Raw genomic sequence first — 57,671 nt, 5'->3', positions numbered from 1 at the left:
CATAGGGGCATTGGCCTTGAATGATAATGGTGGAATTCTTGAAATAAATCTTCACAATAAGGAGTATTCTCTTACCGAAATATCGAAAATAGTTGAATATGAATATGCAAAAATCATAAGCCTGTTTCTTTCTAGTGACAGTCAAAACCAAATGCACCTTACACTCAAACTTGATATCGCCCAGATAAGTGGAGTTGTAAACTCTCTTGAAAGATATGGTTATGATGTAGTATCTTACTTTGCCTCAGAGCCAGTTACAAACATAGAAAAGGACCGCTACGACCTTTTAATGAAATATTTGAGCATCTAAAATTCCAATTTTATGAAATTTGCCATTCATGGAAGAGTTTTTAAATCAGACTCTTCGGCTGCTATACAAGAAATCTTTAATGAACTAAAAGACAACGGCATATCTTACCAAGTTTCCGACTCTTTCACTGAAATTCTTCAAGAAGCTCAAATACAATTTGACGAAAGTCATGTATTCAAAAATGCTCAAGATTTAGAAGGTATTGACATAGCATTTAGTCTCGGTGGTGATGGTTCTTTTTTAGAAACTTTAGGTCTTGTGGCGAGCAATGAAATTCCCGTATTGGGCATTAACTTCGGAAGATTAGGTTTTTTGACCGACATACAACCACAAAATATTAAGAAAACCATAAAGAAAATCATTGCAGGACAATACAAAATAGATGAGCGGATGATGCTTCATGCCGAGGCATTTAACGACTTTTTTGAATCAGGCATGAATTTTGCTCTTAACGAAATAGCGATTTCTAAAACCGACACTTCGTCTATGATTGTCATTCATGCCTACATAGACGGTGAATTTTTGAATAGCTATTGGGCAGATGGTTTAATGGTGGCAACCCCAACCGGATCAACTGGTTACAATTTGAGTTGTGGAGGTCCACTCGTAATGCCAAAGTCTGAAAACTTTATCATTACACCTATTTGCCCTCATAACTTGTTTGTAAGACCAATAATTGTCTCAAGTCAAAGTAAAATAACTTTAAAAGTAGAAAGTCGTAGCAAGAATTTCTTGGTTTCGATGGACTCAAGAGCCAGAATAATTGGTGACGATGTGGGTGAAATTAACATCAGCATGGAAACCTTCAAAGCCAAATTGGTAAAAATAGATGGAATGAGCTTTTTGAGTACTTTAAGAAAAAAGTTGAATTGGGGAGATGATATTAGAAATAGAAATTAAAAAAAATATTCAATAAAATCGATTTTAAAATCGTTTTAGAAAAAATCGAAAAACTAGGAAACGCTATGTTGAAGCCAATAATTAAATATTACAATATCATTTTAGTATTAATGATGATTGTATCAACCCATACTTTTGCTCAGAAAAATGGCCTTTTTAGCAAAAAAAATGTTTTAAACCAGTATGCTACAGTAGGTATTGGAGGTGGCAGTTCGCACTATTTTGGAGATTTGGCTCCCTATTCTAGATTCTATTACGGAATTTATACAAATGTAAGATGGAACGGAAGCATAAATTATACAAGATTTCTCACAGCTAATGCAGCAGCAAGAGTTTCATACACATATGCTAGATTGTATGGCGATGACTATACGTTTGCCTCAAGAAATTTAGAGAAAATGTCAGCAAACTATATTCGAAATCTTAGTTTCAGAAATGATTTACAGGAATTTACACTTTCGGGAATCTTCAATATTTTGCCACAATATGGAAAAGGAGCTAAAGGCAGGAGTAATATTATGCCTTACGGAGCAGTTGGAATAGGTATTTATGGACACAATCCAAAAGCCAGAGGTGTAGTTGGATTCGACCAAAATACAGGTTTACCAGTAAAAGCAGGATGGGAAAGCCTTAAACCCTTAAATACATCAGGTCAAGGAATTCCAGGAAGCACTGTAAAAACCTATTCATTGGTTCAGCCAGTTATGCCCATTGCCTTAGGTCTAAGAGTAAAAATCAGTTCAAACTTTGATTTTACAGCGGAGGCTGGGTTTAGACTAACTCCTTTCGATTATCTAGATGACGTAGGCAATACGGGTTATCCGCCAAAAACATTAATGATAGCCAATTATGGGCCAGAGGCAGCAGCCTTTAGCTACAGAGCTGGGGAAGATTATGCAGCAAATTCAGGAGATTTGAGACTTGTTAACTTTATTCAAGCAGCTTCCCAACAAGGATTCAACACGGCTGGAATTGCTCCGTCGACGAATGCTGAAGATATTTATCCATATTCAACTTTAAGAGGTTCAAAAAGAATAGATAGCTATATTCTTACGCAATTTACGTTGAGTTATGTTTTGAGCAACAATATCAAATGCCCTGTTATTAAATGATTTAACCTTTACCTTTTTTTATTTGTAAGAAAAAAATTGGAACTTTGCTGTTGCAAACAAAAGGTATGTTAAAAAAAACACTGCTATTTTTATTCATTTCGTATTTTTCTTTCGCCCAAAAACTGGAAATTGGATCAGGCTTAGGCCCGACTTATTACAAAGGTGACCTGCAGCCTACTTTTAGAGTCTTTAGCCCATCAATTGGCACAAATGCTTTTGTAAGATATAATGCCTCTAAAGTTATTTCTATTAAAGCCAATGCCATGGTTGGTTTTGTTTCAGGCAACGATTACAACTCTGGAAATGCTTTAAATAAATATCGCGGATTAAAATTTTATAATACCCTGTGGGATTATAATGGCCAAATAGAATACAACTTTTTAAATTTCAGGACCCATAACGGAAGATATGAACACCAATGGACCCCCTATCTTTTTGGAGGATTTGGTAATTCTCAGTTTTTAAGAAGAAAATATTCAACAAGAAATGTAACAACTACAAATTCAGTAATTTCAGGTCCCGATCCTATTTTGCCTTTTGGAATTGGCTACAAGAAAATAGTAAATGGTAAATGGAACTTTGGAGTTGAATTCAGCACAAGAGTACTGTTACGAAAGAAAAATGCAGACCTATTTGATGGTTTTGGTTACAATCTTGTTACAAACGACCCACAAAATTTCTACCCAGCTCAGGATGGAGCAGACAAAAACCTTGAATTACTCGAACTTCCAAATACCTTACAAAAGGACAAATACTTTCATATATCGTTTTCAGTAAGCTATCTTTTTTATAAAGTACATTGCCCCCCTGGCAAATAAACTTAGCCTTTTTGTAATTAACTAAGCGGCTTTAAATCAATTGAAACTATATTTTAGCTTTATTAGATACACTGCTTTTTATTCCTTTATCTTTTTTGTATTTTTGCAATCCTTTTCAAACGGACAAATACTATTTTTTTATTGGAAGACATCGATTTAAACAATTTACCCAAGCATATAGCCGTTATCATGGATGGTAATGGAAGGTGGGCTAAAAGCAAAGGTGCCATGAGAATTTTCGGTCACCATCACGGAATCACTGCAGTTAGAGAAACCGTTGAAGGATGTGCGGAATTGGGAATTGGATACCTAACACTTTATACATTTTCTACTGAAAACTGGGGCAGACCCAAAGCTGAAGTGGATGGTATTATGAGCCTTTTGATTAAAACCATAGGCGACGAAATACCAAGCTTGCATAAAAACAATGTAAGATTAAAATGTATTGGCGACTTGAATATGCTTCCAAATAATGCCAGAAATGAAATGTTGGCAGGGATTGAAAAAACAAAGAACAATACAGGCTTAGTACTTAGTCTTGCTCTTAGTTATAGTGGCAAATGGGATATCGTACAAGCGATAAAACAAATTGCAGCCAAAGTAAAAACAGAAGAAATTGGAATCGATGACATCAACGAAAGCATGTTTAATAAGTTTTTGTCTACTTATCCAGACCCAGACGTTGACTTTTTAATAAGAACAGGAGGAGATCATCGCATCAGTAACTACCTTCTTTGGCAATCTGCTTATGCAGAGCTTTTGTTTTTGGACGATGTATTTTGGCCAGATTTTAGGAAGGAACATTTGATGGAGGCATTAAAAACATATCAACAAAGAGAGAGGAGATTCGGAAAAACAGGCGATCAGATAAAAACAAATAAATGAGGAATTCTTTAAAACCATTATTACTTACAATACTAATATTTGCTTCAAATTTCGTTGCAAATGCACAAACGGTTGGCCTTCCACGTTTAAAAAGAACTGTCTCTGAAGAAGCATTGGTAGACTACACCAGTCCTAAAGACTACATAATAGGAGGCATTACCGTTAGTGGAGCAAAATTCTTAGACCCCAATACACTCATTTCAGTTTCAGGCTTAAATGTAAATGATGAAATAAAAATTCCAGGAGAGAGAATTTCTTCTGCCATAAAAAGACTTATGGATCAGGGCATAATCGAAGATGTCTCAATAAATATCACCAAAGTTGAAGGCAAAACGGTTTTCTTAGAATTAGCATTAAAAGAAAGACCTAGGCTCAATAAAATCGTACTCAATGGAATCAGAAAAGGCGAAAAGGAAACCGTTGAAGACAAAATAAAAACCTACAAAGGCAAAGTAATTACGGATGCAATGGTTAAAAACATCCAAAATCTTGTCAAAAAACACTTCTTAGATAAAGGATTCAGAAATTGTACCGTACAAGTTCAGCAGATTGCGGATACAATAAGAGTGAATAATGCGGCTTTGGTTTTTAATATATCCAAAAAAGCTAAAGTTAAAATTAATGACATTCAACTGAATGGAATTAATGAGCTTCCTGAATGGAAAATCCTTTCCAAAATGAAAGGAACCAAAGAAAAAGCACCTTTGAGGATCTTTACCCCTTCTAAATTTATCACAAAAAAATATAAAGAGGACAAAGAAAAACTTGTAGCATATTTGAATAAAAACGGATACAGAAATGCTCAAATCGTAAGCGATTCTATCTATGTAGTGGATGATAAAAACATAAACATAGTATTAAATGTAACTGAAGGAAAAAGATTCTATTACAGAAATATAACCTGGTCAGGCAATTATTTAAGAAATGCGGATACATTGGCTTTGATTCTTGGTGTAAAAAAAGGAGACATCTACAACCCTGAAGAACTTGAGAAAAAAATAAATGGTAAACCTCAACAAGATGTTAGTTCGTATTATATGGATGACGGTTATTTATATTTTAGCTGTCAACCAATAGAAACAGCCATAGATGGCGACTCTATTGATATTGAAATGAGAATCACGGAGGGAAAACAGGCTACCATCAACAAGATTATTTTAAATGGAAATACCAAAACCAGTGACCACGTCGTACTCAGAGAAATTCTGACAAAACCTGGCCAGAAGTTTAGTAAAACTGACTTGGTAGAGACCGTTCAAATGCTCTCTAAACTCGGATATTTTGACCCTCAAAAAATCGAACCAAAGCCAGTCCCACAAAACGATGGAACAGTAAATATCGAATATAATGTAGAGGAGAAATCCAATGACAACATTGAACTATCAGGTGGATGGAGTGGAATACAAGGCATTATTGGAACATTTGGAATTGTGTTCAATAACTTTGCCATAAGAAAAGTTTTCAATCTGAAAGAATATAAACCACTACCTAAAGGCGATGGGCAAAGATTCGCAATTAGATTTCAAGCAAACGGTGGATTCCAAAACTATTCTGTTTCGTTTACTGAGCCTTGGCTAGGGGGCAAAAAGCCCAACTCTTTTTCTGTGAGTTTGTTCCATTCAGTGCAAGATTACAGTAAGATAGCCGACAGAATGCAAAAATTATATGCCAACTCTGTAAATAGCTCTTATTATGGAAATGTTTATAATTCAGCACTTTATCAAGGATTCTTCAGAAACACAGGTGGTTCTGTAACTTATGGAAAAAGACTTAATTGGCCAGATAGGAACTTCAACTTTAGTTCAGCTCTTTCTTACCAATATTATGATGTTGAAAACAGTTTCTTACTATCCAACTTCAGAAATGGACAAGCACACGATATCTCTTTAGGATTTAATGTTTCGAGATATAGCCTTGACAACCCACAGTTTACTAGAAGTGGCTCAAACATATCATTAAACACCACCTTCAATCCTCCATATTCGATGTTTGGTACGCCAAAATCAGGAAAACTTTGGATAGAAGGTCATAAATGGATGTTTGATGCAGACTGGTATGCACCTGTTTTTGGCAAATTGATATTCCATGCAAAAGGAAATATGGGTTTCTTGGGAAGGTATAATAGCAGTGTGGGCTATAGTCCATTTGGTAGATTTGTAATTGGTGGTGCAGGTATGGGTCTTCAAAATACCAACAGTATCGGTGTAGAACTTATAGGACTTCGAGGCTACGACGAAGGCGTTGTTTATGAGGCTACTTATAATGAAAAAGTGGCCTCTGCTCAGGCAACAGGCACTTATTCGAGAACTGGCGGTATTATTTATAGCAAATATGCCCTAGAACTTCGTTACCCAGTTTCCTTGAATCCACAAGCTACCATATTTGTACTTGGATTTGCAGAAGCAGGTAATAGTTGGGGAAGCTACAAAGACTACAATCCTTTCAAATTGAGACGTTCAGCAGGTGTAGGTGCAAGAATTTTTATGGCTGCTTTTGGACTTTTAGGTATTGACTATGGATATGGATTCGATCCGATTCCAGGCTTGAATAACCAAGGAAGAAAATCGTTTACTTTCAGTATCGGACAACAAATACGTTAATGTTAAATTTCTGTTAATCAGAATAGGAATTATAAACTATCAAAGGAAGTTTTCGTCTTAAGGACATTAAACCATTGAATAAAAAACAGAAAGGACTAAATCTAAAAAAATGAAATTGAAAATATTTTTTTTATTTTTGATGCTTATAGGTTCGCAGACATTTGCACAAAAATTCGGCTACATTGATACTGAATACATCATGAACAAAATGCCTGAATATAAAAAGGCAAACGAAACGATGAATCAATTTGCAGAAAAATGGACAAAAGACTTACAAGCAAAATATGCAGATGTAGAAAAAATGAAGCAAAAATTTCAGCAAGAAGAAATTCTTTTAACAGCGGACATGAAGAAAGAAAAACTTGCAGATATAGACAAAAAAGAAGAAGAACTCAAAACCCTTAATAATAATATATTTGGGCTTAATGGTCAACTTTTTCAGAAAAAAAAGGAAATATTGAAACCGATTCTTGACGAAATATACAAAACATCGGAAAAAATAGCTCGAAAATATAAACTAAGTTTTATCTTTGACAAAGCATCGGACATGAGTATGTTCTATGCTGACCCAAGACACGATTATACAGACTTTATAATTGAAGAACTTGGATTAAACATTAAAAAGTAAACCAATTTAATTTTATTAATACTACAGAAATGAAAATCAAACTATTTGTAATTGCTTTAACAATTTTAGCAAGTATTTCAACAAACGCTCAGAATCTTAAGATAGGCTATACGAATATAGAATTTATTCTTCAAAACTTGCCTGATTCTAAAGACATACAAGCGAAATTATCGACAGAAAAAGCTCAGTATGACAAACTTTATCAAGATAAGTTATCCGAAGCTCAGAAAATGTTTGAAGATTATCAAAAAAATGCTGCCTCTATGTCAGCTGTAATCAAAGCAGACAAGGAGAAAACCTTACAAAACAAGCAAAATGAATTGCAAGAGTTACAGCAAAATGCAGAATCAGCACTTTCTCGTAAGCAACAAGAAATGATAGCTCCAGTTATGGATAAAATCCAAACTGCGATAGATGCAGTAGCAAAAGAAAACGGATATACTTATGTACTCAATTCTGATGCTGGATATGGTACTACACCAGTTATTTTGGTAGCTCCAGAAACTGATAACATCACCAACTTGGTATTCAAGAAAATGGGTGTTGCAATTCCTGCTGAAACCAAAGAAGCTGCTCCAGCTGCTACAGTTCCGAAAAAATAATTTCTAGATTTTTAGAATAGATAAAGCCTTTGGTAAATGCCAAAGGCTTTTTTCATATCAAGACGATATCGTCGGCATGTACAAAAATGAGGTTTTGTACTTTTAGATTTTCTTGTAGCGTCTGCGAGGATATTTTAGCTTTCCCTACTGCTAAGATTTGATTGTTCAAATCCAAAATCTCTACCAATTCGCCAGCTTCAAATTCTCCCTCAAAGCCTGATATACCAACGGCAAGAAGGCTTTTACGATTTAAAAGTGCTTTACTAGCTCCCGCGTCAATGGTTACGCTACCAACCGAAATGGCCCCACTGGCTATCCATTTGTTCTTAGCAGACAGATTAGCATCTTGTGGCAAAAAGGTAGTTCCAGCATTTTCAGAAATGGCATTTAAAATTCCGTCGGCGAGCTTCATACCAAAAATGATGACTTTTATGCCCATTTTATTGGCCAAATGCGTAAAAGTCAGTTTTGAAGCCATGCCTCCAAGCCCAAGAGCTGTTTTAGATTTGCTCACCATACCAAGTATTTCCTCGTCTACTTTCTTCACTCTACTAACCAATTGGCCATCTTTGTTTAGCAAACCACCAGAGGCCGTACAAAGCATCAATACTTGAGCTCCAAAACCTCCAGCTATCAAAGTAGCCAACTCGTCGTTGTCAGAGAATTTAAGCTCTCTGTTGCTCACTACGTCATTTTCGTTAGCAATGGGAATAATATTGCTTTTCCAAAGCTCATCGTAAGTTTCTTTGAGTTGCAAAAACTGTTGTCTGTTAGCAAAATGCTGTCTTTCCAAAAGACTTTGAGCTACGTTTATGCCATATTTCTCAAAAGCTTGATCATACATTTTCAGTAAAAGTGGATTCCCGATAGCAGCGGCGGCTTTTCTTTGGCTAATGGTGCCTTCATAATTCTGAACAAAATGCTTACCAGCTCCAACAGCTCCTGATGAAACTATAATGATTCTGTATTTTTTATGTAAAATAGCCGTTTGGCGGGCTATTTCATTAATGATTTCAATATCAGGTTCGCCAGATGGCTTTGTAATGGAAGCTGTCCCGAATTTCAGAACCAATAATTGTCTTTTCATTTTCAATCAATATTTCGGGGCAAACCAAGGCTTTTAGCTAGGCCTGCATGAATCCCATTATAAAAGAAATCAAGAATGGTGTTGATATCTTCTACGAATTCTATTTGATAATCTTCATGGATACTTTTGAGATTTTTCATCATCAGAATAACTTTCTTAAGATTATACTCGTTGAGTTTTGCATTGTATTTCAAATCTGCCTTGTTGAATACAAAGGGATAATAACTTACAAATTTCAAAATCAATTTAACTGCCAACCTTACCTCCCCTACCTTGTCACCCGTAATTCTTTTGTGATGAGAAATCTTGGTAAAATAGCTTCTTTGTAAAGTCAATAATTCTTTTGATTTAATCGCATTAAATCTTTTTAGATGATCAATTTCATCCGCAACTGCATCTTGCCTTAGTTTTAAGTCTATTTCAGGATGCTCAATAAGTTTAAAATGTAGCTGCTCCACCAACACTTTATCTTTATCGATAAGCCTTATCAGTATCTTGTTTTTCTCTTTTGCTGGCAAAGCTATGATGGCTTCCTCCAAATCTTTTTCGATTAATTTTGCCACTTTACCATATCATTAGAATTCTCCAAAAAGCAGAAATCAAAACTAAAAGTAAGCACAATGGCGTAAGAACTTTCCAACATAAATACATTAACTGGTCAATTCTTAAGCGAGGCAATGTCCACCTCACCCACATTTGCACCAACATACCAAAATATGCCTTTGAAAACATCCAAAATGCTCCCCAAAGATGCATGGCAATAGAACCCTCAGCTCCAGAAGTCCAATTAGCCAATTTCACTGACCCAATGTTTGGAAGTGGAGTATTCCATCCACCTAAAAACAAAATAGTGGTCATAAATGCCAACAAAAGCATCATGCCATATTCGGCCAAAAATATAATTGCCCATCGAAAACCAGAATATTCGGTATGAAAACCAGCAATAAGTTCTGACTCAGCTTCTGGTAAATCAAACGGTGCTCTGTTGGCCTCTGCCAATCCTGCTATTATAAATATGATAAAAACAATGAAAAGAAAGGGATTCCTAAATATATTCCATGTCAGAAAACCTCCAACATTTGTGGTTTCGATACCCAATGCTTTGATGCCAAAAAGATAATTAGGCTCTATAGAAAAAATGCCTTGTAAACTAATTATTTCTTGCAAATTAAGGCTCGCACTGGTGATGGCAACACACAAAATACAAAGCCCAATCGGAACTTCATAGGAAAGGATTTGAGCTACTGACCTCATGGCTCCTAACAGTGCATATTTATTATTGGATGACCAACCGGCCATCAAAATACCAATAATGTCGAGTGAAATTACGCCAATTAACACAAACACACCAGACTGTAAATCAGCCCCTTGCAACAATCTATTAATAGGAACTAGAGCAAATCCGGCAAATATTGCCGCAAAAATCAGGTATGGAGCAGTTTTAAATAGCTTTTTGTCAGCAGATGTTGGGATAATATCCTCCTTCTGAAAAAGCTTCAACAAATCTGCAATCAATTGTAAAAGTCCCCACTTACCAACTTCCATTGGCCCCAGCCTGTCTTGTATAAATGCCGATAGCTTTCGTTCGAGATAAACACTCACGATCACATTAGCACCGATAACGGCTAGGAAAATAAGTAAGGCTACAACCATTGCTTAAAATTCAGCATTTTTTGGTGTACGTGGGAAAGGAATCACATCGCGAATGTTCCCCATACCTGTTACAAACAATACCAGACGCTCAAAACCTAGTCCAAAACCTGAATGAGGTGCCGAACCAAATTTGCGTGTGTCTAAATACCACCATAGGTTATCTGGATCTATCCCCACCTCGTTGATGCGGGTCATGAGTTTTTCATAATTGTCCTCTCTTTGTGATCCTCCAATTATTTCTCCGATACCTGGAAATAACACATCCATGGCTCTAACAGTCTTTCCATCAGCATCTTGCTTCATATAGAATGCTTTTATATCCTTCGGATAGTTAGTAAGTATTACAGGCTTTTTGAAGTGCTTTTCCACCAAATAACGCTCATGCTCTGACTGAAGATCTATGCCCCATCCAACTTCGTATTGAAACTGTTTCTTTTGTGCAGGCTTAGATTTGAGCAAAATATCAATGGCTTCGGTATATGTGAGTCTTTCAAAGCTATTTTCCACCACGAAATTTAGCTTTTCTAACAAAGTTTGTTCCGAACGTTCGTTTTGTGGCTTCGACTTTTCTTCTTCCAAAAGTCTGGTTTGAAGAAACTCCAAATCGTCTTTACAATTGTCTATGGCATATTGAATGACGTATTTTACAAAACTTTCTGCAAGATTCATGTTGTCTTCCAACTCATAAAATGCAACTTCTGGCTCAATCATCCAGAACTCAGCCAAATGGCGTGTGGTATTGGAGTTTTCAGCCCTAAAGGTTGGCCCAAAAGTATAGATTTTGGAAAGAGCCATGGCTCCTAATTCACCTTCCAACTGTCCTGAAACCGTTAGAGAAGTTTCTCTACCAAAGAAATCTTGTGAGAAATCAACAGATCCATCTTCGTTTTTGGGGGCTGCATTGGGCTCAAAGCTACTCACTCTAAACATTTCTCCTGCACCTTCAGCGTCAGAAGCAGTTATGATGGGCGTATGTAAATAAAAGAATCCGTTGTCGTTATAGAATTTGTGTACAGCAAATGCCAAAGCATGTCTGATGCGGAAGATAGCTCCGAAAGTATTGGTTCTGAAACGCAAATGGGCTTTTTCCCTTAAAAATTCAAGACTATGCTTTTTAGGTTGCATTGGAAAAGTTTCGTCAGCAGTGCCATATATTTCTATGGTTTGTGCCAAAACTTCTACCGCTTGACCAGAACCCGCAGAAGCCACCAAAGTTCCTGAAACTGCTATACAAGCACCAGTGGATATTTTCTTGAGGATTTCCTCTTCTATTTTACCGTCTTCAACTACCGCCTGAATATTTTTTATGGTAGAACCGTCATTGAGATTTATGAAAACGATATTGGCTTGGCCTCTTTTGGTTCTAACCCATCCTTTAACAACAACACTTTGACTTTCTGGCGAAAGTTGGAGAATATCTTTAATCTGCATTTTTACGAAAATTTATAATCGATTTAAATTTCCTGCAAAATTAAGGATTTCGAGGGTCATTTGCTATGCAAATAGCGGATAATTAAATCAGAATATCTCAGCTTTGAGAATTTTATTGTTCATGAACTTTAAATGTAGCTTCCTCTGCATATTTTATTAGAGCAGGAAAATCCAACTGCGTAATAATATTCTTTTCTTTGACATGCTGTCCAAAAACTTTATCCACAGGAATTTTGAAATTCGCTTTGATACTGAGTTTGTAAAAATCATTGAAAGATTCGTTACTTGAGCTTTCCAATGGCACACAAACCTTGTTTTCAACACTATTCTCTATTTTCTCCGAATTGATCAACATCGGATAAACGCAATCATAAACTTCAAACTGCCTTTTTATCAATACCTTACGACTTGGCAATTTGGCTTTGCCAGACCACCAAATATCTTTTACGGCATTCATGGCTTCTATGGTACTCTCCCTATCTTTAACAGCATTCAAACTTTCCAAAACTTCATTCACATTGGCCGTCATTTCTAATTCATATTCACCAGAACCAAGTATAGATTTCATTCCTAAATGCACCCCAAGCAAATTAGAATAGGCATCTTCCACAGAAAAACTTGAGTATCGCTCAGGAACTAAGGGAATAAAAGAAGCTCCATATGATGTGGAGATTTCGTGCCAAACAGAAAGATCATAAGCTATCCTTCCAGCTAAATGTACTACGTCTTCATCGGTGAATTTTTCAGGTACATTTACGGTCAGCGTTTTCATACCGCCCTCGTTGCCTAACTTCAAAGAAAAAGCACCAGTATGCCTCTGGTCTTGAATAAGTAAGTATAAATAAGCCGTAAAATCAGCGATATCTCGCAAGTGACCCATATCTATAAATCCGCCTTTTTCAGTATAAATGATTCCGTTATTTTCGGCTTTACTGCCTAAATATTTATGATTGCCGATGAGCTCAAGGGAGGTTACTTCAGTATATTTTACAAATGGCATACCCGCTACTTTTACATCCACTCCAAATGAGCAGCAGGTACGGATGATTCTAGGAGGAGGATTTTTAAGATTTACGTTTTTCGGAGCTTTTGCAAATAAGCTGAAAGAAATAAGTAATAGTGTTAATAATCGCATAATTTTGTATCTCCATGAAAAGCACACAAAATTAAGTCTTTTGGTGCTTGTTTAATCAAAACGTAATGTTAAATTAATAATTGATTTTATAAACAATAAGTTCATTATATGTTATCTGCCATTCCTTCAAGACTTGATATAGTAACTTCGCATGAGCGAATCAAATCTTATATCAATCGTACCCCAGTTTTGTTTTCTGAAATAATCAACGAATTGTGTGGATGCCAAGTATTTTTTAAATGCGAAAACTTGCAAAAAATTGGAGCATTTAAGGCAAGAGGTGGATTAAATGCAGCCTTGAGTCTTGACAAAGAACTGATAGCAAATGGATTATGCACACATTCTTCTGGAAATCATGCTCAAGCCGTGGCATTGGCCGCTAAAATGCTACACACAAAAGCATATATTGTGATGCCCAACAATGCTCCAAAACCAAAAGTCAATGGCGTAATAAATCTTGGAGCTGAGTTGATTTTTTGTGAACCGACACTAGAGGCGAGGGAAAACGGTGTTAGAGAAATTATAGAAAAAACGGGGGCTCATTTCATTCATCCTTTTGACAATTATGACGTAATTGCTGGTCAAGCTACTGCCGCCAAAGAACTACTTGAAGAAAACCCAGACTTGGACAGCATCTTGGCTCCAGTTGGTGGTGGTGGTCTTTTGAGTGGAACGGGGCTTTCAGTAAAATATTTCTCAAATAAAGCCAAAGTTTACGCAGGAGAACCAGAAGGTGCTGCTGATGCCGTTTTGTCTTTCAGATCAGGAAAAGTAGAAAAAGCACCTTATATCAATACCATTGCAGATGGATTGCTGACTAACCTTTCGGACAAAACATTGGAAATTATAAAAAATACTGTGGAAGACATCTTGCTGGTGAATGATGAAGAAATCCTCACAGCTTTGAAGTTGGTTTTTAATAATCTTAAGATAATCATTGAGCCTTCATGTGCTGTACCTTTAGCAGCTCTCATCAAAAATAAGCATTTGTTTAAAAATCAGCAAGTTGGTATAATTCTCAGTGGTGGAAATGTGGATCTAAGCAAATTGACTTTTTAAATTTTCTCATCAGCGAAATGCTAAATTAAGCTAAAGTGAAAACTTAGATCTAAATTTTTGAATGAAAAGTTAATTATGAACAAAATCATAATCTGGTATACACTTAAGCTCTATTTTTGTAAAAAAAACGATTTATGAACAGCTTAGATTTAAAAGCAATGGTATTACAAACGCTTCAGTTCCTTGTAATCATCATGATCATCAGCTTTATTCTGGATGTGGGCTTCGAACGACTTAGCAATGAACCCTTTCTAAAATTGATTTCTGAATGGTTCAAAACGATATTTACGCTTAATAAAATGGGACTGTGGATAGTCATAACGATTGCCTACAGTTACTTTAGGGTTACAAAACTGAAAAAGTAATGAGATTGAAACACTGAAATGTGTTTTAAAACATTACTAAAAAAAAATAGCTCGAAACAATGTTCCGAGCCATTCCAATCTATTAAACCCTAATTATTATTGTGCCAACGTTGCAAATGTCTCTTGTTTCACAGGCATTATAGCCCACAATATCAAGTACATAAGCACTACAGGAACTGGTGTAAAGAAAGCACCAACTGCCAAAACTCTAACCAGTGTAACATCAATGTTGAAATATTCAGCCATACCGGCCATCACACCACCTAACATTGACTCGTTTCCTTTTACTCTAAATAGCTTTTTCATATTTGTATTTGTTTATTTTGTTTTGTTTGATGGTTCAAAATTAACATACGGCAAGGTACTATGTATAACAAAGTACATGAATGGATAGAAATAATGATGAGGTGTATTTTTTGATTATGGTTTCAGAAATTTATATTACAATACCTCTAAATGGAACGCTGATGACGGTCCGATAGCTATCGGAACAAGCAATGCTGAATTTCACGGATTGAGATTGAAGACACCATCGGCCTTAGCAAAGACCACTAACCAATTCACCAGTAAACCAGTAACTAATTTAACAATACACCAAAGCACTACTTCATATCCACAATAGTTACGCCCTGCCCACCACGGTCTGCGTGTTCGTCTGACATCTTTTTTACTGATTTATAATGCTTTAAGTGGGCCCTGACCAAGTTTCTAAGTATTCCATCGCCCTTGCCATGTACTATTCTTAACTGTGGATATCCTAAAAATATGGCATCGTCCATCAATAAATCCACCTCATGCAATGCCTCCTCCCCTCTTTTTCCACGAATATCGAGATTAAAACTGAAATTGACCATCTTCTCGTTGATGTCTATTCCTTTGAGGTTTTCTTTGGGCGTTTCTTTTACCGCAGATTTAAATTCCTTCTTCGAAACCTTCTCTAAACGATTAAGTTTGATATTGGATTTTAATTCACCCAAAGAGACCTCCGCATCCTTCCCATTTAAACTAACTACTTGCCCAAAAGTATCTTGACCAATGATTTTTACAAAATCACCTTGGGCTATTTTGCCATCGGCTTTTTGGAATATATCAGCAGTTTGTTTTTGAACTTGAGGTTTTTCGGGTTTGAGTTTTTCTTCCTTGAATTCCTCCAACATTTGCCTTACCACTTTGGTGGTTTCTTTCTCGGCTTTGTTTTCTTTAATTTCTCTTATCGTACTCTCTATCTGCTTGTTGGCATCTTTGAGCAATACTTTAGCACTTTCTTTAGCCTCGTTTAGAATTCGTTTTTTATCTGTATCCAAGAAATTTTTCAGGGCGTTGTACTGCTCAATCTTTTGTTTAAGTTCGGTTGTTTCCTTTTTGAGTAATGCATTGTGCTCCGCAAAAACTTTCTTTTCAATCTCCAATTCTTTGAGCAATTTCTCAAAATTCACCTGACTTTTACCCAACTTCCGTTTCGAATTCTCGATAATGTGCCTGGGTAAACCAATTTTTTGAGCCACTTCCAAGGCAAATGAACTACCCGGCTGACCCATTTCTAACTCATATAATGGATCTAAATGTGCGGCATCAAACTTCATGGCACCGTTTATCAATCCTTCATTCTTATCTGCAAAAATTTTGAGATTGGTATAGTGGGTATTTACAACCCCAAAAGCTCTGTTTTTTAATAAATTTTCCAAAATCGACTCCGCAATAGCTCCACCCAAACTTGGCTCTGTACCCGTTCCAAATTCGTCAATCAAAAACAGGGTATGTTTATCAGAATGAACCAAAAACTCACGCATATTGGTCAAATGTGAGCTATACGTACTGAGGTCATTCTCAATACTTTGCTCATCACCAATGTCTATAAAAACACTTTTGAAAATCCCAACTTTAGAATCGGGCGAAACTGGTACTAAAAGGCCACATTGGGCCATATATTGAATAAGTCCAATGGTCTTCAACATCACTGACTTCCCACCTGCGTTGGGCCCTGAAACTACCAATATTCTCTTTTCTGATTCTAAAACAACTCTTAATGGCACAATTGACTTGTTGACCTTTTTATGAGCTAAAAACAACAAAGGGTGAACGGCCTTAGTCCAATCAACAATGGTTTCGTTGAGCAACAAAGGACTAGTAGCATCAATTTTTTGAGCCAATTTCGCTTTTGCTCTTATAAAATCCATGAGTCCTAAAAAATGATAGGACTTTTCGAGATCGGCAATATGTGGTCTTAAAGCAGAAGTTAAACTCTCCAAAATACGAATAACTTCCCTTCGCTCCTTTATCTCTAAATCTCGGATTTCATTGTTAGCCTCCAAGACTTCCCCAGGCTCTACAAAAGCAATCTGCCCAGAGGTGGATTCGTCATGAACAAAACCTTGAAGTTTCCTCTTATGCTCGGCCAAAAGAGGCAAGACCAACCTGCCATTTCGATAAGCCAAACTCATGTCTTCACTAATCCAACCTGAGTTTTTGGCTGTTCTATAAATTCGCTCTAAAGTACGTTTTACATTATTTTGCTCTACAGAAAGCTTTCTTCTTATATCATAAAGTTCCTTGGAAGCATTATCTTTAACTTTTCCTTTTTCGTCAATTACACCTCCTATTTGTGCAATCAAACTACTCCAACCATCTTGTTTATCAGCAGGAAGTGTATTTTGCATCAATCCACGCAACTGCGAGTAACGACCTTCTTCTTTGTTTTTGAAAAAATGTATGATCTGTTGAATGGTTGTCAACGAAAGTTTGATATCAAAAAACTCCTCTTCGTCCAGATAAGAACCCTCCAAAGCCGCTCTTTTCAGAAAAGGAATAACATCTAAATAATTTTGATTCGGAAAAGAAGATTCCAATTGTAAAATCAATCTGAACTCGGCAGTTTGATCAATCATTCTCTTAATGATATCGAATCTATCCGAAAATCTGATTTTATCTACAAACGAACGGCCGAGAGAACTCACACATTCCTCCGCTACCAACGACCTGATTTTGTCAAAACCTAACTTAACCTCTATATTTTGGGGGTATAACATCCCTGAATGTTTAATGATTTTTCACAAAAGTACTACTATTTAGAATGGAAATAAAATCTGAATGTTTCACACCCAGAATAAATATACATTACTAGTTTTTGAATTTTCATTCATCTTTACAGACTTACTACAATCGAGATTGTTTTAAATTTTGGATAAATAAAAAATCCAGTAGGTGTATACATTTTAAATTCAGCAATAAGCCAATAAAAATAAAGAAAAGACTTATTTTTGAAGAATATTAATTCTCCTATTTTCTATTAAATGAAATATCTTTTTACGCTTACTTTTTTCGTTTTATTGATTTCTTGTAAAAACAAAAACCAGCTCTTTGAGAAGTTAAGTTCGGGTGATACAAATATTGATTTTGCGAACAAAATCACCGAAAATGAAATTGATAATGTACTAAACTACGAATACTTCTATAATGGTGGTGGCGTTGCTTCCGCAGACTTTAACAACGATGGCTTGCAAGACCTCTACTACACTGCCAATCAAGGCACAGACAAGATTTATATCAACATAGGCGAACTAAAATTTGAGGACATCACCGAAAAAAGCGGCATAAAATACAACGGTGAGTGGAAAACTGGGGTAAGCGTGGTAGATATAAACAACGACGGCTATCAAGACATTTATGTTTCTGTTTCTGCCAATATTGACAATCCAGAATTACGAGGGAACAAACTCTACATCAACAACAAAAACCTCACTTTTACTGACAAAGCCGCTGAATACGGACTGGATTTGAAAACCTACAGCACCCAGGCCGCTTTTTTTGATTATGACAAAGACGGTGATTTGGACGTTTACCTGCTCAACCACAACGTGAAAGATTTTAAGCGATTCGATGTACAAGCAGTTCACTTCATGCGAGATTCTCTAGCTGGTGATCGACTTATGCAAAATAATCAAGGAAAATTTGTCGATGTAAGTATAGCAGCGGGCATAAAAGGTAATCCAATAGGCTTTGGTCTAGGTATACATACCGCCGACCTAAACAACGATGGTTGGACGGATATTTATGTTTCGAATGATTATCTGGAGGAAGATTATCTATATATCAACAACAAAAATGGAACTTTCACAGACGAAATAAAATCTAAAACCAATCATACGAGCTATTTCTCGATGGGAAATGAAGTTGGTGATATAAATAACGACCTATTGCCCGACATCATAACCACAGATATGCTTCCGGAAGACAACAAAAGACAGAAATTGCTCTTCGGACCAGAAAAATATGAAGCTTATTTATCGATGCTTAAAAATGGCATCCAGCCCTCGTTTATGAGAAATATGTTGCAGCTAAACAATGGCGACGGGACTTTCAGCGAAATAGGCCAGCTGGCTGGCTTATCCAATACGGATTGGTCTTGGTCAGTGCTTTTTGCAGATTATGACAATGATGGCTACAAAGATGTTTTTGTGTCAAATGGCTACCTCCGTGACTACACCAATATGGATTTTATGAAGTATTATGCCGACGAAGGGCAGCAATCTGGCATAAACATTATGGAGGTTATCAAAAAAATGCCGTCGACTAAAACGCCTAATTATATTTTTAAAAATAACAAAAACCTGACTTTTACAAACAAACAAAAAGACTGGGGTTTTGAAGATGCCGTTATCACCAATGGCACCATTTCGGTGGATTTGGACAACGATGGAGATTTGGAAATTGTAACCAACAATCTCAACGAGGAATCGTTTGTTTACAAAAACCTCAGCACCGAAAATAAGTTGGGAAATTACCTAAGCGTCAGCTGTTCCGATTCCAGAAAGACTGGTGCAAAATTCTATCTTTATGCTCAAAATCTCCAACAATTTCAAGAATTCACACCCATACATGGCTACCAAAGCAGCAGCCATTCCAACTTGATTTTTGGACTAGGTGACCTAAATAAGATTGATAGTTTAGTCATAGTTTGGCCTGATGGGAAAGTGCAAAAACAAACGAACATTACGTCTAATCAAACGCTAAAAATAAACTATCGTCCAAACAAAACCTCCTTTTCAATTGATTCAGAACCAGCGTATTTCAGTGAAATTAATGCCTTAAATTTCACTCACAATCAAATGCCGCTCAACGATTTTTCAAGACAAATCTTGATGCCACAAATGTATTCCTATCAAGGACCTAGAATTACAAAAGGCGATGTAAATGGCGACGGGCTAGAAGATGTTTTCATTGGAAGCGGCAAAGGATTTTCTTCAGAATTATTCCTACAATTGGCTAATGGTAGTTTCTCCAAAAAAGAGCAAACCGTATTCAAACAAGACGAACTTTGTACCGATACCGATGCTGTATTTTTGGATATTGAAAAAGATGGTGACCTCGATTTGATAGTAAGCAGTGGCGGTTATGAATACCTCCCGAATGATTTAATGCTTCAAAACCGTGTTTATATCAACGACGGAAAAGGAAATTTCTCTAAATCATTTGATGCACTGGTAGATACACCTTATGCCGACACCAGCATAGAGACCATCGACTTTGACAAAGACGGCGACTTCGACCTCGTGGTGGGTGGCTCCGTTGTTCCATGGAATTTTCCCATTTCTAACCCAAGCAGACTTTATAGAAATGATGCTGGTAAATTCACAAAAGTAGATGACCCGATATTCAACAATTTGGGTATTGTTACTGACATCACCAGCACCGATTTCAACAAAGATGGCTGGCCAGATTTGGTAATTGTGGGAGAATGGACTGGGATTCAGATATTACAAAATAACAATGGGATTTTTTCATTACTTGATAATGAAACCTCAAAATTAGTAGGTGCTTGGTCAAGTGTTAAAGCGGGTGATTTTGATAAAGATGGTGATGAGGACCTCATTGTAGGCAATTTAGGAGTTAACTCCCAACTAAAAGCCAGCACCACCGAACCAGTTAGCCTTTTTTATCAAGATTTTGACGATAATGGCAAAATTGACCCTATTCTCGCCTATTATACACAAGGTAAAAATTACCCAGCTTACAGCCGTGATGAAATCTCAGATCAAATAGTTAGCCTTAAAAAGAAATACATAAGCCACGAAGCTTATTCTACCGCCACGATAGACGAAGTCTTGGCAGAATTTAAAAATAAAGACATAAAAAAACTAGAAATAACAACCTTGGAATCCGTATATCTCAAGAATGACAAAGGCACTTTCACAATACAGACCTTGCCTATCCAAGCCCAGTTTGCACCCATTTATGCGATCGAAAACACAGATATCAATGGAGATGGTTTTCTAGATTTGATTTTAGGAGGAAACCAATCTAAGGGCCGAGTAAGACTCGGAAATATTGATGCCAATTATGTGCAAGTTTTTATAAATGACAAAAAAGGTAATTTTAATTATCAGTCGAGTTTGGGTGTAAAAGGCGACGTCAGGGGGTTAAAAATGATAAATAATCAATTAATTGTGGCAATTAACAACCAACAAGCCAAGGCTTTTAAAAAGAACATTACAATATAAAAACAAAACCTTTTTTTGTGTGCTTGAACATTATTCAAGTTATCTAAGCATGTTAAAACCTTGATTGTGTTTAAAAAAGCTAACTTAAATAAATAGGACAATCAATATTCGAAAAATAATAAATTATCAATATCGAGCATTTGAAAAAATAGCATACTTTTATTTAATAATTAAACCCTAAAAACCTTACATGAAAAACTACTTACTTTTCTTCTGTCTTTTTGCTTTTTCTCTTTCAAGTTTTGGTCAAAAAAAAACTAAGGCAAGCGGCCCCATTTTACAACAGATTGAGGTCAATAATTTTGATGCCGATTTCTATAAAGGTTTAAAATGGCGTAACATAGGACCCTTCCGAGGTGGAAGAAGCGTTACCGCCACAGGTGTCAAACAAAACCCCTTGGTTTATTATTTTGGCAGCACAGGAGGTGGCATTTGGAAGACGGAAGATGCAGGTATTTCATGGAAAAACATTTCAGATGGGCAAATAAAAACTGGCTCAGTAGGCGTTATTTCGGTTGCTGAATCCGATCCAAACGTTTTATATGTGGGTATGGGTGAACATGCGGTTCGAGGTGTGATGACTTCTCATGGTGATGGAATTTACAAATCTACTGATGCAGGAAAAACCTGGAAAAATATAGGCTTAACCCCAACCAAACATATTTCGGCAGTCAGAATTCATCCACAGAATCCCGATGAAGTATTTGTGGCTGCACAGGGTGCACTTCATGGGCCCAACGAAGATAGAGGTGTTTATAAAACAACCGATGGAGGTAAAACCTGGAAAAAGGTTTTTTATGTCAATGCTAACACGGGTTGTGCAGATTTAAGCATGGACATGAACAATCCTAGAATTCTTTATGCATCGATGTGGGAGCACCGTAGATACCCATGGAAAGTAGAAAGCGGTGGAGCGGGTTGTGCAATTTACAAATCTGACGATGGTGGTGAAACATGGAAAAAATTAAGCGATGGATTGCCTAAAACCTTTGGTAAATCTGCCATCTCTGTGTCTAGAGCGAACTCTAATCGGGTCTTTGCAAATATTGAAGCGGAAGGAGATAAAGCAGGAGTTTATAGAAGCGATGACGCTGGCAAAACTTGGACCCAAACTTCTAAACAAAGAATTACTATTGCTAGAGCTTGGTATTATATCGAAATTTTTGCTGACCCCATCAACCCTGAGGTGGTGTATGTGATGAATGCACCATTTTTAAAGTCAATTGATGGAGGTCGAAATTTTGCACCTGTCGCTGTTCCCCATGGAGACAATCATGATGTTTGGATAAATCCAAACAACAATCAAAACATGATAAATGCCAACGATGGAGGGGCCAATATCTCTTTTAATGGTGGAAAAAGTTGGAGTTCGCAACAAAATCAACCTACTGCACAATTTTATAGGGTCATTACAGATAAAAAATTCCCCTATACTGTTTATGGCGGCCAGCAAGACAACACCTCTTTGGGGGTTAGTTCAAGGACTACCAGTGGTGGAATAGGATGGCAAGATTGGTTTATTGGCCCAGGCTGTGAGTCTGCCTTTATTTCTTTTGACAATCCAGCCGACCCACAATATATTTATGGTGGATGCTATCAAGGAAATATTGAAGTATTGGACATAAAAACTGGAACTACAAAAGATGTAATGGCATATCCACATATTGGTTTGGGAGTAAAACCCAATACCCAAAAATATAGATTTAATTGGAATGCTCCCATTGTAGCTTCCCCTTTTCAAAATGGCACCATTTATCACGGGGGTAATGTGGTATTAAAAAGTAGTGACAACGGAATATCTTGGAAAGAAATAAGTGGTGATTTAACCAGAAATGAAAAAAGCAAGCAAGAGGACGGAGGAGGCCCATATACAAGTGAAGGGGCTGGAGGTGAAGTGTACAATACCTTGCAGTACATTGCTGTTTCCCCTCATAAACCAGGAGTGTTGTGGACTGGTAGCGACTGCGGTCTTGTACATTTAACTCAAGATGATGGTAAAAGCTGGCAAAACGTTACGCCAAAAGATCTGGAAGAATGCCTGATACATAGCATAGAGGTCTCGCCTCACAGTGCCTCCACAGCATACATTGTAGCCACGAAATACAGATTTAATGACTTCACACCAATCATTTATCGAACCACAGACTTTGGACAAACCTGGACAAAAATCGTAAAGGGAATTGAAACCAACGATTTTGCCAAAGTGGTTCGTGAAGACCAAAAAATAAAAGGACTTTTGTATTGTGGTACTGAGCTTGGGTTTTATGTATCTTTCAATGATGGCGACAATTGGCAGAAGTTGCAATTAAACTTGCCTGTAGTACCAATCACAGACTTAGCCATACAAGATAATGATTTAATAGCTGCAACTGCTGGTAGAGCTTTTTGGATTTTAGATGATTTATCGCCAATTCAACAAGCGGGAAGTTTAGACAAAAATTCGAAAACACGAATCTTCAAGCCTAAGAATACCGTAAAACTCGACGCACCGGCTATTCCAGAACCAATACCAGGATTGGGACAAAACCCTTCGACTGGCGTAATTTTAGATTATTTCCTTACTGAAAACATGGATAGCTCGAAAGTGGTAATAGAAATAACAGATTTGAGTGGAAAGACTTTAAGAACTTTGGACAATCAAAAGGATAAATTATTTGTAAAATATGAAGGCGGACCAGCCGAAAAGCAAGTTATTCCAAGCAAAAAAGGCTTGAATAGAACATTCTGGGATTTAAGAAAGGAAAGTGTAGTTGGAATCAGTAAAGTATTCGTAAATGGTGATTACAGAGGCTCATTGGTTGCTCCTAATACTTTCAAAATTAAGTTAATAGCGGGAAAAGACACTTCTTTGACCGAAGCTATAGTACTACCTGATCCAAGATTAAAAGCTACAGCTGCTGATTTTGAAGCACAAGAAAAATTCCTCTTACAAATTGAGTCAAATGTTGCAGAAATTCATCAATCGGTGATAAATATGCGAAAAGTCAAAGCTCAACTAGAAAGCTATATGACACTGTTGAAAGAGAAAAAAGAATTCACGGAAATATTAGACCAAGGAAAGGAAATTTTGAAAAAAATTAATGATTGGGAGAATAATGTAATATCATCAAAACAAGAGACTTTTCAGGATGTCATTAATTTTCCTAATAGACTTAATGCAGAATTTTTAGATTTAAAATCTCGTGCGGATAGTCACAATCCAGCTTTAACCCTCGGAACAAAGACAAGATTGGATGATCTACAGAATGAATGGAAGAAGCAAAAGGATAGCCTGGATAAAATAATTAAAGAGGAGATAGTAAGGTTTAATGATTTGTACAAACAAAAAGCCTTGCCAGCATTAATCATCGAAAAATAAAACATTTTATGAATTATTGGTTCTTAGACCGTTTAATATCAATGAAAATAAATTTCTGTATAATTTTTTTTGTAGCCTTTTCTTTTGGATTAAATGCTAGGGCAGGCTGGTTATCCAATGAAGATTTTTTTTATATTTCAAAAGAAAAAGACTCCTTACTCTTATCCAAAGAGCAGTTTAGAACTGAAATGAAAACAGAATTAGAAAATATTTTATCTTATTGGATAAGAAATTCTATTGACCAAGAAAACGGAGGCTTTATAGGAAAAATAGATGGCAATGATGTGAAATACCCAAAAGCAGACAAAGGCTTGGTTCTGAATAGCAGAATCTTATGGACTTTTTCAGCGGCTTTTATCCATAATCCAAAGCCCGAGTACAAAATGATGGCCCAAAGAGCCTATTCATATTTAATGAAATATTTCTGGGATAAGAAAAATGGAGGTGGCTATTGGTCGGTGGATTATCTTGGAAACCCAAAGGAGAAACACAAGCAGATATATGGCCAAGGTTTTATGCTTTATGGGCTTTCGGAATATTACCGAGCATTTGGCGATAAGGCCGCTCTAAACTCTGCCATCGAACTCTTCAAACTCATAGAAAAACATGGATTTGACAAAAAAAATGGGGGTTATTTTGAAGTTGCAACAGAAAATTGGCAGCTGACTGATGACAAAGTGATAACACAAGGTAAAACAGATCAAAAAAAATCAATGAATACCCACCTGCACATCATTGAGCCTTATACCAATCTTTACAGAGTTTGGAAAGATCCTTTTTTGAAAAAACAATTGCATGGTCTGCTAAGCAATTTTACTGATAGAATCATAGATAAAAATACCCAAACACAAATACTTTTTCTAACCGATGACTGGCAGGCTAGGTCCGAAATTATTTCTTATGGACACGACATAGAGGCTTCTTGGTTGTTATTGGAAACTGCCGAAATATTACACGACGAGACTTGGATAATGAGAATAAAACCTTTTTCTATTGGCCTAAGCAACTCCGCTCAAAAGGGAATTGACACCGATGGTGGCATGTACTATGAAATAGATGGGAAGCACCTAAAAACGCAAAAAGATTGGTGGCCACAAGCTGAAGCCATGGTTGGATTTTATAACAGTTATCAAATCTCTAAAGACCTAAGATATTATCAGCAGTCCTTAAAATCTTGGAATTTCATAAAGAAAAGACTTCTTTCGCCTACTGGTGAATGGTATTGGGGTATTAATTCAGAAAACAAGGCACTCACCAATATGGATAAAATCGGAATGTGGAAATGCCCTTACCACAACGCAAGGGCATGTATGGAAATGATTAGACGCTTGGAATAAAAGACATTAATTCAGTTTCACCGCAGTACCTGAGGCCGAAACCATCAGCATTCCACCGTTTTTACCCACAGTTTCGTAGTCAAGGTCGATACCCACTATGGCATCTGCTCCATATCTGCGAGCACGATCAATCATTTCAGACATGGCGGTATCCTTAGCCTCTCTAAGCACTCGTTCATAAGATCCTGATCTGCCACCTACGATGTCTCTGATACCCGCTAAAAAATCTTTGAAAATGTTGGCTCCGATAATAGTTTCGCCTGTAACGATGGCCTTATATTCCACAATAGTACGGCCTTCAATGCTGGGAGTAGTAGTAAGTAACATGCTTATATTTTGTTTTTTTGTTCAAAAATAGAGGCAACTTTGATTATGATGCTATAAAAAATTTATGATTGGCTATTTTGATATTACAGATGGCGAAAAAGGCTGAATCACCTCATTTTTGCTCTCTTAGCCAAGAAAGAAGACAGTATTTGGTCAAAGCCTTGTTCGATATCTACTTCTATATAATCAATTTTGTACTGGCCACACTTAATTTTAAGCTCGTGATGAAAATCCTCCAAAACAGCCATGTATTTTTCCTTAACTTGAGAAGGCTGAATCTTTACTTTTTCGCCAGATTCTAAGTCCACAAATTCATAAGGCCTTTCCTCAAAATCAAAGTCTAACTCTGTTTTTTTGTCGGTAACATGAAATAACAAAACCTCATGTTTATTGTGCTTGAGGTGCTGCATGGCCGAAAAAATCTTGTCCATATCGTCCATGTTTTCAAACATATCGCTGAGAATAACCACCAATGACCTGGTATGTATTTTGTCTGCAATTTCATGTAATGTTTCAACAACTGAAGTTTTTTGCAAATCGTGCTTACGATTTAAGACTTTTTCCAATTCTTGATAAATCTTCATGATGTGTGTAGTCGTAGACTTGCACTCCGTGTGTGTTTCAATTTTATCAGAAAATGTAACCAAACTTACAGCATCACGTTGACGTTGAAGCATATTGGCCAATGTTCCAGCTGCCAACACTGAGAAGTTGAGCTTACCATTATTCTTGATTGGATAATACATCGACGAGGAAACATCTAATAAAAGATGACATCTGAGATTGGTTTCTTCTTCGAAACGCTTTACAAAAAGTTTGTCTGTTTTTCCAAAAACCTTCCAATCTATGTGTCGGGTACTTTCGCCAGAATTGTACAATCTATGCTCAGCAAACTCCACAGAAAACCCATGAAATGGTGATTTGTGAAGGCCTGTAATAAATCCTTCTACCAGTTGTTTCGACAAAAAATCTAAGTTGCCGTATTCTCTTATTTTAGATAAATCTAATTTCTGCATTTAATTCTTCTTTTTCTTGGCCGAGGTTTCGGGCAAATAAGGCACAATCAATTGTATGCTATCTTTCGCAAAGAGCTCTTGAAAATTATCTTCGGTACTTCCGTCCCTAAATAACATGATTTCTCCGTCAATTCCTACTACTTTCGCATTGACATTCATGATTCCTTTCTGAAGAAGTCCAATTGTTTTGGCAGCTTCGTAAGACAAGTCTAAAACTCTTCCTTTTGTGAAAGGGCCCCGGTCATTTACTCTTACTACTACCCATTGTTTGGTTATGGGGTTCTCCACCTCAATCATAGTACCAAAGGGAAAAAACTTATGTGCACAAGTAAAATCCCTATTGTTTAAGCGTTCACCGCTGGCAGTTCTTCTTCCACTAAATTTTTTCCCATAATATGAGCTCTTACCTTTAAATTCCTTTCCAATTTCAACCTTTTGTGCTAGTAAATTTACCGTTAAAAGCAATAAAAAAAAAGTGAATGAAATGTACTTTAGAATACTATTTTTCCTCAAATCCATATTTGCAAAAAGAATAGATTTATTTAGATTTTTTTGTTCTATCCCGATACTTTTAAACAATCTTACCCACAAAGTACAAATTTTTATTCATTTATTTATGTTTTTTCGACCAGAATGAGACTATTTTTAGTTGATTTTTTTTTATTTAAGCCAATAAAAACCTATTTTTGGAAATCAAACAACCCATAATAAAACTACAAGTGGAAAGAGAAGAGCAAGAGAAGATTTTTTCAAAGAGAATCAAGGCAGGAAAAAGAACGTATTTTTTTGATGTAAGAGCTACTCGCTCCAACGATTACTACCTGACTGTAACAGAAAGCCGCAGATTTCAAAAAGATGGCGAGTTTGTGTTCGAAAAAAGTAAATTATTTATTTACAAAGAAGACTTTGATAAAGTAGTAGAAGCACTACAAGAAACTGTAGATCATATAAAGTCAGAATTGATGCCTCATGTAGATTTTTCTCAATTTAGAAATTCAGAAGAAGATCATTTTGACAGACCCAAGAAAAATGATGACGATTTGCTCAGTTCCAATTTCAAGTGGGATTAAAGCATTTGCCCATTCTCGATAATGATATTCCCTTTTTGTTTCCTTTTTGCGAAGTTTACCATCGCAATGGCAACTGATTTAGCCTGAATAGCTTTATAGTTTTTTGGAATTGCCCACGAAAATAGCTTCATCACAGCCTGACCTATACGCTCACCTGTTCTAACCTCTGATCTTTCACCTAATAACATGGATGGTCTGAAAATACCAAGACTATCAAAATTGATGTTTTTTAAGGCATTTTCTACGTCGCCTTTGACATTATTATAGAAAATTTTAGATTGTGGATTTGATCCCATGGCAGTAACGATGGCAAATTGCTCCACCCCTTTTTCTTTAGCTATTTTGGCTGTCAATAAAGGATATTCATAGTCCACTTTCCTGAAAGCTTCTTTGCTTCCTGCCTTTTTTATGGTTGTACCTAAGCAACAAAAAACTACCTCTTGCTTTTCAAATAATGCTGCTGGTAAAGTTCCAAAGTCAACCTCCACTTCAAGCACTTTAGAACTAACCAGATTTGTCTTTTTCCTGACCAAAGCAGTGATTTTAGTAAAAGACTGGTCTTTTTCAAGAAGTTTTAACAATTCAGAACCAATAAGTCCAGTTGAACCTACTACGATAGCTTTCATAATATTTTATGATTTTAATATGGCTAGAACCTCATCCAAAAACTCTCTTGAATTGCTCAGACGGGGCACTTTGTGCTGACCACCCAATTTCCCTCTACTTTCCATCCATTTATAAAAAACCCCAGTTTCTACAAAATGTACCAGCGGTTTCACCAATGCAATATCATTCTGGCGTTTGGCATCATAGTCTGAATTTACTTCTCTCAATTTCTTGTCCAAAATCTCAACGAAGCGTTCCTGATTCTCTGGAATTTTAGAGCATTCAATTATCCATTCATGCCCACCTTTAGTGTCGCTCTCCATATAAATTGGGCCAGCTGTGTACTCTTTTAAATCTACTTGGGCATCTTTAGCAGCTTCTGTAAGAGCCTGATCAGCATTTTCTACCATCAGCTCTTCTCCAAATGCATTGATAAAATGCTTGGTACGACCTGTAATTTTTATTCTGAATGGATATTTTGAGGTAAACTTAACCGTATCTCCGATCTTGTACCTCCACAAACCGCCATTGGTAGAAATTACCATCGCATAACTTTTCTCCAATTCTACCTCGTCTAATGTGAGCGATTTTGGAAATTCATTCTCCCATTCTTCTACAGGAAGAAACTCATAGAATACACCATAATCTAACATCAATAGCATTTGATCTTGCAATGCAAAATCATCCTGAATAGCAAAAAAACCTTCAGAAGCATTATAACTTTCAAAATAATTAACTTTGTTGCTTGGAAAAAGCCTGTCACTAAATAATGACCTATAAGGCGTAAAGGAAACCGCTCCGTGAAAGAAAACTTCAAAATTAGGCCAAACTTCCAGGGCATTTTTTGCACCCATACGTTCTATGATACTTTCAATTAATACCACAGTCCATGTTGGCACACCTGCTATTCCTGTTACATTTTCTTTGGAACAAATGTCAATCATAAGTCCCATTTTATCCTCCCATTTCTCTAATAAGGCGACCTCTGGAGGTGGACTCCGGAACATCTCAGCCCATTTGGGCATATTTCGGGTAATTATTGCAGAAATATCACCCGTCATGGCAGGCGTATTGAAGGGATTTGGATGGAGTGAACCTCCGATAGATACACTTTTCCCTTCAAACAGTTGCGAATCTATTTTATTATCAAAATAAAGGGTAAGCAAATCCTTACCTCCTCTGTAATTACATTCTTCGAGTGATTCTTCAGAAACAGGGATAAACTTGCTACGGGCATTTGTAGTACCCGAAGATTTAGAGAACCAGTTGATTTCTGAAGGCCAAATAATATTCTTTTCTCCTCTCATTACCCGCTCAATCCATGGATAATGCTCTTCATAAGTTACTACTGGCACCCTTTCCTGAAAATCTTTGATAGAAGTGATGCTCGAAAAACTATATTTTAGACCAAATTCAGTAAACTTGGCTCGGTCAATCAAACTAAAAAACTGCTCACTCTGGGTCTCCACCGGGTACATTTTAAAATGCTCGATACGAGACTTGCGTCTTTTGATAAAAAATCCTACTACTTCTGTAATTAAGCTCAAAATAAAACTTATTTTTTGATGTATTTTATGGCTCTATTTGGATAATCTGTAATTAATCCATCACATCCATAGGCATATATTTTGTCCATTTCTGCTTCTGTATTTACCGTCCATGGTATCACTTTTATTCCAAGACTATGCAAATACTCCACCTTTGCATGAGACAAAACACTGAAATTTGGACTCCAAATATCGGGTTTAAATCCGAGTTTTTCAAGATTGAAATCAATTTCGTTATTATCTTCGGGTTCGATAAGCACAGAAATACTGTATTTTTTTGTATTCTCTCGTCTCAAATCTAAATATCGCAAGACATTAAAATCAAAGCTTTGAAGAGTAAATTTACTGATATTCAAAGCATTACCTATTTCCAACAATAATAAATCAACAAATTCTTCAGCAGCCGGTTGTGTTTTATGATATTCATCAGCAAGGCTTTTTATTTCTATATTGTAAGAAACTGGCCGGCTATTTCGAGTGGATTGATAATCAGAAACGACTTGAAAAACCTCAGAAAGAAGCGGTTTATGTGATTTTACTTTATACTGTTCCGGAAAATTAGGATTTCCTTTTTGACCTACATCATACTTTTTGATTTCATCATAGTCCATCTCAAACAAATTAGTTTCTTGATGGGATTTTAATAATTTCCCTTTTGGAGCTGTGGAAATTTCCGGATTAAAATGAGGCTCATGAGAAACCACCAATTTTCGATCTTTCGAAACCACCACATCGAGTTCTAAAGTATCAACCCCTAAATCAATGGCTTTTATAAATCCAGCAATGGTATTTTCAGGCAAAAGACCTCTGCAACCTCTATGACCTTGTATCTCAAATTGTCTCGGAATGGCATCCATAATTAGGAAGTGTTATTAAAGGCTTACCTAAAACCTAAAATCCAACTTCACACCTCCATTGAAGTTTCTGGGTGGAGATGGATTGTAAAACCGATTACCGAAGGCATTGAAATCATAACCAGAAGAATAATCTTCATCGAAAAGATTGTCTATTCCGGCATAAACTTTCAAACCAACTTTGCCAAAGTTTTGAGAAAATCCACCACGAATTTGTGACAAAATCACATCCTCAGAAAATACAGCATTAACGTCATTCAAAGGCATTTTCGATAGATAATTCATATCATAATTTATAAAAAAGCCCTTTTGTTGAATAATATCCAATTTCAAAAAACCATTATACTTTGACACGCCAGGCAAATCTTTATTGCTAAAATCATTTGTGCCAGATGTGAACTCTTTATAAATGAAATCGTTATAAACTAAATTTAAACCTAAGTTAGCCTCCTTTATAAATTTAGTGGTGTTGGTTCTAACCAATCCAAAATTGTTAGAAAATTCAATTCCGTTTTGCAATATAGCTCCGGTGTTTAAAAAGTACTCATTTCCTCCAGCTGTAAGATTTCTTACTAAGCCATTTTTAATGTTTTGCTGAAAAAATACAAGCTCAGCGTTCCAAAATCTAGTCGAAACATGCTTAAAACCGAGTTCTTTATTAAGTCCTTTTTCTGCCTTTAACAATTCAAAATTAGGTGAATTTTGAACTGAAGAAACCAATTCTTGTGCGGTTGGAGATGAAAAGCCATTGCTAAAATTTATAAAAATAGAATTTTTATCACCAAAACTTTTCAATAAGGCTATTCTTGGAGAAAAAGGCACAACAGGTTTATCAGAAATATCAATTTTACTAACCGAAGCCAAAATCGGTATTCTTAAAAAATCATATTTTTGGGCATTTAGACTAATGCCAGAGGTTAAAATAAAATCATTGGGTAGCGTCCATTGACCTTGCAAAAAGACGGAATTTTGACTTGACCCTATCTCATCGGTGTACCTAGCCGCTGCTTTTTCTCCAAAATTATTATCAAACACATCGAAAGTAGAAAAAGTCTGTAAGCCTTCAGAACCTAACCAAAGCTTAGCTTGATTAAACTTTTTGGACAAAACCAAACGATAACCTTCTGTATGCTCTTTTCTTTGTTCGTAATTGGTAATGAAAGGATTCTCTAAGCTGTTCGCGGTAAAAAAAATAGCTGAATTTAAAGCCCAATTATTTTTCAAATCCCATTGATCTGAAACTCCAAAAACGCCAATTTTTTGTCTGATTCCAGCCTTTTGCTCTGCAGCACCAGGAGTTGCTGGCGTCTTTGGCCTTGCAGCTTTTCGATTGGCTTCCATTTGGGCTAAGGTTAATCCGCCTGGGGTAAGATAATCTATATCTGAAAGTAGTCCAAAGAAGCTAATGGTATGTTTTGCTAGAAAGAAAGTATTACTTATGTTAAGTGTCTTTCTGTCCAATGCTGAATGGTCTCTGTAGCCTTCAGAATTATTACTGGAAAAATTCAAAAACAAGTTGTTTTTAGAACTACCGTTTTGATAGGAAATCAAGGTATTTCTTGTACCAAAACTACCAACATGAATGGCCGAACTTATATGATGACCCGGCAAAGCATTTTTTGTTTGGAGACTAATAACACCGCCAATACCTGCCCCGTAGATACTTCCTGACGGACCTTTCAGTATTTCAATATTCCCTATACTGTTGATATCCAACTGATTGAAATAGCTTTGACCATTTCCATCAGAAATCGGTATGTTGTTCCAATAGACTTTTACGTTTCTTACCCCAAAAGGTGAACGCAAAGAACTACCTCTTATAGCAATTCTATAACTTCCTGGTGAACGTTCCTCGAGCCTAACGCCAGCCTGAGCATTTAATACCTCTACAGGATTCGTATTACCAAATCTTTCTATTTCTTTGAAAGAAATTTTGTTTACCGAAGCTCCTGTTTTTAATATACTTTGATTGGTTTCAAATCCCTTAACCACCGTTTCATCAAGCAAAATCGTGGAGTCTGCTTGTGAATAGACATCTAAAAAACTTAAAAATAAAAAAGCATAGCCGATTATTTTGCTGTATGCTTTTCCCATTCTTTATAGCTAAGATTATATTGATCTAAAACATCCTGCGGTACACCGTCCCATTTGTTGGGGGTATTGCCCATGTAACCAAGGTCTTTCACACCCATTTCTGATGTAAAAAAACCTGTGGCCGTAAGATTTCTCATTAAATTAAAAAAGCTTACGCCTTGCGAATGCTCCTTTTTGGCTTTGTTGGGAAACGCCACCAAATCCACTACTTTAAGCCTATCAGCTGCACTGAGAGCGACAAACTTTTTAGAAAACATCTTTTTTGATTCATTGTCTAACCACATTAAACCACCTCTCATAGGCGTTTGGTGGTGTGGCATGTCCTTCACAATGAACTCAATAAACGCGGGTACTCCCGCTTGGCTTGCACTGCCTGATGTTTTATCTGCTGGGATAATAATATCTGCCAAAACTGTAATGGCGGCCATTTCTGCTGCCGTAAAAAACTTGGCGGCTTTTAGCTTATTATCGTGTATTATTTCGTCACGAAGCTTGCCATTTTGTGCCTCAGGTATTTCTTTAACTGGGGTGGCTTTTGGCTTTACTTGCCCGATAGCTTCTCCACTAACTATCACACCAGCAGTACCTAATCCAATATTCTTTAAAATATCTCTCCTATTCATTTTTTAATGTTTTTAGACGTAAGAATGATTATAAACTCTTGGCTTTTACTTCTTTCATGATAAACTCCGAAGCTCTTAGCGATAACGCCAAAATGGTCCAAGTAGGATTTTTGTCGGCTTGAGATACGAAAGGCCCTCCATCTACCACAAACAAGTTTTTGACATCATGGGCTTGACAGTTTTTGTTTAAAGCCGACTTCGACGGATCATTGCCCATCCTTACAGTTCCTACCTCATGGATGATTCTTCCGGGAGCCGCTAATCCATAATTGGTATCAGCTCCTGGCTTTGTTCCGTTTGGTATTCCACCTAAAGCATGGATAATCTCTTCAAAGGTATCCTGCATGTGTTTGGCTTGCTTTATTTCATGCTCACTCCATTTGTAGTTAAATCTCAACACAGGAATTCCGTATTTGTCCACTACGTTTGGATCTATTTCGCAATAGTTATCTTCACGAGCAATCGCCTCTCCTCTGCCTGACATACCAATATCTGTTCCATAGAAAAATCTGTAGTCGTCTTTCAAAGATGCTCCATAACCACCTGCGTCTTTCATTTTGCCAGAACGATCAGGATATTTTCCGTTTACATTTTCCATTCCAAAACCAAAGCCATAGCCTGGCATTCTTTGGCCTCCACCATATTCTATGTGATATCCTCTTGGAAAGTCTAATTTTGAGTTATCCAACCACCATGGTGAGTAAACGTGCATGCCACCTACGCCATCTTCGTTGTATCTTTTACGGTTGGTCAAGTGAGGAATAAATGCACTCCTACTTGCACCCGTGCTGTCATGCAAGTATTTACCTACCACACCCGAAGCGTTAGCCAAGCCATTTTGGTGGTTGGCCGACTTAGAATTCAACAACAATCGAGATGACTCACAAGCACTTGCGGCCAATATCACTATTTTTCCTTTTACGGTTGTTTCTTCTAAAGTGTATTTGTTTACATAAGAGATACCAGTAGCTTTTCCGGTTTCGTCTGTTAGTACCTCACGAGCCATCGCGTTGTTTATGAGGGTCAGGTTTCCTGTTTTCATGGCTGGAATGACCAATACAGAAGAAGAAGAAAAGTCAGCATAAGCCATACATCCTCGACTACATTGACCACAGTAAAAGCATTCTCCTCGGCCATTAATAGGCTTGGTAAGCATTGATAATCTGGATGGAATGGTCAAGACACCTGTTTTTTTATTGGCTTCCATGAGCATCAACTCATGAAGTCTAGGCTTAGGTGCTGGTAAATAAATACTGTCTGGGTCATTGGCAAGACCTTCTCGGGTGCCAAAAACGCCTATAAGTTTATCAACCTCATCATAATAAGGGGCAATATCTTCATAGCTGATAGGCCAATCGTCTCCTAAGCCATCAATGCTTTTTCTTTTAAAATCTTTTGGCCCAAAACGAAGAGAAATTCTTCCCCAGTGATTGGTTCTACCTCCTAGCATTCTAGAACGAAACCAGTCGAATTCTGTTCCTTTTTTACGGGTGTAAGGTTCTCCTTCAATCTCCCAGCCTCCCCAGGCAGCATCAAAGTCACCAAAAGCACGTAAGGTACTGGCTCCCCTTCTTGGCGATTCCCAAGGACCTTTGAGCTGATTGATGTACTTTGGGTCTGCGGGGTCAAAATAACCACCAGCTTCAAGCAAACAAACTTTCGCCCCTGCTTTGGTCAACTGATAGGCGGCCATGCCACCTCCTGCACCCGAGCCAACTATCACAACATCAAATACATTGGCTTGCTCCTTTATCTGAAAATCCTTCATATTTCTATGGTTGAATATTTAATTTCCTAAAAATAAAGGGATTTTTCGGTTAAATAAAGCGGCTTTTCATTTTTTTTAAATTATTTTATTAATACAATGCATGTGGCCAATGGACTAAGGAAAGAGCGGATTAAATATACATGAGACAGTCGCACTAAATTACAGACAAAAGACCCTCAGAAAGTTTAAGATTAGAATAAAGTTTTTTTTCATAATTTTGCATTGTATTGTACTACCTAAGGCCTTTTATAATTTTCAAAATTTGCCTTTTTGTTTTCAAAAACAATAGTTTTTCAAGCAAATTGAAAGGCATTAAAAAAATGACTTTAATCCAAAAATGCTCTTTAATTCTGTAAGTTTTGGTATTTTTCTTCCGATAGTTTTTTTTCTTTATTGGTTTGTTTTCAATAAAAAATTAAATCATCAAAACCTACTGCTGTTGGTTGCCAGCTATTTTTTTTATGGTTGTTGGGACTACCGATTCCTGTTTCTACTGATGTTTTCTACTTTTTTAGACTATTATTCTGGCATAAAAATTTTTGAGGCTAAGTCTACTTTTTGGAAAAAAACCTGGCTTTGGATAAGCATAGGCATAAATCTAGGTTTTTTGGGAATTTTCAAATATTATAATTTCTTTATGGACTCTTTGTCTGTTGGCTTATCCACTGCAGGAGTTGAAACACATTTTGAGACACTCAAAGTTATTCTACCCATCGGCATTTCATTTTATACTTTTCATGGATTGTCGTACGTAATTGACATTTATAAAGATAAAATCAAACCCGAAAGAGATTTTATCGAATATTCTGTTTTTGTGAGTTTTTTCCCACTATTGGTGGCAGGTCCAATAGAAAGAGCTACACACCTTTTGCCCCAAATCCAAAAGAAAAGGGTTTTTAACTATGCCATGGCCATAGATGGTTCCAAGCAAATACTTTGGGGATTGTTTAAGAAAATCGTGATTGCAGACAATTGTGCCCAGTATGCCAATATGTTTTTCAATAATTCAGAAGATTACGGAGGTAGTTCACTGTATTTAGGTGCATTATTTTTTACATTTCAAATTTACTGCGATTTTTCAGGCTATTCTGATGTGGCTTTGGGTACTGCCAGACTTTTCGGGATGGAACTTCTCCGCAATTTTGCTTTCCCATATTTTTCAAGAGATATTGCCGAATTTTGGCGTAGATGGCATATTTCTTTATCAACATGGTTTCGAGATTACCTCTATATTCCGCTCGGTGGAAGTAAAGGAAGTTTATTAAAAAAAATAAGGAATACTTTTATCATCTTTCTGGTGAGTGGGTTTTGGCATGGAGCCAACTGGACCTATATCATCTGGGGCGGTATAAACGCCTTACTCTTTTTGCCGCTTTTGATTTCAAAAAACAACAGGAACAATCTAGAAACTGTAGCTCAAGGAAGAGCATTACCCAATGCGAAAGAATTATTTCAAATGGTGGTCACTTTTCATTTCACGCTTTTGGCATGGGTGTTTTTTAGGGCAGAAAGTGTTTCGCATGCATTTTCGTACATTTCTGAGATATTCTCTTCTAGCTTATTTGTAATTCCTAAATTTGAAGGACAAAATAAAGCTTTACTCACACTTGTACTTGTATTAGGTTTTATGCTTGTGGAATGGTTTGGACGAGAGCAACAATTTGCCCTTCAAAAATTCGGAAATAAATGGAAACCGGCGATACGATATACGTTTTATTATATTTTGATTGCAATCATCTTCCTTTTCGGAGGCTCTCAACAAGAATTTATATATTTCCAATTCTAAGCAATGAAAAAATTCCTATCTAAACTCGGACTGTTTCTGTTGCCCTTATTTATTTTGGGAATCGTAGCCTTGTTTTTTTATGTAAAAACCGACGTTTATGGAGATTTTACAAAGAAAGACAATTTTGCATGGAATTATAATTTCCAGCAGCTCAATGATATATCTACAAAAAAACTATTAAGCACCCACAGAACCTACAATTCTTTCGTGTTGGGCAGTAGCCGCAGTTGCAGTATTTATGGGTGTTATTTGCAGACAAAACTACCTTATGCTAAATTCTTTCATTATGCCAATTGGAATGAGACAATCGGAGGAATTCTTGCCAAACTACGATATTTGGATGCCTGTGGATATCAATTAGACAATATCATGGTGTACTTGGATACCGACTATACTTTTAACGAAGAAGGGAAATTAAGTCCAATGGACCACTATTTGATTACCAAAGAGTCAAAAGCTATATATTACTATAACCATTTGATTGCTTTTTTCTCAAATTTTGACATGGATAAATTCAAAATATTGATTGGAAAAGGCGAGCTAACAAGTTCGTATGTAAACCGAAAACTCGACCCTATTACCAACGATTTTAATCATGTATGCTCAGCAGAAGAAATCAGGAAATATCAATATATTCAATCTGATGAGGAGTTTAAACACAGAATGGATTCTTTGAAAAAGTCTGGCTTCCTATATGAAAGACCGAAAGAACAACAATATAAATCGCCACAAATATCTGAAGATGAAGAAGTAATGATTGAGCAAATAGCTAAACTTTTAGAGAAGCATCATTCAAAATATTATGTGGTACTAACTCCTCTTTACGACCAGCAAAAGCTTAGTAATAAAGACTTTAATATCTTGAAAAAGCATTTTAAAAACCACCTTTATGACTTTTCAGGAAAGAATAAATACACCGATGACTTCTACAATTACCCCGATAGAATTCACTTTCAGAATTATATTTCTAAGCAAATTATTGATTCGGTGGTGGTGAGGTGAGGATTTGAGTTGAGCAAAAATAATGTTTACTTAGTCCAATTAACACGATTCTGACTTTGAAATAAATATATTAATAAAGAAGTAGCCCCAGAGGGAATCGAACCCACACCAGAGGTACCGGAAACCTCCGTTCTATCCATTAAACTATGGAGCCATTGAAATAAAGCACAAAGCTAATTTTTTTTTGCCAGTCTTTAAACCTTTTTCATTTTTAAGTATCCAATACCTGAAAATTCCAGTTCGGGATAATTTATTAAACTTAAAAAATTTATAAGTCATGAAAACTCTTTTTAAAACAATCGCCTTCGTATTTGCCTTGGTATTCACCACTAACTATGCTTCGGCACAACACCCACACAAAAGAAAAATGATAGACAAAAAAGAAGATCGTAGAGATCGAAAAGAAGATGTAAAAGACAAAGCTGAAGATAGACGTGATGTAGCAGAAGACAGACGTGACAGAGCCGAAGATATCCGAGACAAACGCGAAGATAAGTGGGATGCCGCTCACAACGGTGGCCGCAGGGATAAACTGGAAGATATCAGAGACAAAAAAGAAGATGTGAGAGACGCCAAAGAAGATAAGAGAGACAGAATGGAAGATAAACGAGATAGAAAAGAGGATATTAAAGATAAAAAAGAAGACAGAAAAGATCGCAGAAGAGGATCTTACTAAAACAAAAAAGAGGCTGAAAATCAGCCTCTTTTTTTTATATCTTAAATATTGCTTTTAGTTCTGTGGCATCTGCTGGCTTCATCCTTCCTGCCAAGACCAACCTCAACTGCCTCCTACGCAAAGCTCCATCAAATAATTCATTCTCTAAGTCGGTTTCAGGAATTGCCTCCGCTATTTCTATCGGCCTACCCGACTGATCAACAGCCACAAAGGTCAAAAAAGCCTGATTCGTCTTGCTTTTTTGTCCTGCTGGAATATTCTCCGAAAATACATCGACCACAACTTCCATCGAAGTATTAAATGCCCTCGTAATTTTCGCTTCTAAAGTGACTACATTTCCAAGCGGAATGGGATTTACGAACGATACATTATCCACTGAGGCCGTTACTACAATTCGGTTAGAATGTTTCTGTGCAGCAATGGCGGCTGCTACATCCATCATTCGCATGAGGTTCCCTCCCATCAAATTCCCCAAAGTATTGGTATCATTGGGCATAACCATTTCTGTCATGATGGTTAGCGATTCTTTTACATGTTTTGCCTTGGGCATTCGTTTGTTGTTTTTTTTTTACAAAAATACGTTCTATCAAGTTAAATTTTGTGTTTTTCAAATTGAAATACACAATTAATGAAAATATCTAATTTCAGAAAAACTCAGCATAATATTTTGAAAGGTGGGAAATAAAGCTTTACTTTGAAACACAAAGTACTTTTCAATATCTCAATAATGAACATTAAACCCAGCAAACCCACCATCAGTGTATTGATTTTAATAGCATTATGCTCTCTTTTGCTATTAGTCAGGGTCTACAAAACAGGAACTTATTTAGGATTCTTTTTAGTTTGGAATCTGTTTTTAGCCATCACACCGATATTTTTTATTTTTTTAGCAAAAAAACTACATGATAATTTCGGCTTTAAGAAATTAGGCATAAAAATAACCATTATCGGACTCATGACCACTTGGCTATTATTTTTCCCAAACTCACCTTACATCATTACTGACCTTATGCATTTGAGTCATTTGCCCAAACATTTGTTGTGGTTTGACGCTGTGGGTATTTTTATAACTGCCCTCACGGGGCTTGTGGTTGGTTTATATTCCATGTACAATTTCCAAATATTATCTAAAAAGTTATTCGGAAGTGGCATAGCATGGTTTTTGGTTTTGGGCAGTGCGGTGCTTAGCGGTTTTGGACTTTATCTTGGCAGATTTGCGAGATTTAACAGTTGGGATTTATTCTCAAATCCAGCCCATCTTATCCAACAATCAATAATAGAAACGAGCAACCCATTGGCCTTACAAACGACTTTGGTTTTTAGTATTGTGCTGATTGGCTTATATTTGTCTTTTTATAATTTATTATCTATTAAGCATGAAAATATCAAAAATGCTTAGAAGTTTTAAGTTTGCTTTGGCAGGAATGGTACACTTGGTGCGGTTTGAAAACAACGCTCAATTTCATTTTTTAGCAACTTTGTTGGTTATTTTTGTTGGATATTGGTTAAAAATCGACAAAAACGAATGGATAATCATCATTTTTGCAATGGCATTGGTTTGGTCGGCAGAGGCATTTAATTCGGCTATAGAAAAACTTTGTGACAGAGTAGAACCCAAAAAAGACCCCATAATAGGCAAAGTTAAAGACATGGCAGCAGCCGGAGTTTTGTTTTTGGCAATAGCCGCCGCAATAGTAGGATGTATGGTATTTTTACCCAAAATATTTTAAGAGATGAACGAACACCTCGAAAACCTAAAAGAAATAAGAACGCTCATGGAGCGGTCATCTAAGTTTTTGTCTTTAAGCGGATTGTCTGGCATTTCGGCTGGAATAATAGCTCTTTTTGGGGCTTTTATGGTTTATACAAAAAAAGTAGAAATCACCGGAAATAGTAATCCACAAGGAATTCTAGATGCCGCCAATTTAGAGGGCGATTTTAAGCTTTATGTTTTCAAAATAGCCCTACTTACACTTTTGGGAGCCTTGATTGGTGGAATATATTTCACAATTCGCAAAGCAAAACGAAACAATGAGAAAGTTTGGAACAATTTATCTAAGAAATTATTGATAAATTTGACCATTCCTTTGATAGCTGGAGCCATTTATTCACTGGCTTTGGTGCAGCAAAACAACATGTGGATGGCCGCCTCATCTACGTTAATTTTTTACGGATTGGCCTTGATTTTCGCTTCCAACTATTCGGTAAGGGATGTTTTCTCATTGGGTATTTGTGAAATAACATTGGGTCTTTTGAGTATCTTTTTTACAGGGTACACATTTTTGTTTTGGGTGATTGGCTTCGGCCTTTTGCATATTTTGTATGGCGGATTGATGTATTTTAAGTACGATAAATGATTTTAGAACAGTTCAATAAAACTTTTGAGAGCAAAGCTCGTCTGGGCATCATGTCGGTATTGATGGTCAATGAGTCTGTGAATTTCAATTCGCTCAAGGAACTGTTAAACCTGACCGACGGCAACCTCGCCACACACGTAAAAGCCTTAGAAGAAGCCGGTTATCTACTGGTAAAAAAAGAATTCATCGGCCGTAAACCCAACACACTGTATTCGGTGACAGCTGATGGACGAAAAGCATTTGAGCAACACCTAAGCGTTTTGGAGCAATTTATCAAAAACTCCTAGTCTCCAAAATTCCATTTTTACGGCAAAAAGCCGTAAATTGCATCTTCAAAAATGCTATACTATGTCTGACCGTTACATGCAAAGAGGTGTATCTGCCTCCAAAGAAGATGTTCACAAAGCCATCGAAAAACTTGATAAAGGCCTTTTTCCTAAAGCTTTTTGTAAGATATCGCCTGATATTTTGGGTGGCGACGATGAATATTGTAACATCATGCATGCCGACGGAGCCGGAACAAAAACATCTTTGGCGTATTTGTATTGGAAAGAAACAGGCGATTTGTCAGTTTGGAAAGGCATAGCCCAAGATTCCATCATCATGAACACCGACGACCTGCTTTGTGTAGGTGCTACTGGTCCTATTTTGATGTCGTCGTCGATAGATAGAAATAAAAATAAAATTTCAGGCGACGTTTTGGCAGAAATCATCAATGGAGGCGAAGAGGTGCTCTCTATGCTTCGCAACAATGGCGTAGAAATATACAGCACCGGTGGCGAAACCGCCGATGTGGGTGATTTGGTAAGAACCATAACAGTAAACACTACCGTAATAGCCCGCATGAAAAAAGCGGATGTGATAGACAACACCAACATAAAAGCAGGAAATGTGATTGTGGGTTTGGCATCATATGGCAAAGCTACCTATGAAACCGAATACAACGGCGGCATGGGCAGTAATGGCCTGACATCGGCACGTCATGATGTTTTAGACAGCATTTATGCCGAAAGATATCCAGAAAGCTATGACCAAGACATCCATAGTTCGTTGGTTTACAGTGGCTCTAAATTATTGACCGACAAAGTTCAAATTTCTGATGACTTGATGGTAAATGTGGGCAAACTTGTACTCTCTCCTACCAGAACTTATGCCCCAGTGGTAAAAGAAATACTTACTAAACTCAAAGGCAAGATAGATGGCATGGTGCATTGCAGCGGCGGAGCACAGACCAAAGTCCTACATTTTGTGGACAATGTACATATCACGAAGGATAACTTGTTCCCGATACCTCCTCTATTCAAACTCATCCAAGAGCAATCTGGCACTTCCTGGGCAGAGATGTACAAAGTCTTCAACATGGGTCACCGTTTGGAAGTCTATCTTTCACCTGAACACGCCCAAGAAATTATCAAAATATCTGAAAGCTTCGGCATTCCTGCTCAGATTGTGGGAAGAGTGGAGGCTTCGGATGCTAAGAGATTGACTATTTCTAGTGAATTTGGGGTGTTTGAGTATTGAGGTTTTTTGAAAAGAGATTTAACAGATAATCATTAGTTTTTTGAATATAAATAAATGAATAATTCTAACCCATCTGTGTAAATCAGTCAAATCCGTGTCATCTGCGTTCCAAAAATACCGCACAACCTCCAGCAGCATGACACCAAAGAACAGTAAATAGAAATCCATTTTCTATATTTACAGTTTCAACCATTCAATCCCAATGAAAGTCTTACGATTTGCCTTAATCCTATTCCTTTTTTCTTTAAAAACATTTGCACAAAATACAGCCAAACCTTGGGCTTATTGGTGGTGGCAAGGCAGTGCTGTTAACAAAGCAGACCTAAGAGCCAACTTACAAAAATATGCAGATGCTGGTTTTGGCGGTTTACACATTATTCCTATATATGGCGTAAAAGGCGAAGAACAAAATTTTATCCATTTCTTGAGCCCAAAGTGGCTTGAAATGCTTGAATATACTGTAAAAGAAGCTGAAAATCTTCACTTAGGCATTGATATGACGCTTGGCACGGGTTGGCCTTTTGGCGGAATCGATATAAAACCCGAGCATGCAGCTAAAACTTTTGAGCTAGTTTACGAAGCCGATCAACTTCCTATTCTCAAACCTAAAATCACCAAACAACAAGTTAAAAGAGCAGCTCCGGGAGCTGAGGGCTTGGTATTGGATCACTTCGACAAAGCCAATGTGGAACACTACTTGTCAAAGTTCGACAGTGTTTTTGCCAAAAACAACATTGCTATTCGAGCTTTTTATAATGATTCTTACGAAGTATATGGAGCAGATTGGACGGAAAATTTTTTCGAAAAATTTAAAAGCAAACGTGGCTATGAACTTGGAGACCATCTCAACATTTTTGAAAACAAAACGACATTTACAGAAGAGGAAAAACAAATATACTCTGACTATCAACTGACCATTTCGGAGTTGCTTTTGGAAGAATTCACTCAACCTTACGCAGCTTTTGCAAAAAAATATGGCAAACTCAGCAGAAATGAGTCACATGGTTCTCCAGGTAATGTTTTGGATTTATACGCAGCCAATTCAATTCCTGAAACCGAATTTTTTGGTTCTAAACCTTTTGACATTCCACTTTACAGACAAGACCCCGAATACAGCGAAAAGCAATTTGGCAAGCCGAACAAAATGGTACTCAAATTGGCTTCATCACCAGCAAATGTTTTTGGCAAAAAACTCGTTAGTTCAGAAACCGCCACTTGGCTGGGTAATCATTTCAAAGTGAGTCTTTCCCAAGTAAAACCCATCATTGACGAGTCGTTCTTGGGTGGTGTCAATCACATTTTCTATCATGGAGCCAATTACACACCTGTAAATGCCCCATGGCCGGGCTGGATGTTTTATGCCTCAACCAACTTCAATTTCAATTCGCACTTTTGGAATGAACTGCCACTACTCAATAAATATATAGAAAACTGTCAGAATCTGCTCCAAAACAGTAAAACTGACAATGAAGTATTGGTCTATTTTCCCATTCAAGATTTGTGGCATCAACCAAAAAAAGGAGTTTATATGATGGATGTGCACAATATTGAGAAAAATGGCATTTTTACTGATAAGTACCGCAAACTTCTGAATGATTTGGAAACGGCAGGCTATACTTTCGATTTCGTATCGGATTTACAAATTAGCCAAATGGCCGAACTAAAGCTGAACAAAGGAAACTATAAGATGCTGGTAATTCCCGAAATAGAATACATGCCGCTTAGCACTTTAAAAGCCATTAAGAAATTAAATTCTGTTGGATTTAGCTCAATATTTGAGAAAACTCTTCCCAAGAAAACTACAGGCTTTCTCGACTTAAAAGAAAATCAGCCAGCTTTTGAGAAGGAATTGGCAAGTCTAAAATCAATGGTTGCTTCATCGGTAGTTTTGAAAATGAAAACTAAAAATCTAAAAAGAGAAACCATTCAGGAAAAAGGTTTGGACTTTATAAGAAAAAATCATGATGAGGGTCTATTGTACTTTGTGGCCAATCAACACCAGATATTTGAAAAGGGCGATTTGAATTTCGAAAACAACTTTAAATACACCTACACCTATAATCCAAAGTCAGAGAAATGGCTGGAGATTCCTATAAAAAAGTCAGGAAGAATAAAGAAAATAAATCTTGAACTAAAGTCAGGTGAGAGTATATTTCTATATTTTACAAATTCCAAAAAAGAAAATCTAAGTACCTACGAAATCCAAAATTATAGGCATTCTGAGGACTTGAGCAAAGACTGGAAATTGGTTTTTAACGAAGGAAGGCCTAAGATTCCAAATCCACAAAAATTTACAAATCTCCAATCTTGGACACTTGCTGACTCTCTGGCTGGTTTTTTCAATGGCTATGGAGAATATTCTAAAACATTCAACCTACCAGAAAATGCCGTTGACAAACCAGCTCAGATTCAATTAGGCGATGTAAGAGAAACAGCTGAGGTATGGATAAACGATACCAAAATAGGAACTGCCTGGAGTTTGCCTTATAACTTAGAAATACCTGAGGCTATATTGAAAACCAATAATGAGATAAAAATTAAAGTCAGAAATTTATCTGCCAATGAGATAAAATATTTAGATATGAACAAAGTGAACTGGAAGAAGTTTTACGATATAAACATTGTGGACATTCAATATAAACCTTTCAATGCATCCAACTGGAAACCAGTTGATTCTGGACTTCTTGGGCCAATTTTTTTGAAGTATTAGAAATAAAAAAAGAGTCGCTTCCGACTCTTTTTTATTTATTTATAAAAGTATATTTTTACAAACCTAAACCAGCATAAAGTTTCACCTCATCTACACTAATTACCGAATCACACATGATTACCAAACGTTCCACAACGTTGCGTAACTCACGAACATTACCCGTCCATGGAAGGTTTTTCATGTAATCCATAGCATCAGAAGAGAACGTTTTCGGTTGGTCTCCATATTCTTCGGCCACATCTCCCAAAAATTTATCTGCCAATAACGGAATATCATCGCGACGTTCTGCCAAAGGCGGCACGTAAATCGGAATTACATTTAACCTGTGGTAAAGGTCTTCACGGAAATTCCCTTCGGCAATCTCCTTTTTTAGGTCTTTATTTGTGGCGGCTATAATTCTTACGTTTATCTTAATTTCTTTCTCACCGCCCACTCTGGTAATTTTGTGCTCTTGCAAGGCACGTAATACTTTTGCTTGGGCAGAAAGGCTCATATCTCCAATTTCATCCAAGAACAAAGTACCATTGTCAGCTTGCTCAAACTTACCAATTCTTTGCTTGATAGCAGATGTAAAGGCTCCTTTTTCATGCCCAAAAAGCTCACTTTCAATTAATTCAGACGGAATAGCGGCACAGTTAACTTCAACCAAGGGCTTTTTGAGTCTATTGCTTTTTTCGTGTATCTGCTTGGCTACCATCTCCTTACCTGATCCGTTTGGTCCTGTAACCAAAATCCTAGCCTCGGTTGGAGCTACGCGATCAATTGTCTCTTTCACTTTTGTAATCAACAAAGATTCACCCACAATTTCATTGAGCTTATAGACACGCTTTTTGAGCGTTTTGATAACCTCAACGTCGTTACTTTTCTCGATGGCATTTCTTACGGTTACCAAAAGCCTATTCAAATCTGGTGGCTTGGTGATAAAGTCGAAGGCTCCTCTTTTGGTAGCTTCAACTGCATTTTCGACATTTCCGAAAGCCGAAACCATCACAAATTGTGTAATAACGCCTTCTTCTTTTGCTTTTAGAAGTACGTCCAAACCATCCATTTTGGGCATTTTGATATCGCACAAAGCCACATCGTACAAACTCGCCAGCACCATGTCTAAGCCTTCTTGTCCGTCTTTGGCTTCATCCACATCATAGCCTTCATATTCAAGTATGTCTCTCAGGGCATCTCGGATAGTTTTTTCGTCATCAATTACTAAAATTTTGGCCATGGAATAAGAATAAATTCTTTATTTGGTTTATCTAAATATTTTGCAATTTACCCAAAAAGTTTCTAAAAATCGCCCTCTATTCCTAATATTTATCCGATTAATTAAAAAAAATGAAGAATAAAATTAATCTAAAAACAATGTTGCCCATCTTTGGTTTTCTAAAGAAAAATAGAAGTTAATGAAGAAAATTGCAGTGATTGGTAGTGGTCCTGGAGGTTTAGCCGTGGCCATTCGACTAGCTATTTTAAAACACGATGTCGAAGTTTTCGAATCGAACGCTTATCCAGGCGGAAAACTTAATGAGTTCCGTATCGAAGGTTATAGATTTGATGGCGGACCTTCTCTTTTTACGTTACCAAGTCTGATAGATGAGCTTTTTGTATTGGCTGATAAAAATCCCAGTGATTATTTCAAATATAAAAAACTGGATGAGGTTTGTAGGTACTTCTGGGAAGACCAAACTCGCTTAATTGTGCCCGCTCAAAATGATGAGTTTGATAAAAATGTAGTAGAAAATCTGCATGAAAAACCTGGTACCATTCTGCAATATCTTAAAGAAAGTGCTTTTAAATATGAAGTATTAAGTGGGCTCTTCATTTATAAAAGTCTTCATAAATTATCAACATGGTTGAGCCTGGAAGCTTTTAAAGGCTACAAGAATATATTTAAAATGGGCGTATTCGGAACTTTTCATGGTTTAAATAAGCAATCTTTTTCTAATCCAAAAACCATTCAACTATTAGATCGATATGCAACTTACAATGGGTCAAATCCTTATAAAACTCCAGCCACAATGAGCATTATCCCACATTTGGAATACAACATTGGAGCCTTTTTGCCTGAAAATGGTATGTACCAGATTGCAGATTCATTGTACAAACTTGCGTTGGATTTAGGCGTGAAATTTCATTTTAACACAAAAGTAGAAGAAATTGTAGTGGAAAATAAAAATGCCAAAGCACTGCGATTGGTCGATGGAAAAATTATGGCTTTTGATGCTATTGTGAGCAACATGGATGTAACGCCTACCTACCGCAAGTTGATGCCAAAAGTACCTCCTCCAACAAAAATCTTGAATCAAGAGAAAAGTGGATCGGGATTAATTTTTTATTGGGGAATAAAAAAAGAATTTAAAGAGCTGGGTTTGCATAATATTTTGTTCAGTGATGATTACAAAACTGAATTCGACTGGCAGTTTGAAGAAAAAAACATCTATGAAGATCCAACCATCTACATTAACATCACCAGCAAGATAATTCCATCTGACGCTCCATTTGGTGGAGAAAACTGGTTTGTGCTTATAAATGCACCTTCAAATATTGGTCAAGATTGGGATATCATTACAAAAAAAACAAGGGCGGCGGTTATCAATAAAATAAACAGAATTTTGGGTACAGATATAGAAGCTTACTTAGTTACAGAACGTATCTTAGATCCTTTAAAAATAGAATTAAATACCTCTAGCAGTCAAGGATCCCTATATGGAAGTAGTTCAAATGATAAGTTTGCAGCTTTTCTTCGACATCCAAACTTTTCGAATCAGATAAAAAATCTTTTCTTTGTTGGTGGAAGCGTGCATCCAGGCGGAGGAATCCCTTTGGCGATTTCATCTGCAAAAATCACTTCTGAAATAATGGCACGGAAATTGTGATACCATATTTGTTACCGAAAAATAAAAAAAAATCCAAAAAACAGCCAATAGTCACATTCATCGGAATGATTCTTTGATTTTTTCTTAACAAAAAAAGTCCTAATAGGAAACTCCACTCAAATACCTAATAAACAACACCTTACACCTACACTAAAGCCTTCTAATCAATTAAAGTTTCTAATCATATACAAGGTGTGGTATAGTTTTTGTAATACATTAAACAGAACTGTCGAGTGTATCTATAAAAATTACCTACGTGAAAAAGAATTTTATATTTTTTATCGCAATCTTATTTCTTTCTACCTTGAATTTTTCTTGTAAAAAGAAAAAAGCTGATCCGTCTGCTCAAAATGCTAAGTGTCCGTTATTGTCGATGGATGGACCAACAGGAAATATCAGAAACTACGAATGGGTAGGCAGCAAATTGGTCAGAGTATTTAGTAGAGACTCCATTCCTACAGTTGTAGTATTCCGATACAACAACAAAAACCTTGCAGAATCAATGGAGATAACAACTGAAAATTCTGCTGAAAAATACCTCGTTAAGTTTGTTTATGGAACTGACAATATCATTTCTAAAAGTAATGTTTCGATAAATGGTATACAGTTTATGACCAATGAGTTTGTTTATAATGAAAACAACAAACTTTCAAGTATAAAAACGACCGTTGAATTATTTGGTAGAAAAGTATCTGGAAAAACTCGCCTGGAATACACCAGTGACAATGTATCGAAAGTATATTCTTCAATCAATGATGAGCTTGAAACACTTGCATTCACTGGCGAAAAATACGATACCAAAAAACAGTTTTACCCTGAGGTCTACAAAACAGCAGCTCTTGGCTTTGTTGGCATCGCCAACAACTTCTTTTCTTATTTCGGAGAAAATAACATGATTTCTGGAAAGGTCTATAATGACAAAGGAAAAGTTGATCAAGAAACCCAAATTGATTATTTGTATAATAATAGCGGATTACCAATTCAATCCGAAACCGTTTCTGTAAGAAATGGTAAAAAAAGCGTCGAAGTATGTAGTTACAGCTTTGACTGCAAATGAGTTGTCTTAAGTGCAATTAAACTAATAATCCTAGTGATCAAAAGAAATCTCCAATATTTGGGGATTTTCTTTTTTTATAACCCTTCTCCATCTCCCCTTCTTCAAAAATCTAGACAGAATTTCTAATAATCCATCGTTTTGTTCGTATAGAATGGGCATGGTTTTTGTATTTTTCAAATCATGGAAATGGAGCCTCAAATTCCACACATTCATATCAGGGAATTATAGAATAAATGATAGTTTAAAAAAATATAATTAGATGGATTTTTTATCAAAAATTAAAAACACAATAACTACAAAAACTGTCGAAAACCTAGCGACCTTTTTGGGCGAAAATACTGCTAACGTTGAATCTGGAATAGGATTATGCTTAAATTCCTTTATGGCCGGAATTTTAAAATATGGACATTCTGATGTAGAGATTAAAAATATAATCAATGTATTGAACGATGGAGGACATACTGGAGATATCCTGAATAACATAGAATCGTTTTCTAGCAACTTTGAAAAAACGCAGCTACTCGTAACCATAGGCAATAATATTTCTTCGCATTTTTTAGCCAATAAGGTCCAACTTTTAGTAGAAAAAATATCTGAGATTTCAGAAATTCGTAAAACAAGTGCTTCTTCATTGCTAAGTTTGTCAGCTCCGATAGTTTTGGGATTTATTGGCAAAACCATGAAAGAAAACAATTTCGATCTGGTTGGTTTGCGAAACCACTTTAAGGAAATAAATGAACCCATCATTAATTCCCTTCCTCCTGCAATAAACAATATTTTTCAATTCAAAAAGACCGTAAATACACCTGTTCCTGGAAATTTACAATCGTCTCCTGTAGTTAATAAAGAAAAAACAAAATCCAAAGTAAACTTTTTGGTCATTTTGCCATGGTTAATATTGGGAATCGCTGGATTATCAGTATTGTACTTTGCAAAATTCGCCAAAAAAGAAACCACCGATATACCAGTGGCAACCATTTCAGAAAAGCCACAGGACGATCTAATCCCAGAGGATTTCCTTCCTGACTCTTCAGTAGCAAATTTACCAGTCGAAAAAAATATTGTTCCAATTCCTTCCGAAGTTAAACCTGAGCCAATCCAAAAGCCAGCTGATGAAGTAAAAAAATCACCAGAAACTACGCAAAAACCAAGTGTAGCAGAGGTAAAAAAAGAATTGTCGAAACCCGCTGAAAAGAAAGAAACCACTTCACTGGTAAATAATACCAAAGAAACGCCAACTATAAAAAATAGTGCGTCTGAAATAAAAACTCCAGCTGGTTGGACTGCCATCAACGGAACAGCTTTTAAAAAGAACAGTGCTGAAATTTCAAATTCTACAATGATCAATGGGATTATTAGTCAACTAAAAAACTCCAACAAAAACATAAATATTTCGCCTTTATCGAGTGGCAATAGAACTTTGGCGGAAGATAGAGCTTATGCTCTGAGAGAAATGTTGATAGAAAAAGGCATTTCAGAAGATCAAATTAATGTATCGAAAAGTGTATCCGGCTCAAATCCCAATGGAATAGTTTACAGAATCTCTAATTAATGTCAAATAATGTAGTTGATTTCTTAAATTTGCTTTAAAAAATTATCAATGGCAAGCTTAGAAACCTCAATTATACATCAAACTTTAGAAATCGAAAACAGCGGAGCCGTAGTACCTGCCTTGATTCAGAGTACAACCTTCAAAAGAGATGGTGCTGGGGCATTTGTAGAGGGCAGAGACATTTATACAAGAGCCTCCAATCCCAACAGGCGTTTATTGGAAAAAAAACTATCTATGCTGGAAAATGGAATAGATGCTGCATGTTTTGCTTCTGGTCAAGCAGCCACTATGAGTATTATCCATTCATTAGGTCAAAATTCACATGTTATTCTTCCCGACGATATATACTATGGTACAAGAGTAATTTTGGAGAATTTATACAAAAACTGGAATATTTCTTTTAGCATTGTAGATATGTCAGATATTAAAAATATCATGCAAGCTATTCAGAAGAATACAAAGTTAGTTTGGGTTGAAACTCCATCTAATCCCAGTTTAAAAATTGCAGATTTAATAGAAATAGCAAAGCTCTGTAAAGAAAATAACATCCTTTCTGCAGCAGATAATACTTGGTCTTCACCATATTTCACAAAACCGCTTGATTTGGGTATTGATTTAGTCATGCATTCTACCACAAAGTACCTTGGCGGTCATTCTGACATTTTAGGTGGAGTGGTGATTTGGAACGAAAAAATAAATCAAGAAATATCACAATGTATCAGAGATTACCAAACCATAGGAGGCGGTGTTCCTTCTCCTTCTGATTGTTGGCTAATGAATCGCAGCCTCTCAACTTTCTTTTTAAGAATGGAGAAACACAGTACCAATGCCATCAAACTCGCAAATTTCCTTAATAATCATCCAAAAGTAGAGAAAGTATACTACCCCGGATTAAAAACACATGCAAACCACGACATAGCTAAAAAACAAATGACAAACGGATTTGGAGTAATGATGTCTATTTTGACAAAGGGAAATGAGAATGACTGTCTCAAAATTGCGTCAAAACTCAAGATATTCCAACATGCCACAAGCTTAGGTGGTGTGGAAAGTTTGGTGGACCATAGAAAAACTGCCGAAGGCTTGCATTCGTGTTCACCAGAGAATTTACTTAGAATATCCGTTGGAATCGAAAATATTGAAGATTTATTAGAAGATTTCAGTCAAGCCCTAAGCTAAAGCCAATAAAAAATCGTTATTTTGCTATTTAATTTAATAAAATCTCATCAAGGGACTTCAGACTTATTCAATCTTATGAAAAAAATACTTTTCTTATCGTTTGTTATTTTTAACCTCAATGCTCAAAATCTAAAGACAAAGTTTAACTGGCATAATCTCGATATAACAGAAGATGGTATTAGGGGCATGAGTACAGAAAAAGCTTATATCGAATTGTTAAAAAACAGAACTTCAAAAACGGTTATAGTTGGTGTGATTGACTCTGGAATTGATATCAAACATGAAGATTTGAAAGATAATATATGGGTTAATACAAAGGAAATAGCAAACAACGGAATAGATGATGACAACAACGGTTTTATAGATGATCTAAACGGTTGGGATTTTATAGGAGGAGCAGATGGAAAAGATATAAATCATGAACAACTTGAGTCTGTAAGATTATACAAGTCTCTTTTTGAAAAATATGGAGACAATCCAAGCAAGCGTGATAAAAAGAAAAACAAGGCAGATTTGGCTTTGATGAAAAGTTTAAAAGAGGAAATTGAAAATAAAAAAAGCGAAGCCACGCAGTATCTGCCCATGTATAAAGGCATGTTGGATAAAATCTCTAAAGCTGAAGATATTCTAATTCAAACAATTGGCAAATCGCCGATTTCCAAAGAAGACGTGCAGAAAATCGATGATCAGAATGTAGACAGATCAGTGCGTGCCGCAAAGCAGGTATGGTTAAATCTTTATGCGATGGGAGCCACCAAAGCTGATATTTTGGATGGAGTAACACATTTTGAAGAAGAGCTCAATTATAACTTAAATAATGACTTTGATGCAAGAAAAGTAATCGGAGACGATTTAAGAACTCTGGGCTATGCCAAATATGGAAATAATGAGGTAACTGGCCCAGATGCCATGCATGGCACCCATGTAGCTGGGATTATTGGTGCAAATAGATATAATTCTTTGGGTGTAAAAGGTGTGGCAGATAATGTCAAAATAATGACAATAAGATGTGTCCCAAATGGTGATGAAAGAGATAAAGATGTAGCCAATGCTATCAAATATGCTGTTGATAACGGAGCTGAAATAATCAATATGAGTTTTGGAAAGCCATATTCTCCAGAAAAAAATTGGGTAGACGAAGCAGTAAAGTATGCTGAATCTAAAGGCGTACTTCTGGTGTCTGCAGCTGGAAACGAGAACGAAGACATAGACCAACATGTGCATTATCCTACAAGAATTTTAAAATCTGGTACTGAAGTTAAAAATTGGATAACTGTAGGTGCAAGTAATTTCGAAGATGGGGAAAGCTTACCTGCTGACTTTTCAAATTATGGCAAAAAAGGAGTAGATGTTTTTGCACCTGGAGTAGCTATTTATTCAACGGTTCCGGGTTCTAAATATGAAGAAAAACAAGGCACCAGTATGGCATCGCCGGCAGTTGCGGGAGTAGCTGCTTTATTGAAATCCTATTTTCCTAATCTTACTGCTCAACAACTAAAAAATATCATTCTTGAATCTACCGTAAAACTTACTGGACAACAAGTAAATGTACCTGGAGAAAAAATCAAGAAGGATTTTTCAGAATTGAGTGTTACAGGAGGAATTGTAAATACTTACAATGCTGTAAAAATGGCCATTCAGATTTCTGAAAAACAATAATCTTTAAGGATTTTAAAGTAATTTTGCATCCGAAACATAAAATTTCGGATGAACATTATACTTTTTGACCAACCCAGCTTTCGTAATCAATTAAAACCAATCACCCTTACACGACCAATTGGAAAAGTGAGAATTGGGATTCTAACTATTGATGAAAAATGGGAAAAATATTTTGATTCAAAGGTGTCTTTTCTTTCTGAAGAGTACTTAAATAAAAAGTTTGCTACAAACTACTCTGATAAAAACATTTATATAAATGCATCTTATTTGCCAAATGCTGACTTGGTAAAAGCTGTTTTGGAATTGAATGAGAATGAAACTTTAGTATACAATGATTTTCCAGTAGCCTTTTGTAGTTCATTAAAATTTGGGTATGGTGAACAAAATATTAGCAGTCATAAAAATATAATCTACGCTGGGCAGCGTATCGTTTACATTAAAGAGCTTCCTCATTTATTTCTAAATAATGGTCAACAAATTCAATCCGACTTTGATTTATTAACAGCCAACCGTCTGTCGAATAAAATTGAAGACAAATACACAGCTGTATATAATAAAAAAAATATATTTATAGAAGATGGCGTAAGTATTAAAGCCGCTATTTTTAACGCAGAAAATGGCCCGATTTATATTGGTAAAAATGCGATTATACAAGAAGGGAGTTTACTAATTGGTCCTGTTGCAATTGGAGAGGATTCAATGGTAGCTTTTGGAGCGAAAATCCGTCCAAATACTACATTAGGGCCAGTATCTAGAGTTGGTGGAGAGGTTGGAAATACTATTTTTCATGGATACTCAAACAAAGCCCATGACGGCTTTCTTGGAAATTCTTATATAGGTGAATGGTGTAATTTAGGAGCAAATACCAATAATTCGAACCTCAAAAATGATTATAAAAGTGTAAAAGTCTATAATTACGACATAAACGATTTCTATGACACGCAAGAAATATTTTGCGGTACTTTTATGGGAGATTTCTGCAAAGCTGGAATCAGTACGATGTTTAATACAGGAACTGTTGTTGGCGTTTCTTCAAATGTATATGGATCTGGATTTCAAGAAAAATATATTTCAAGTTTTTCTTGGGGAGGGAAGAGCGAAGGTTACGATAAATACCGATTTGATAAAGCCATTGACGTTATTAATGCGACAATGGCACGCAGAGAAAAACAACTTAATCCAGATGACATAGAAATTCTAAGCTATTTATCCAATAATAATCAATAAGGAAAATGCTATTTGCTGAAATACCTGGCTTAGAAGAGGTCAAAAACCACTTGATAAATTCTGTAAAAACCAATCATGTTGCCCATGCAATACTTTTCGATGGAGCTTCAGGTAGTGCTTCTTTGCCTATGGCTTTGGCTTTTGCTACTTACATAAATTGCCAACAACCGTCAGATAATGATTCTTGTGGAGTATGTGCATCATGTCAAAAAATTAAGAAAATAGCACATCCAGATTTTATCTTCGCCTACCCTACTGCTGGAGGGAAAAAAATACTTTCTGAGAATTTCATAAAAGAATGGAGAAATTTTCTTGAGGAGAGTCCTTATGGAACACTTTCTGATTGGCTTGAAGCTATTGAAATAAAACAAGGAAATATCCCTGTTGAAGAATCACGTCAAATAATTCAAAATTTAAGTCTAAAATCTTACGAAGGAGGCTACAAAATAGTTCTTATATGGATGGTTGAGGCTATGGGACAATCCGCCGCAAATGCCCTATTAAAAATCCTTGAAGAACCCCCTGAGAAAACACTTTTCCTTCTCATAACTAGTGACTCAAATCGGTTGCTAACAACCATAATATCCAGAACTCAGAGAATAGCTATCAGAAATAATAGCAACTCAGAGCTAACTTCTTTTCTAGTAAAAACCAAAGGTGTCTCTGAAGAAAGGGCAAGCCAAATCTATTTTTTATCTGAAGGAAACATCAACAAAGCCTTAGAAATAATAGAACAAAAAGACCAAAATGAAAAAAATTGGTTTGCCAATTGGATGCGATATTGCTATGCTTTTGACTTATCAAAACTCATACCCTTAGCAGATGAATTTGATGCCCAGACCAAAGAAAACCAAAAAAGTTTATTAGAATATGGACTTAAGATAATAAGAGAAATATATCTTCAGTCGGTAGGAACTGAAAATCTAATTAAACTCGAAGGAGAAGAACTTCAGTTTGTTCAAAAATTTTCTAAGGTTTTCAAATTTGAAAATATTAGCCATATAGTTGACGAAATATCTCACAGTCAATTCTTGATAGAAAGGAATGTTCGTGCCAAGATTATATTCTTAGACACCTCTCTTGCAATAGCACGCCTAATAAAATGACAATATTAATTAACGATGTTATGCGAGTTCGAATTCATATACTTCTCCAATTTTAACATTCTTTTTAAACCCTTAATTGAATTAACTGGCCCTTCATCAATAAATAAATTGACTACTGCGGCTGGCAATTCTCCACCTGGATCTGAATGAAATATATAAGTACCTTTCACTCCGTTTGCAGTCGGAATGAATGTCCACTTTGCATAAAAATCTTTTATTCTGACAAGATCTTTCTTTTCAGGTAAACCCTTCCAATTGCAAATATCTTCTGAAACGACCTCTTTGGTCTGCGGATTTTGATACAATTTATTAATGGCAACAATATCTCTATCTGAAGATGGCCAAGGCATGTCTATTCTGTTATAGTATTCCACTTGATTTGGACCTATTACCTTTAATATTTTTGAATAATCTACCTTATATATCCACTTATTAAAAGAAGATACATCTAATACTGCCTCAGCTATAGTGCTTAAATTACTATCAAACATAGTTTCTATCTTCACATCTTTCAAGTTTCCACTCCCTACTTTCCTATGATAAATTGAAATGCCATCAGATTTCTTAATAAACTTCCAATCATTGTTTTGAGAAAACCCTGAACTTAAAATGTAACAGAGCAAAATACTAACAAAAGCCGCTTTAAACTTCATATAATTAATGTCAACTTATAACAATAAAAATTTCAAGAAAATTACAATTATTCCAATACAAACAAAAATAAAAAAAATAGAGAATTAAGTACAGTAAACCCTAAAACAAAAAAACCCCAACATTTACATGTTGAGGTTAATTATAATAAAAAACTGGCATCTACCTACTCTCCCGGGTTTGATCCAAGTACCATCGGCGGTGCGGGGCTTAACTGCTCTGTTCGAAATGGGAAGAGGTGATCACCCGCCCTATTGACACCATGAATATCTTCTGGTTGTCTTTTGGACATCTAAATTCTTTTGACATTAATGCTTCTCTATTCACTCCCACCTTTCGGTGTCTGAGCTGCTCCCTGAGCGTAGTCGAAGGGAGTCGAAGAAACATTGTGATTGAGAAAGACTGAAAATTAAAATTTAAGAGCTCTCGGTTCATTAGTACTACTCGGCTGCATACATTACTGCACTTCCACCTGTAGCCTATCTACGTCATAATCTCTAACGTTCCTCAAGGGAAGTCTCATCTTGAGGTGGGTTTCACACTTAGATGCTTTCAGCGTTTATCCCGTCCCGACTTAGCTACTCTGCCGTGCCCTTGGCAAGACAACAGATACACCAGCGGTCAGTCCAATTCGGT

General features: G+C 36.3%; 49 protein-coding genes, 1 tRNA gene and 2 rRNA genes (1 of these 52 running past the window's edge). 30 read left to right on the top strand and 22 right to left on the bottom strand.

Features of this window, described 5'->3' with window-relative positions:
• The 8 genes from EGI24_RS07750 to EGI24_RS07715 all read left to right on the top strand — a co-directional run.
• Window positions 1-310: the end of a hypothetical protein gene (locus EGI24_RS07750; protein WP_255047795.1), read on the top strand. Its footprint begins 347 nt before the window's first position; only the last 310 of its 657 coding nucleotides appear in the window; the start codon falls outside the window, past its left edge; the stop codon is at window positions 308-310.
• A 12-nt stretch (window positions 311-322) separates the two neighbouring features.
• Entirely contained in the window at window positions 323-1,210 is an 888-nt protein-coding gene (locus EGI24_RS07745; RefSeq protein WP_255047794.1) for an NAD kinase, read from the top strand.
• A 65-nt stretch (window positions 1,211-1,275) separates the two neighbouring features.
• Window positions 1,276-2,322, top strand: coding sequence for a hypothetical protein (locus tag EGI24_RS07740; protein ID WP_255047793.1), 1,047 nt, complete (start codon window positions 1,276-1,278; stop codon window positions 2,320-2,322).
• Window positions 2,323-2,387: 65 nt separating this feature from the next.
• On the top strand, window positions 2,388-3,140 hold the full coding sequence (locus tag EGI24_RS07735) for a DUF6089 family protein (protein WP_255047792.1): 753 nt from the start codon (window positions 2,388-2,390) through the stop codon (window positions 3,138-3,140).
• A gap of 141 nt (window positions 3,141-3,281) precedes the next feature.
• The gene (locus EGI24_RS07730; RefSeq protein WP_255047791.1) at window positions 3,282-4,025 is read left to right on the top strand and encodes an isoprenyl transferase; all 744 of its coding nucleotides are present in this window, start codon (window positions 3,282-3,284) and stop codon (window positions 4,023-4,025) included.
• On the top strand, window positions 4,022-6,625 hold the full coding sequence (bamA, locus tag EGI24_RS07725) for an outer membrane protein assembly factor BamA (RefSeq protein ID WP_255047790.1): 2,604 nt from the start codon (window positions 4,022-4,024) through the stop codon (window positions 6,623-6,625). Before EGI24_RS07730 ends, bamA begins: the two co-directional genes overlap by 4 nt.
• A gap of 109 nt (window positions 6,626-6,734) precedes the next feature.
• Window positions 6,735-7,253 carry an OmpH family outer membrane protein gene (locus tag EGI24_RS07720; protein WP_255047789.1) on the top strand — a complete coding sequence of 173 codons (519 nt, stop codon included), beginning with the start codon at window positions 6,735-6,737 and terminating at the stop codon, window positions 7,251-7,253.
• Between the two features lie 29 nt (window positions 7,254-7,282).
• Window positions 7,283-7,855, top strand: a complete 573-nt coding sequence (locus EGI24_RS07715) for an OmpH family outer membrane protein (protein ID WP_255047788.1) — start codon at window positions 7,283-7,285, stop codon at window positions 7,853-7,855.
• Between the two features lie 52 nt (window positions 7,856-7,907).
• Here EGI24_RS07715 and proB read toward each other — a convergent pair whose 3' ends face one another.
• From proB to EGI24_RS07690, 5 genes are all read right to left on the bottom strand, one after another.
• Complete coding sequence (proB, locus tag EGI24_RS07710; protein ID WP_255047787.1) at window positions 7,908-8,942, bottom strand: glutamate 5-kinase; 1,035 nt, start codon at window positions 8,940-8,942, stop codon at window positions 7,908-7,910.
• A 2-nt stretch (window positions 8,943-8,944) separates the two neighbouring features.
• Window positions 8,945-9,505, bottom strand: coding sequence for a hypothetical protein (locus EGI24_RS07705; protein WP_255047786.1), 561 nt, complete (start codon window positions 9,503-9,505; stop codon window positions 8,945-8,947).
• A gap of 1 nt (window position 9,506) precedes the next feature.
• Window positions 9,507-10,595 (bottom strand): complex I subunit 1 family protein, encoded by a 1,089-nt coding sequence (locus EGI24_RS07700; protein ID WP_255047784.1) that lies wholly within the window; start codon window positions 10,593-10,595, stop codon window positions 9,507-9,509.
• A gap of 3 nt (window positions 10,596-10,598) precedes the next feature.
• Window positions 10,599-12,026, bottom strand: a complete 1,428-nt coding sequence (gene asnS, locus EGI24_RS07695; protein ID WP_255047783.1) for an asparagine--tRNA ligase — start codon at window positions 12,024-12,026, stop codon at window positions 10,599-10,601.
• A gap of 112 nt (window positions 12,027-12,138) precedes the next feature.
• Window positions 12,139-13,161: a DUF4056 domain-containing protein gene (locus EGI24_RS07690; protein ID WP_255047782.1), complete on the bottom strand. Its 1,023-nt coding sequence runs from the start codon at window positions 13,159-13,161 to the stop codon at window positions 12,139-12,141.
• A gap of 108 nt (window positions 13,162-13,269) precedes the next feature.
• Here EGI24_RS07690 and EGI24_RS07685 point away from each other — a divergent pair, with 108 nt between their 5' ends.
• Window positions 13,270-14,220: a threonine/serine dehydratase gene (locus EGI24_RS07685; RefSeq protein WP_255047781.1), complete on the top strand. Its 951-nt coding sequence runs from the start codon at window positions 13,270-13,272 to the stop codon at window positions 14,218-14,220.
• A gap of 134 nt (window positions 14,221-14,354) precedes the next feature.
• Window positions 14,355-14,585 carry a hypothetical protein gene (locus tag EGI24_RS07680; protein WP_255047780.1) on the top strand — a complete coding sequence of 77 codons (231 nt, stop codon included), beginning with the start codon at window positions 14,355-14,357 and terminating at the stop codon, window positions 14,583-14,585.
• Window positions 14,586-14,681: 96 nt separating this feature from the next.
• Here EGI24_RS07680 and EGI24_RS07675 read toward each other — a convergent pair whose 3' ends face one another.
• Together EGI24_RS07675 and EGI24_RS07670 are read right to left on the bottom strand one after the other, a co-directional pair.
• Entirely contained in the window at window positions 14,682-14,891 is a 210-nt protein-coding gene (locus tag EGI24_RS07675) for a PspC domain-containing protein (protein WP_255047779.1), read from the bottom strand.
• A gap of 296 nt (window positions 14,892-15,187) precedes the next feature.
• Window positions 15,188-17,611: an endonuclease MutS2 gene (locus tag EGI24_RS07670; RefSeq protein WP_255047778.1), complete on the bottom strand. Its 2,424-nt coding sequence runs from the start codon at window positions 17,609-17,611 to the stop codon at window positions 15,188-15,190.
• 264 nt (window positions 17,612-17,875) lie between these two features.
• On the opposite strand from EGI24_RS07670, the gene EGI24_RS07665 reads away from it, so the two are divergent.
• The 3 genes from EGI24_RS07665 (at window position 17,876) to EGI24_RS07655 (ending at window position 25,777) form a co-directional block, all read left to right on the top strand.
• Window positions 17,876-21,082: a VCBS repeat-containing protein gene (locus tag EGI24_RS07665; protein WP_255047777.1), complete on the top strand. Its 3,207-nt coding sequence runs from the start codon at window positions 17,876-17,878 to the stop codon at window positions 21,080-21,082.
• Window positions 21,083-21,272: 190 nt separating this feature from the next.
• A complete protein-coding gene (locus EGI24_RS07660; RefSeq protein WP_255047776.1) occupies window positions 21,273-24,440 on the top strand; it encodes a VPS10 domain-containing protein in 3,168 nt (1,055 codons plus the stop codon).
• Between the two features lie 41 nt (window positions 24,441-24,481).
• The gene (locus tag EGI24_RS07655; RefSeq protein ID WP_255047774.1) at window positions 24,482-25,777 is read left to right on the top strand and encodes an AGE family epimerase/isomerase; all 1,296 of its coding nucleotides are present in this window, start codon (window positions 24,482-24,484) and stop codon (window positions 25,775-25,777) included.
• Between the two features lie 6 nt (window positions 25,778-25,783).
• Here the strand turns inward: EGI24_RS07655 and EGI24_RS07650 are convergent, their stop codons facing one another.
• The 3 genes from EGI24_RS07650 to EGI24_RS07640 form a co-directional block, all read right to left on the bottom strand.
• Entirely contained in the window at window positions 25,784-26,104 is a 321-nt protein-coding gene (locus EGI24_RS07650) for a heavy metal-binding domain-containing protein (RefSeq protein WP_255047773.1), read from the bottom strand.
• Between the two features lie 107 nt (window positions 26,105-26,211).
• Window positions 26,212-27,120 carry a DUF58 domain-containing protein gene (locus EGI24_RS07645; RefSeq protein WP_255047772.1) on the bottom strand — a complete coding sequence of 303 codons (909 nt, stop codon included), beginning with the start codon at window positions 27,118-27,120 and terminating at the stop codon, window positions 26,212-26,214.
• Complete coding sequence (locus tag EGI24_RS07640; protein WP_255047771.1) at window positions 27,121-27,639, bottom strand: septal ring lytic transglycosylase RlpA family protein; 519 nt, start codon at window positions 27,637-27,639, stop codon at window positions 27,121-27,123. It lies immediately after the preceding gene.
• A gap of 200 nt (window positions 27,640-27,839) precedes the next feature.
• Here EGI24_RS07640 and EGI24_RS07635 point away from each other — a divergent pair, with 200 nt between their 5' ends.
• A complete protein-coding gene (locus EGI24_RS07635; RefSeq protein ID WP_255047860.1) occupies window positions 27,840-28,190 on the top strand; it encodes a DUF3276 family protein in 351 nt (116 codons plus the stop codon).
• Here the strand turns inward: EGI24_RS07635 and EGI24_RS07630 are convergent.
• From EGI24_RS07630 to EGI24_RS07605, 6 genes are read right to left on the bottom strand one after another with little or no spacing between them, the layout of a single operon-like run.
• A complete protein-coding gene (locus EGI24_RS07630; RefSeq protein WP_255047770.1) occupies window positions 28,187-28,816 on the bottom strand; it encodes an oxidoreductase in 630 nt (209 codons plus the stop codon). The two genes, EGI24_RS07635 and EGI24_RS07630, sit on opposite strands and share 4 nt — an antisense overlap.
• Window positions 28,817-28,822: 6 nt before the next feature.
• The gene (locus tag EGI24_RS07625) at window positions 28,823-30,343 is read right to left on the bottom strand and encodes a GH3 auxin-responsive promoter family protein (protein ID WP_255047769.1); all 1,521 of its coding nucleotides are present in this window, start codon (window positions 30,341-30,343) and stop codon (window positions 28,823-28,825) included.
• Between the two features lie 8 nt (window positions 30,344-30,351).
• Window positions 30,352-31,200, bottom strand: a complete 849-nt coding sequence (locus EGI24_RS07620; protein ID WP_255047768.1) for a glycerophosphodiester phosphodiesterase family protein — start codon at window positions 31,198-31,200, stop codon at window positions 30,352-30,354.
• Window positions 31,201-31,227: 27 nt separating this feature from the next.
• Window positions 31,228-33,291: a TonB-dependent receptor gene (locus EGI24_RS07615; RefSeq protein ID WP_255047767.1), complete on the bottom strand. Its 2,064-nt coding sequence runs from the start codon at window positions 33,289-33,291 to the stop codon at window positions 31,228-31,230.
• The gene (locus tag EGI24_RS07610) at window positions 33,267-33,914 is read right to left on the bottom strand and encodes a gluconate 2-dehydrogenase subunit 3 family protein (RefSeq protein ID WP_255047766.1); all 648 of its coding nucleotides are present in this window, start codon (window positions 33,912-33,914) and stop codon (window positions 33,267-33,269) included. The genes EGI24_RS07615 and EGI24_RS07610 overlap by 25 nt, the downstream gene beginning before the upstream one ends.
• 28 nt (window positions 33,915-33,942) lie before the next feature.
• Window positions 33,943-35,682 carry a GMC family oxidoreductase gene (locus EGI24_RS07605; protein WP_255047765.1) on the bottom strand — a complete coding sequence of 580 codons (1,740 nt, stop codon included), beginning with the start codon at window positions 35,680-35,682 and terminating at the stop codon, window positions 33,943-33,945.
• A gap of 337 nt (window positions 35,683-36,019) precedes the next feature.
• Between EGI24_RS07605 and EGI24_RS07600 the strand changes: the two genes are divergently transcribed.
• Both EGI24_RS07600 and EGI24_RS07595 read left to right on the top strand, forming a co-directional pair.
• Window positions 36,020-37,468, top strand: coding sequence for an MBOAT family protein (locus EGI24_RS07600; protein WP_255047764.1), 1,449 nt, complete (start codon window positions 36,020-36,022; stop codon window positions 37,466-37,468).
• A 3-nt stretch (window positions 37,469-37,471) separates the two neighbouring features.
• On the top strand, window positions 37,472-38,470 hold the full coding sequence (locus tag EGI24_RS07595; protein WP_255047763.1) for a hypothetical protein: 999 nt from the start codon (window positions 37,472-37,474) through the stop codon (window positions 38,468-38,470).
• Window positions 38,471-38,552: 82 nt separating this feature from the next.
• Here the strand turns inward: EGI24_RS07595 and EGI24_RS07590 are convergent.
• Window positions 38,553-38,624: transfer RNA gene (locus EGI24_RS07590), tRNA-Arg, on the bottom strand.
• A 123-nt stretch (window positions 38,625-38,747) separates the two neighbouring features.
• On the opposite strand from EGI24_RS07590, the gene EGI24_RS07585 reads away from it, so the two are divergent.
• Window positions 38,748-39,146: a hypothetical protein gene (locus tag EGI24_RS07585; protein ID WP_255047762.1), complete on the top strand. Its 399-nt coding sequence runs from the start codon at window positions 38,748-38,750 to the stop codon at window positions 39,144-39,146.
• A gap of 34 nt (window positions 39,147-39,180) precedes the next feature.
• Here EGI24_RS07585 and EGI24_RS07580 read toward each other — a convergent pair whose 3' ends face one another.
• Window positions 39,181-39,696: an acyl-CoA thioesterase gene (locus EGI24_RS07580; protein ID WP_255047761.1), complete on the bottom strand. Its 516-nt coding sequence runs from the start codon at window positions 39,694-39,696 to the stop codon at window positions 39,181-39,183.
• A gap of 177 nt (window positions 39,697-39,873) precedes the next feature.
• Here EGI24_RS07580 and EGI24_RS07575 point away from each other — a divergent pair, with 177 nt between their 5' ends.
• The 6 genes from EGI24_RS07575 to EGI24_RS07550 all read left to right on the top strand — a co-directional run bounded on the left by EGI24_RS07575 (window position 39,874) and on the right by EGI24_RS07550 (window position 45,734).
• Window positions 39,874-40,545 (top strand): DUF1361 domain-containing protein, encoded by a 672-nt coding sequence (locus EGI24_RS07575; RefSeq protein ID WP_255047760.1) that lies wholly within the window; start codon window positions 39,874-39,876, stop codon window positions 40,543-40,545.
• A complete protein-coding gene (locus EGI24_RS07570) occupies window positions 40,538-40,876 on the top strand; it encodes a diacylglycerol kinase family protein (protein WP_255047759.1) in 339 nt (112 codons plus the stop codon). The genes EGI24_RS07575 and EGI24_RS07570 overlap by 8 nt, the downstream gene beginning before the upstream one ends.
• A gap of 3 nt (window positions 40,877-40,879) precedes the next feature.
• Window positions 40,880-41,503, top strand: coding sequence for a hypothetical protein (locus EGI24_RS07565; protein ID WP_255047758.1), 624 nt, complete (start codon window positions 40,880-40,882; stop codon window positions 41,501-41,503).
• Window positions 41,500-41,790 (top strand): transcriptional regulator, encoded by a 291-nt coding sequence (locus tag EGI24_RS07560; protein WP_255047757.1) that lies wholly within the window; start codon window positions 41,500-41,502, stop codon window positions 41,788-41,790. Before EGI24_RS07565 ends, EGI24_RS07560 begins: the two co-directional genes overlap by 4 nt.
• 61 nt (window positions 41,791-41,851) lie before the next feature.
• On the top strand, window positions 41,852-43,024 hold the full coding sequence (locus EGI24_RS07555) for an AIR synthase related protein (protein WP_255047756.1): 1,173 nt from the start codon (window positions 41,852-41,854) through the stop codon (window positions 43,022-43,024).
• A gap of 202 nt (window positions 43,025-43,226) precedes the next feature.
• A complete protein-coding gene (locus EGI24_RS07550; protein WP_255047755.1) occupies window positions 43,227-45,734 on the top strand; it encodes a glycosyl hydrolase in 2,508 nt (835 codons plus the stop codon).
• A gap of 55 nt (window positions 45,735-45,789) precedes the next feature.
• Here the strand turns inward: EGI24_RS07550 and EGI24_RS07545 are convergent, their stop codons facing one another.
• Window positions 45,790-46,953: a sigma-54 dependent transcriptional regulator gene (locus EGI24_RS07545; RefSeq protein ID WP_255047754.1), complete on the bottom strand. Its 1,164-nt coding sequence runs from the start codon at window positions 46,951-46,953 to the stop codon at window positions 45,790-45,792.
• Window positions 46,954-47,131: 178 nt separating this feature from the next.
• On the opposite strand from EGI24_RS07545, the gene crtD reads away from it, so the two are divergent.
• The 7 genes from crtD (at window position 47,132) to holB (ending at window position 56,384) form a co-directional block, all read left to right on the top strand.
• On the top strand, window positions 47,132-48,604 hold the full coding sequence (crtD, locus tag EGI24_RS07540; protein ID WP_255047753.1) for a 1-hydroxycarotenoid 3,4-desaturase CrtD: 1,473 nt from the start codon (window positions 47,132-47,134) through the stop codon (window positions 48,602-48,604).
• Window positions 48,605-48,860: 256 nt separating this feature from the next.
• A complete protein-coding gene (locus EGI24_RS07535) occupies window positions 48,861-49,661 on the top strand; it encodes a hypothetical protein (RefSeq protein ID WP_255047752.1) in 801 nt (266 codons plus the stop codon).
• A gap of 259 nt (window positions 49,662-49,920) precedes the next feature.
• Entirely contained in the window at window positions 49,921-51,213 is a 1,293-nt protein-coding gene (locus EGI24_RS07530) for a DUF937 domain-containing protein (protein ID WP_255047751.1), read from the top strand.
• A 48-nt stretch (window positions 51,214-51,261) separates the two neighbouring features.
• A complete protein-coding gene (locus EGI24_RS07525; protein WP_255047750.1) occupies window positions 51,262-52,392 on the top strand; it encodes a PLP-dependent aspartate aminotransferase family protein in 1,131 nt (376 codons plus the stop codon).
• Window positions 52,393-52,467: 75 nt separating this feature from the next.
• On the top strand, window positions 52,468-54,051 hold the full coding sequence (locus EGI24_RS07520) for a S8 family peptidase (protein WP_255047749.1): 1,584 nt from the start codon (window positions 52,468-52,470) through the stop codon (window positions 54,049-54,051).
• A gap of 48 nt (window positions 54,052-54,099) precedes the next feature.
• Window positions 54,100-55,278 carry a putative sugar nucleotidyl transferase gene (locus EGI24_RS07515; protein ID WP_255047748.1) on the top strand — a complete coding sequence of 393 codons (1,179 nt, stop codon included), beginning with the start codon at window positions 54,100-54,102 and terminating at the stop codon, window positions 55,276-55,278.
• Between the two features lie 5 nt (window positions 55,279-55,283).
• Entirely contained in the window at window positions 55,284-56,384 is a 1,101-nt protein-coding gene (holB, locus tag EGI24_RS07510) for a DNA polymerase III subunit delta' (RefSeq protein ID WP_255047747.1), read from the top strand.
• A gap of 5 nt (window positions 56,385-56,389) precedes the next feature.
• On the opposite strand, the gene EGI24_RS07505 is transcribed toward holB, so the two are convergent.
• The 3 genes from EGI24_RS07505 to EGI24_RS07495 form a co-directional block, all read right to left on the bottom strand.
• On the bottom strand, window positions 56,390-57,037 hold the full coding sequence (locus EGI24_RS07505) for an START domain-containing protein (protein ID WP_255047746.1): 648 nt from the start codon (window positions 57,035-57,037) through the stop codon (window positions 56,390-56,392).
• A 151-nt stretch (window positions 57,038-57,188) separates the two neighbouring features.
• Window positions 57,189-57,300: ribosomal RNA gene (rrf, locus tag EGI24_RS07500) — 5S ribosomal RNA — on the bottom strand.
• A 148-nt stretch (window positions 57,301-57,448) separates the two neighbouring features.
• Window positions 57,449-57,671 (bottom strand): 23S ribosomal RNA (locus tag EGI24_RS07495); the annotation flags it as partial.

Source organism: Lacihabitans sp. CS3-21, assembly GCF_024343675.1.
In the GTDB taxonomy this organism is placed as follows: Bacteria; Bacteroidota; Bacteroidia; order Cytophagales; family Spirosomataceae; genus Leadbetterella.
This window is presented reverse-complemented; position numbering and strand designations above follow the sequence as displayed.

What these genes read in the sequence shown, in the direction of transcription:
- EGI24_RS07615 (WP_255047767.1), bottom strand. Translation starts at nt 33,291, where the DNA reads ATGGGAAAAGCATACAGCAAAATAATCGGCTATGCTTTTTTATTTTTA.
- EGI24_RS07505 (WP_255047746.1), bottom strand. Translation starts at nt 57,037, where the DNA reads ATGAAGTTTAAAGCGGCTTTTGTTAGTATTTTGCTCTGTTACATTTTA.
- EGI24_RS07645 (WP_255047772.1), bottom strand. Translation starts at nt 27,120, where the DNA reads ATGCAGAAATTAGATTTATCTAAAATAAGAGAATACGGCAACTTAGAT.
- EGI24_RS07600 (WP_255047764.1), top strand. Translation starts at nt 36,020, where the DNA reads ATGCTCTTTAATTCTGTAAGTTTTGGTATTTTTCTTCCGATAGTTTTT.
- EGI24_RS07595 (WP_255047763.1), top strand. Translation starts at nt 37,472, where the DNA reads ATGAAAAAATTCCTATCTAAACTCGGACTGTTTCTGTTGCCCTTATTT.
- EGI24_RS07520 (WP_255047749.1), top strand. Translation starts at nt 52,468, where the DNA reads ATGAAAAAAATACTTTTCTTATCGTTTGTTATTTTTAACCTCAATGCT.
- EGI24_RS07570 (WP_255047759.1), top strand. Translation starts at nt 40,538, where the DNA reads ATGCTTAGAAGTTTTAAGTTTGCTTTGGCAGGAATGGTACACTTGGTG.
- EGI24_RS07545 (WP_255047754.1), bottom strand. Translation starts at nt 46,953, where the DNA reads ATGGCCAAAATTTTAGTAATTGATGACGAAAAAACTATCCGAGATGCC.
- EGI24_RS07670 (WP_255047778.1), bottom strand. Translation starts at nt 17,611, where the DNA reads ATGTTATACCCCCAAAATATAGAGGTTAAGTTAGGTTTTGACAAAATC.
- EGI24_RS07640 (WP_255047771.1), bottom strand. Translation starts at nt 27,639, where the DNA reads ATGGATTTGAGGAAAAATAGTATTCTAAAGTACATTTCATTCACTTTT.
- EGI24_RS07585 (WP_255047762.1), top strand. Translation starts at nt 38,748, where the DNA reads ATGAAAACTCTTTTTAAAACAATCGCCTTCGTATTTGCCTTGGTATTC.
- proB (WP_255047787.1), bottom strand. Translation starts at nt 8,942, where the DNA reads ATGAAAAGACAATTATTGGTTCTGAAATTCGGGACAGCTTCCATTACA.
- EGI24_RS07740 (WP_255047793.1), top strand. Translation starts at nt 1,276, where the DNA reads ATGTTGAAGCCAATAATTAAATATTACAATATCATTTTAGTATTAATG.
- EGI24_RS07650 (WP_255047773.1), bottom strand. Translation starts at nt 26,104, where the DNA reads ATGTTACTTACTACTACTCCCAGCATTGAAGGCCGTACTATTGTGGAA.
- EGI24_RS07665 (WP_255047777.1), top strand. Translation starts at nt 17,876, where the DNA reads ATGAAATATCTTTTTACGCTTACTTTTTTCGTTTTATTGATTTCTTGT.
- EGI24_RS07675 (WP_255047779.1), bottom strand. Translation starts at nt 14,891, where the DNA reads ATGAAAAAGCTATTTAGAGTAAAAGGAAACGAGTCAATGTTAGGTGGT.
- EGI24_RS07680 (WP_255047780.1), top strand. Translation starts at nt 14,355, where the DNA reads ATGAACAGCTTAGATTTAAAAGCAATGGTATTACAAACGCTTCAGTTC.
- EGI24_RS07565 (WP_255047758.1), top strand. Translation starts at nt 40,880, where the DNA reads ATGAACGAACACCTCGAAAACCTAAAAGAAATAAGAACGCTCATGGAG.
- EGI24_RS07555 (WP_255047756.1), top strand. Translation starts at nt 41,852, where the DNA reads ATGTCTGACCGTTACATGCAAAGAGGTGTATCTGCCTCCAAAGAAGAT.
- EGI24_RS07610 (WP_255047766.1), bottom strand. Translation starts at nt 33,914, where the DNA reads ATGAATAGGAGAGATATTTTAAAGAATATTGGATTAGGTACTGCTGGT.
- EGI24_RS07745 (WP_255047794.1), top strand. Translation starts at nt 323, where the DNA reads ATGAAATTTGCCATTCATGGAAGAGTTTTTAAATCAGACTCTTCGGCT.
- EGI24_RS07550 (WP_255047755.1), top strand. Translation starts at nt 43,227, where the DNA reads ATGAAAGTCTTACGATTTGCCTTAATCCTATTCCTTTTTTCTTTAAAA.
- EGI24_RS07690 (WP_255047782.1), bottom strand. Translation starts at nt 13,161, where the DNA reads ATGCGATTATTAACACTATTACTTATTTCTTTCAGCTTATTTGCAAAA.
- EGI24_RS07735 (WP_255047792.1), top strand. Translation starts at nt 2,388, where the DNA reads ATGTTAAAAAAAACACTGCTATTTTTATTCATTTCGTATTTTTCTTTC.
- EGI24_RS07685 (WP_255047781.1), top strand. Translation starts at nt 13,270, where the DNA reads ATGTTATCTGCCATTCCTTCAAGACTTGATATAGTAACTTCGCATGAG.
- EGI24_RS07630 (WP_255047770.1), bottom strand. Translation starts at nt 28,816, where the DNA reads ATGAAAGCTATCGTAGTAGGTTCAACTGGACTTATTGGTTCTGAATTG.
- EGI24_RS07575 (WP_255047760.1), top strand. Translation starts at nt 39,874, where the DNA reads ATGAACATTAAACCCAGCAAACCCACCATCAGTGTATTGATTTTAATA.
- EGI24_RS07660 (WP_255047776.1), top strand. Translation starts at nt 21,273, where the DNA reads ATGAAAAACTACTTACTTTTCTTCTGTCTTTTTGCTTTTTCTCTTTCA.
- asnS (WP_255047783.1), bottom strand. Translation starts at nt 12,026, where the DNA reads ATGCAGATTAAAGATATTCTCCAACTTTCGCCAGAAAGTCAAAGTGTT.
- EGI24_RS07700 (WP_255047784.1), bottom strand. Translation starts at nt 10,595, where the DNA reads ATGGTTGTAGCCTTACTTATTTTCCTAGCCGTTATCGGTGCTAATGTG.
- EGI24_RS07530 (WP_255047751.1), top strand. Translation starts at nt 49,921, where the DNA reads ATGGATTTTTTATCAAAAATTAAAAACACAATAACTACAAAAACTGTC.
- crtD (WP_255047753.1), top strand. Translation starts at nt 47,132, where the DNA reads ATGAAGAAAATTGCAGTGATTGGTAGTGGTCCTGGAGGTTTAGCCGTG.
- EGI24_RS07605 (WP_255047765.1), bottom strand. Translation starts at nt 35,682, where the DNA reads ATGAAGGATTTTCAGATAAAGGAGCAAGCCAATGTATTTGATGTTGTG.
- EGI24_RS07720 (WP_255047789.1), top strand. Translation starts at nt 6,735, where the DNA reads ATGAAATTGAAAATATTTTTTTTATTTTTGATGCTTATAGGTTCGCAG.
- EGI24_RS07715 (WP_255047788.1), top strand. Translation starts at nt 7,283, where the DNA reads ATGAAAATCAAACTATTTGTAATTGCTTTAACAATTTTAGCAAGTATT.
- EGI24_RS07620 (WP_255047768.1), bottom strand. Translation starts at nt 31,200, where the DNA reads ATGGATGCCATTCCGAGACAATTTGAGATACAAGGTCATAGAGGTTGC.
- EGI24_RS07580 (WP_255047761.1), bottom strand. Translation starts at nt 39,696, where the DNA reads ATGCCCAAGGCAAAACATGTAAAAGAATCGCTAACCATCATGACAGAA.
- EGI24_RS07560 (WP_255047757.1), top strand. Translation starts at nt 41,500, where the DNA reads ATGATTTTAGAACAGTTCAATAAAACTTTTGAGAGCAAAGCTCGTCTG.
- bamA (WP_255047790.1), top strand. Translation starts at nt 4,022, where the DNA reads ATGAGGAATTCTTTAAAACCATTATTACTTACAATACTAATATTTGCT.
- EGI24_RS07525 (WP_255047750.1), top strand. Translation starts at nt 51,262, where the DNA reads ATGGCAAGCTTAGAAACCTCAATTATACATCAAACTTTAGAAATCGAA.
- EGI24_RS07515 (WP_255047748.1), top strand. Translation starts at nt 54,100, where the DNA reads ATGAACATTATACTTTTTGACCAACCCAGCTTTCGTAATCAATTAAAA.
- EGI24_RS07655 (WP_255047774.1), top strand. Translation starts at nt 24,482, where the DNA reads ATGAAAATAAATTTCTGTATAATTTTTTTTGTAGCCTTTTCTTTTGGA.
- holB (WP_255047747.1), top strand. Translation starts at nt 55,284, where the DNA reads ATGCTATTTGCTGAAATACCTGGCTTAGAAGAGGTCAAAAACCACTTG.